The following is a 48,762-nucleotide window of genomic DNA, read 5'->3' on the forward strand; positions in this document are numbered from 1 at the left end:
CGGCCGTGGCGGCCTTGGCGGCCATTTCGACAAGGCGCGTCCGCTCAATGGCGATTGCCGCCTGATCGGCGAACGACTGCAGCGCGCTGACGGTGGCCGTCGGCACTAGATCGTTGGCTTCGTCAGCGGTGATGCCCAGTACCCCTATCGGACCCGCCGACGACATCAGAGGCCGGAAATGGAACGTGGCGGATGGCATGGTCTCAGTGTGACGGCCGGCTGGCTCGCCCTTGCGCAGCGCCCAGCGGGCGGCCGCCCAGTCAGCCGTGCCAAGTGAGTCCTCGGGTGGCCAGCCGCCTTCGATGGCAAGCTCCCCAGCCGTTTCAAGAAGAACAATTGACTTACCCTTGATGACCGCTGACGATTGAGCGGAAAGAAGCCACAACACGTCGTCGAGCTTCGAGGCTCCGGCGAGCTTGCGTGAAAACTCGTAGAGAGCCTGTGTCGCCTCAGCGCGCTCTCGCGTGGCGGCGGCCTGCTCGCGCAGGCGCCCGGCGATGCTTCCTGTCGCGATCGCCACGACGAGAAAGATGACGAGACCGAAAAGCTCATGCGGCGAGGCGACCGTCAGGGTGTAGCGCGGCGCGATAAAAAAGAAGTTGAAGGCGAAGAACGAAAGGGCGGCGGCGGCGATCGCGGAATAGAGACCAAATCTGAGAGCGCAAACGATCACGGCGAACAGGAAGATCATCGAAAGATTGGGAAGCTCGGTGACGCGCTCGAGCAGCTTGCCGGCGATGACACCGACGGCCACAGCACCGGCTGCGCCCAGTCCGCCCATCCAGAGGGCGCTTGTCTCAGGAACGGGTGGCAACCGGCGGCGCGGCACGGGCGGCTGATCCGGCGCGATGATCGTGATCGAGATGCCCATTGCGTCCGCAATGATGGCGTCGGAGAGGGACGGGCGGAACAGGCGGCCGAGAGGTCGAGGCGGACCGTGGCCGATGACGATTTGGGTGATGTTGTTGCGCTTCGCGTAGGCAAGGATCTCGGCCGCGAGGTCCCGCGCATCGACGCGAACCGTCGTGGCACCCAACCTCTCCGCGAGCCGCATCGACTTATCAATACGGCGCAACTCTGCCCGGTCCGTGGTTTCGCGCTCGCTCTGGGCGAGGTGGATTGCGATCCAGTCCGATTTCAGGGCGGCCGCCATGCGGGCGGCCGCACGCACGATCTTCTCCGAATGCTCGTCGCTTCCGACACAGACGAGAAGCCGCTCGGCGGTTGGCCAAGGGCCGTCGATGCCGCGTTGGCGCAACTGCGTGAGCATCTGCTCGTCGACGCGATCCGCCGCGCGCCTGAGTGCCAGCTCGCGCAGTGCAGTGAGCGTGCTCAACTGGAAGAACTTGTCGAGGGCGCGCCGTACGTTCTCGGGGACGTAGACCTTTCCGTCCCGAAGACGCTGCAGCAGCTCTTCGGGCGGGAGATCGACCATGACGATCTCATCGGCCCGTTCGAGTACCCTGTCGGGGACCGTCTCGCGCACCGTGACCCCGGAAATGCGCTGGACGACGTCCGTCAAACTTTCGAGATGCTGGATGTTGAGTGTGGTCCAGACATCGATACCCGCTTGCAGCACGCCATCCACGTCCTGGTAGCGCTTCGGATGGACGAGACCCGGCGCATTCGAGTGGGCGAACTCGTCGACCAGCAACAGCTTCGGCCGCCGCGCGATGGCGGCATCGATGTCGAACTCCATGAATGTGCGATTGCGGTACGCGACTGTCTGGCGCGGGAGTATCTCGAGTCCGTCGAGGAGAGCCGCCGTCTCCGAACGTCCGTGCGTTTCGACGACACCCACGACCACGTCAACACTCTGGGACTTCAGCGCGCGCGCGGCGGACAGCATGGCGTAGGTCTTGCCGACACCGGGCGCCATGCCGAGAAAAACCTTGAGCTTGCCGCGCGTATCCTTCGCGGCAAGCTCGAGCAGTGCCTTTGGTGAGGGCCGGCGCGTTTCGCCGGTGCCGGTGGTATTAGCCATAGTCGCTATTTTATCCGGGGTTGCCGCCCAAGGCCTCGTCAATCGCAAGATTGAGGAGGAGAACGTTAACGCGCGGCACGCCCAGGACGCCCAAATCCGGTTGCTCGGTGTTTGCCGCGACAATGGCCTGGATGCGGTTCTCCGGCACGCCGCGCGCCTTGGCGACGCGCGCCATCTGGACAGCGGCATAAGCCGGGCTGATATGCGGGTCGAGACCGCTGCCCGAAGCGGTGACGGCGTCCCCCGGGATGCTGGCTTCGCCGTCGCGCCGCACGATCTCGGCGTCTGTCTTGACCCGATCGATCAGCTTGGCTGAGAGCGGTCCCAGGTTCGAGCCCGACGACGCGGAGGCGTCGTATCCCGTCGAGCCCGCCGCCGATGGCCGACCGTGGAAATAGCGGTCCGACGTGAAGGCCTGACCGATCAGCGACGACCCGACGATCTTGCCGTCTCGCGCCAACGGGCTCCCTGCGGACTCATTCGGGAACGCCAGTTGCGCTATTCCGGTGATGGCAAGCGGATAGACGACTCCGGCCAGAAGGGTGAAGGCGAGGAGGACGGCAAACGCCGGGCGAACGATTGTGTGCATGGGACCTGCTCCTTATGCGAGGCCGAGGGCGGACACGGCCAGATCGACCAGCTTGATGCCGATGAACGGAACAACAAGCCCGCCCAGGCCATAGATGAGAAGATTGCGCCGCAAGAGCGCGCTTGCCCCCGAAGGCCGATAGCTCACGCCTTTCAGGGCCAGCGGGATGAGCGCAATGATGATCAGCGCGTTGAAGATGACGGCCGACAGGATCGCGCTCTCGGGCGACGCCAGGCCCATGATGTTCAGCGCATCGAGCTCCGGGTACGTGGCGACGAACAGCGCAGGGATGATCGCGAAGTACTTGGCGACGTCGTTGGCGATCGAGAACGTGGTGAGGGAGCCGCGCGTCATCAGCAACTGCTTGCCGATCTCCGTGATCTCGATGAGCTTGGTGGGGTCGCTGTCGAGATCCACCATGTTGCCGGCCTCGCGCGCCGCTTGCGTGCCGGTCTGCATGGCGACGCCGACGTCGGCCTGGGCAAGTGCCGGCGCGTCGTTGGTGCCATCGCCGCACATGGCGATCAGGCGGCCCTTCGCTTGCTCCGACTTGATGTAGGCGAGCTTGTCCTGCGGCGTCGCTTCGGCGATGTAGTCGTCGACACCCGCCTCGGAGGCGATGGCTGCCGCCGTCACGGGGTTGTCGCCGGTGACCATCACCGTCTTGATGCTCATCTGCCGCAGGGCCGCGAAGCGCGCCTTCACATCGGGTTTCACGACATCCTTGAGATGGATGACGCCGACGAGATCCTTGCCATCGGCCACGGCCAGCGGCGTACCGCCGGTTTTCGATATGGCGAGCACAGCCTCGCGAAAGACGGCTGGCGTGCGATCTGTTGCCAGGCCGACGCCGGCCAGAACGGCATCGACAGCGCCCTTGCGCAGGCTGCGGCCGTCGATGTCGATACCCGAGAGGCGGGTCTGCGCCGAGAACGGGATCACGGCCGTGGGCGCGTGTATCTCTGTGCCGACGCCATAGCTTCCGCGTGCCAAGGCGACAATGGAACGGCCTTCCGGTGTCTCGTCGGCCAGGGAAGCCAGATGCGCGGCCTCGGCGACGTCGCGCTCGCTCCGCCCCGGCACCGGGACGAACGCCGTGGCAAGGCGGTTGCCGAAGGTGATCGTACCCGTCTTGTCGAGAAGCAGCGTATCGACATCGCCCGCGGCTTCGACGGCGCGTCCCGAGGTGGCGACGACGTTGAAGCGGATCAGGCGGTCCATGCCGGCGATGCCGATGGCTGACAGAAGCCCGCCGATGGTGGTCGGAATAAGAGTTACGAGCAGTGCGACCAGCACCGTCACCGACAGGACGGTGCCCGAGTAGCCCGCGATGCCCCATAGCGTCACGACGGTGATCAAAAGGATCAGCGTCATGCCGGAAAGCAGGGTCGAGAGGGCGAGCTCGTTCGGTGTCTTTTGCCGCTCGGCGCCTTCGACGAGCGCGATCATGCGGTCCAGAAACGACGAACCGGGCGCGGCGGTGACGCGAACCTTGATCCAGTCGGACAGAACGACCGTGCCGCCGGTGACGGCCGAGCGGTCGCCGCCGGATTCGCGGATGACGGGCGCGGATTCACCCGTGATCGCACTTTCGTTGATCGATGCGATGCCCTCGATGACCTCTCCGTCGGCCGGGATCGTGTCCCCGGCTTCCACCAGCACGACGTCGCCTTCCTTCAGGTCATAGGCTTCGCGCGGCTCCCAGGGATCATCTCTGCTGTCGTCGGCATGCAGCATCAGCTTGGCCATCGTGTCGCTGCGCGTGCGGCGGAGCGCGTCCGCCTGCGCCTTGCCGCGACCCTCTGCGACGGCCTCGGCGAAATTGGCGAATAGCACCGTGAACCAGAGCCAGGCGGCGATCTGGCCGGTGAAGGCGAGCCCCTCTTGTCCCGTGATCGCATCGCGGACGTAGATCAGCGTTACGAGCGCCGCCACGACGCCGGTGACGAACATGACCGGGTTCCGCACCAATTTCTGCGGCGCGAGTTTTTTCACCGCATCGATGGCCGCGCGGCGCAGGATCGTTTGATCCAGGATGGCGATTGCCTCTGACTTACTCATGACTGTCTCCTTAGAGCGTCTTGCCGGCCAGCATCAGGACATGCTCGACGACAGGGCCGAGAGCGAGCGCCGGGAAGTACTGCAGGCCGCCGAGGATCAGGATCACGCCGACGAGCAGCCCTATGAAGAGGCTTCCGTGCGTCGGAAATGTCCCTGACGACGCGCCGGCCTTGGTCTTGGCGGCGATCGCGCCGGCCATGGCCATGACGGGCACGACATAGGCAAAGCGGCCGAACATCATGGCGAGGCCAAGCGTGGTGTTGAACCAGGGCGTGTTGGCGTTGAGCCCCGCGAAGGCGGAGCCGTTGTTGCCCGCGGCCGACGAGTAGGCGTAAAGAATTTCCGTCAAGCCGTGCGGACCTGCGTTGGCGAGGCTCGACAGCGCGGCTGGAAGCGTGGCCGCGACGGCCGTGAAACCCAGGATGAAAAGTGGCAGGATGAGAATGGCCAGCACGGCGAACTTCATCTCGCGCGCTTCGATCTTCTTGCCGAGGTACTCGGGCGTGCGGCCGACCATCAATCCGGCGACGAAGACGGCGAGGACGGCCATGACGATCATTCCGTAGAGACCCGATCCGACGCCACCGGGGAGAATCTCACCGAGCTGGATCATGAACAGCGGGACGAGACCGCCGAGGGGCGTCAGAGAGTCGTGCATCGCGTTGACGGCACCGCACGAGAGACCGGTTGTTGCTGCGACGTAGAGCGCCGTCAGCGCTTGGCCGAAACGGATCTCCTTGCCTTCCATGTTGCCCTGGGAGGGATCGACTCCGGCCGCGGCGAGCAGAGGGTTGCCTGCCATTTCCGATGCGTAGACGATGGCTGTTCCGGCGATCAGCAAGAGCCACATGACGGCCAGCAGCGCAAAGCCCTGCCTGCGGTCGCCGACCATGCGGCCGAACGTGAATGTCATCGCAGTCGAGATCAGGAGCATGCTCCAGATGGACAGCACATTGGACCAGGCGCTTGGGTTCTCGAACGGGTGCGCGGCGTTGGCGTTGAAGAAGCCACCGCCGTTGGTGCCCAGCTGTTTGATGGCTTCCTGGCTCGCGACAGGGCCGACGGCAATCGTCTGTTTGGCGCCTTCAAGAGTGGCCGCCTCGAAGTTGGGGGCGAGGGTCTGGGGCATACCGGTCGCGACGAAGGCGATAGCGAGCAGGATCGAGAGCGGCAGCAGCACATAGAGCGTGGCGCGCGTGACATCGACCCAGAAGTTGCCGATTTCCCTGGCGCCACTGCGTGCGAAGGCACGCGTCACCGCGATCGCCAGAGCGATGCCGGTGGCGGCGGAGAGGAAGTTCTGCACGGCGAGGCCCGTCATCTGCGTGAGATGGCTCATGGTCGTCTCACCGCCGTAGGACTGCCAGTTCGTATTGGATACGAAGCTGACGGCCGTGTTGTAGGCGAGGTCGGGCGTCAGGCCGGAGAACCCCTGCGGGTTCAGGGGCAGGCCCCCTTGCACGCGCATCATTGCGTAAAGGAGGAGGAAGCCTGCGGCGTTGAGCGCCAGCATGGCCAGGGTGTAGCCGACCCAGGTCTGCTCCCTGTCGCGCCTGATGCCCGCTGCTGCGTAGATCGCGCGTTCGACGGGCGCGAGCACGGGCGACAGAAGCGTCTGATCTCCCGCGAAGACGCGGGCCATGTAGTTTCCAAGCGGCCATGCCGCCGCGAGAACCGCGCTCAGCACGAGGGCGATTTCCAACCAACCTTGAAATGTCATGGAATGAGCCCTCCAAGGCTCTTAGAACGCCGCTCTCCGAACCGCCCTTCAGAATCGGTCCGGCCGGATGAGCGTGTAGACGAGGTAGATGCCGAGGCCGATAGCGACGGCAAGTCCGATGATCGGATCGCTCATGACAGCCTCACAGTCTTTTGCAGAGCGCGACGTACCCGGCCATGAGCGCAAAGCTTCCGAGGCCGAGGACGAGATAAATGGTATCGAGCATGTGCTTCGCTCCTGTTGCTCACGGGCGAGACATAGGGCGGGCTACATCAAGACTCGATTGGGAAGTGCGGACGCCGGCATAAAGACCGCATAAAGATCGCTTCGGCCGTACGCTCATGAGCTAGGGGGAATTTGCGGACTGGCGTGCGCATGCCAAGACCAACGAGTTTGATCCACTCCTTCGAGGTCCAGCTTCAGTCTTTGAGACAGTGACAAACTTGTAGAGCAAACGCCGAGATCGCCATTGTTGCCAACCACGTCCCTGTACCGCCGACCATCCGGCCGCCGATCCGCGATCTGCCCTCCACATGCTACGCTAGCAAAGCGATTCGCGGCCCGCGGAGACTGCTCATGAACGAGCGCGTCAAGGCGATCCTTCACACGGCGCTCAGGCTCTCGCCCGAGGAACGGGAGGAGCTGGCGAGGACGCTCATGGACACCCTCGGCGCGGATCCTGCCGAGACGGATCAGCTTTTGGCCGCGAGCGATGCGTCAAGCGGCGCGGCCGACGAGGCGCCGCAGCAGCCCGCGTCCGACGTCCTCGCGAAGTATCTCGACATCTGACGGTGAATTGGCGAACGCGGGCCGGCGTCCGGCTTGCATCGGCGGCGGCCCTATCCTACTGCGCGACGGCGAACAGGATGGTGTCCGTGTAGGTGGTCGACTGGTGGCGAATATACAGTTTGTAGTCTGGCACATACTCGCGCAACAGCTCGGGAATGCGCAGCATGTCCTCCACCTTGTGATAGAGGCAGACGGCAAGCTTCGGCTTGTGCGCGCGAATGGTCTGCTCCGCGCCTCGTAGCGCGTCGAACTCGGCCCCTTCTATATCCATTTTTATTATGTCCGCGCGCGCACCGTTCAACACAGCATCAATGGTGGTGACGGGAATGCGGATCGCGGCCTCCGCATTTTCCTCCGTCGAGATGGCGGAGAACACGCCGTCCGAGCAGAAGGACACCACGCCCTCCTCGCGAAAGACGCCTTTCTCGATCAACGAGATCCGCGGATTCGCGCTTGCCATGTGGCGCAAGCCAAGCCGCATGGCGTCATCGGGCTCGAAAACATAGATGTGCCCGTATCCCTTGCTTGCGGTCTCTATAAAGAGGCGAACGGTATCGCCGTTGTAAGCGCCACAGTCGAGATAGACGGCTTCCGCGGGAGGCGCCAAAAGGGAGCGGAACAGGTACCAGTCGTCTTTGCCGGTGTAGGCCCGCTGGAAATCTTTCCGGTCACCCGTGAGATGCGCCTTGATCACGTTCATCAGCGCATCACGCGAGGCATCATCGGCCAGGCTGGAAAGCAACGCTTCCAACTTCTGCTGGTGGCGGAAGACGAAATTCCGGAGCTCGTGGGTCTTGAAAAAGCGCGTGCATTCGAAGTCCAGATCGCTGACCCGGTCGGGATCCGTCTTTTGCACGAGCTCCTGATAGATTTCGTCGAAGTACACGGGCGTGGAGATGACGAAGGTCGCGTCGGGAAATCTGCCGAGCGCATCATTCAGCGCAAAAATGTCGTACGTGTCCCTGAAGCGCGTGCCGTGCTTTGCGGGATTGGAATCGCAGATGCCTGCGATGCTGAATCCCGCGTCCTCCAGCTTGTCGAGGATCGAGGGCATCGCAGATCCCGCCCCGTAAAGCAGAATGGGCTTTCCGCTGCCGGCCTGCTTTAGAAAGCGGCCCATCTTGCTTTCGAGGTGCTCAAGGGATGATAGCATTTCCACTCCCTTCCAACGACGCAGACGACGTGTCAGGCGGCGCGGCCGACGAGGCGGCGCAGGAGCCCGCTCCCGACCTCCTCGCGAAGAATCTGGACATCTGACAGCGAGTTGGCGAACGCGGGGGCGGTGTCCGGCGGCAACGCGTTCTCGGCGATCAAGGCCCGGAGCTGGTCCAGCTCATATTCCACCGAAGCAAGCGTCTCCTCCGCCTGGGCCTGTCCGGCGCGCGCCTTGCCGACGTCGGCCGAGAACTCCTCAAGCGCACGTTGGATGACCGAAAAGGCGGCGTCGCTATCCAGGCCCATGGAGTTATCCTCCCAATCCACAGGCGATGCGTATCCGATTCCTTGTGGCGCCGATGAGGCGAGCGGAGGTTTTGCGCAATTTCACAGGTTGCAGCGGCGCTCATCCTGACGAGCGCGATCACGGCTCAGCCCAACAGGGCCTCTGGGGCTTCGGCCTCGCCATAGAGCGTCATCATCGGCTCGTCATCGAGGATCGCCTCCTCGTATTTGCCATAGCCGTTGAAGTCGCCGGCGATGGCGCGTCCGTAGGCACCGACGTTGCCGATCTCGAGATAATCGCCCTCGCGAATGCAGTCCGGCAGCAGGAACGGGCCCTTCATGTGGTCGATCGAGTCGCAGGTCGGGCCCCACAGCTCGTAGGGGATGAGCGTCTCGTTGGCCGGCTCGCGGTTGACGAGGCGAACCGGATATATCCATCCAAGGTGAGCGGCATCGAACAGCACGCCGTAACCGCCGTCGTTGATGAAGAGATCGCTGCCGCGGCGAGCCTCCACGCGCACGATCAGGCTTTCGGCCTCGGCGACGAGCGCGCGGCCGGGCTCGCACATCAGGCGCACGTCCTCGCGCACGGGAAGCTTGTTCACGCCCTCCTCGATGGCAGACAGGAAGCGCGTGAGCGGCGCCGGCTGCATGCCCGGGTAGATCGACGGAAAGCCGCCGCCCACATCGAGACGATCGACGACGACCCCCGCCTTGCCGATCAGGCTCTGCACCTCGGCGAGCGCATTGATGTAGGCATCCGGCGTCATGGTCTGCGAGCCGACGTGGAAGGTAATGCCCAGCTCTGCCGCCACCTGGCGCGTCTTCATCAGAACACGCGCCGCCTTTTGGCCGCTCACGCCGAACTTGCGCTCGAGCGGGATGCGGCTGTTGATGGCCGGAACGGCAATGCGGACGAACAGGGCGAGATCACGCGCCGGGCCCGCAGGTCCGGCGGTCTCCTCGACGATCTTTCTCAGCTCGTCCTCGGTATCGAGCGAAAAGCTCCTGACGCCGTGCTCATGGTAGGCGCGGCGGATGCTCTCGCGCGACTTCACCGGATGCATGAAATGCAGCTCGGCGCCGGGAATCGTCGCCGCATCCTCGATCTCGGGAATCGAGGCCACGTCAAAATGGCGGATACCGGCCCCGTACAGCGCGCCGATCAGAAAGACCGAGCTGTTGGCCTTGTAGGCATAGGCCACGTCGCCGTTGAAATTGTCGATGAACCAGCGGGCAGCGCGGGCGGCGGCGTGGGGCCGAGCGCACACCACCGGACGCTCCGGCTTGCGGACGGCAACAAGGTCTGCCGCTGAGGCATACCGCTCCATGTCTACGGACCTCCACCAACTCGGGTTGGACCAGAAGCGCCGTGCGAAGCGAAATCGCCGCCGTGCGTGCGCTGCATTTAGGACCTCGAGGCCCCCATGTAAAGACCCTTTGATCGTTGAGAGGCTTAACTAATCCCGACGGCCGCCATAGCGGAGTTTTGTGACACTACTACCGGCACGGAGGGGAAAACCGCGCAGGGGCCTCTGCAGACTGAGACAGCTTCAAATCGGCGTGGGTGTACCGGTGGGCTCCGGTGCCGTTTGCAGGGGCGCGTCTTGCTCCAGCAGACGGCAAACGGAGGCGGCGCTCGAGGCATCGTGCTCGGAAAGCGCGTTCTCGACGTTCAAAATCTCGACCGTGCCGTCGCGTACGACCATGGCGTAGCGGTTGGAGCGGATGCCCAATCCGAACTCCGAAAGATCGACGGCCAAGCCCGAGCGCATGGCAAAATCGGCGTTGCCATCGGCGAGCATCAGCACCTTGCGCTGTGCGCCATGATCGCGCGCCCAGCGATGAAGAACGAAGACGTCGTTGACGGCGGTGCACGCGACGACGTCGACCCCGTTCTTCTCCAACGTATCGACCAGCGACACGATGCCCGGCAAATGCTCCCTGTGGCATACGGGCGTGAAGGCTCCCGGCAAGCCGAACAGCGCGACACGGCGGCCCGCGAAGATGTCCATCGTCGATTTTTTCGACGCGGCACGTTTCTCCATCACGACGAAGGATGCTTCAGGAAGCCGCTCGCCCTCTTTGATCATGTCTTGCCCTCTCGCACTCACGCCTTCGGATGGAGGCACGCCATAGCGAGCCAAGCGCGCATAAGTTTGACACTTGGCCCGTGCGGCGATCCTTCGCAGCTCCGAAATGCCGAACGCATCCGATCGCCATACGAATGCCCGGTTCGGCTCAGAGCTTGCCCCTCTGATTGGGAAATCTCTATCGGCCGGACTGACTGCGCGTCGCGGATCGCCGCGCGCTCGGCGCGGCGGCATTTGCTCATTTGCATCATGAATGACGTGTTCTGCGTAAAAGGGTAGCTCATGACATTGGGCGGCGACGACGGACAGCCAACCACAGCGGAGGTTCTGGCCTCCATCCGGCGGACGATCAAAAGCGGTCAGCTCGACGAAATTCCGCCATCCGAAATTTCGCTACCGGCAGGTGCCGGGACATCGTCCGAACCGGACGACTTCGAACTGCCGGCAATGTTCCGCAGAGATCGCGAGGCTGCACCGGTGCTCACCGCCTCGCTGGTCGACCGGATCGGTGCTGCACTCGGCTCGCTCGACGAGACGAACGACCGAGCACGGCGCGAGCACGGCCCGGCACCCCTCTCGCCGACGCTGCCGACACTCGCGGCCGCGCGCGATCTTTCCGCCCTGGATATCGGCAAACCACGCGTGCCGCCTCAGCCGACAACGGCAGAGGTGATCCCCAGCGCCGACGCGGCGGCTCGGCCCAAGCCCGTGCCGCGGGAAATGCCTCTCTGTCGCGACCGGCTGGTGGTGCGCATGGCGGGACCCGTGGAGCCGCGCCTTTCTCCCGCGCCGCCTCCCGCCGTGCCGAAGGGCGCGATGGGAAGCTTCAACTATCTCCTCGGTGCCGTCGAGACTGGCCCATCCGACGAGGACGACGAGCGAGCGATGCCGCCGCCTCTGCCCCTGTCAGAACGGGCAGCCAGCGATCTCGACGCGAACGTGCTACGTCCCATGCTCAGGCAGTGGCTCGACGACAATATCAATCGCGTGCTCACCGAGGCGCTCATTCAGACGCTGCAACGCGACCGTCAATAAGCCTTCGGGCGCCTATTTTCTTTCCTGCGCGCGGCGGAGGGCTGCAGCGAGCGCGCTTTCGCCGGCGGGCTCCGGGCCGCGCTTCGGCGGCGGGGCGAAATTGCGGTTGCCTTGAGACGGGGCTCCGGACGGACGCGGCGCACCCGCGTTCGACGCGCCGCGCTCGATCTGGCCGGAGCGCATGGTCAGCGCGATGCGCTTCCTTTCGGCGTCGACCTCCTTGACGCGAACGCTGACGACATCGCCCACCTTCACCACCTCGCGCGGATCCTTCACGAAGCGATCTGCGAGCTCGGAGATGTGCACGAGCCCATCCTGGTGCACACCGATATCGACGAAGGCGCCGAAGGCGGCGACGTTGGTGACGGTGCCTTCGAGCTGCATGCCGGGCTTCAAGTCCGAGATCTTCTCCACGCCGTCCGCGAAGGTCGCGGTCTTGAACTCGGGGCGCGGATCGCGACCGGGCTTTTCAAGCTCGGCCAGGATATCCGTCACGGTCGGGACGCCGAAGCTCTGGTCGGCGAACTCGGCGGGCTTCAACGCCTTCAGGAAGGCGCGATCGCCGATCATGGCCTTCAAGGGACGTTTCGTCTTCTCCGAGATGCGCTCGACCACCTCATAGGCTTCCGGGTGCACGGCAGAGGCGTCGAGCGGATTGGTGCCGTTCATGATGCGCAGGAACCCTGCCGCCTGCTCGAAGGCTTTCGGTCCGAGACGCGGCACCTTCTTCAAGCTGGCTCGGGTCTTGAAGGCGCCATTCTCGTTGCGGAAGGCGACAATATTGGAAGCGAGCGTCTGATTGAGGCCAGAAACGCGCGTCAACAGCGGTACCGAGGCGGTGTTCACATCCACGCCCACGGAGTTCACGCAGTCCTCGACCACGGCATCGAGAGAGCGGGCGAGGCCGTTCTGGTCCACGTCATGCTGGTACTGGCCGACGCCGATGGCCTTGGGCTCGATCTTCACCAGCTCGGCCAGCGGATCCTGCAGGCGTCGTGCGATAGAGACGGCGCCGCGAAGCGAGACGTCGAGATCAGGAAACTCCTTGGCTGCCAATTCCGACGCCGAATAGACGGAGGCGCCGGCTTCCGAGACCATTACTTTCGTCAGCTTCAGCTGAGGCATCTTGCTCATCAGCTCGGCGACGAGCTTGTCGGTCTCGCGGCTGCCGGTGCCGTTGCCGACACTGACAAGGTCGACCTTGTGCTTGGCTGCAAGCGACGCAAGCGCGGCCAGCGAGCCCGTCCAATCGCGCTTCGGCTCGTGCGGATAGATGGTCGCGGTCTCGACCAGCTTTCCGGTGGCATCGACGATAGCGACCTTGACGCCGGTGCGCAGGCCCGGATCGAGACCCATGGTCACGCGCGGGCCGGCGGGGGCCGCAAGCAAGAGGTCCTTGAGGTTCGACGAGAAGACGGTGATGGCCTCGGCATCGGCGCGCTCCTTCAAGCGCGTGAGCAGATCCGAGGTTATGGTGGTGGCGAGGCGCGCCTTCCAGGCGAGGCGAACGGTCTCGCCGAGCCAAGCGTCGGCGGGGCGGCCCCTGTCGGCGATGCCGAACGCGGCGCGGATCTTGCCTTCGGCGGGATGGGCCTTGGTCTCGTCGTGCTCGACGTCGAGGTCGACATCGAGCACTCCCTCGTTGACGCCACGCAGGAGCGCAAGCGCGCGGTGGCTCGGCATGTCCTTGATCGCTTGCCCGAAGTCGAAATAGTCGGAGAACTTGGCGCCTTCCGTCTCCTTGCCTTTTTTCACTTTGGACGCGAGCTTGCCCTCGCCCCATTCCCATTCGCGCAGACCCTGTACGACATCCGCGCGCTCGCCGATGCGCTCGATCAGGATATGGCGCGCACCATCGAGGGCGGCCTTCTGGTCGGCAATGCCCTTGTCGGCGGAAATGAACTTCGCCGCTTCGGCCGCGGGATCGAGGCCCGGGTTGCCCAGCAGCGCATCCGCCAGCGGCTCGAGCCCCGCCTCGCGCGCGATCTGCGCCTTCGTGCGCCGCTTCGGCTTGTAGGGCGCGTAAACATCCTCCAGCTCGACCTTGGTCATGGCGGCGTTGACGGCGCGCGCAAGATCGGGCGTGAGCTTTCCCTGCTCCTCGATGCTCTTCAGGATCGACGCGCGGCGGTCCTCGAGCTCACGCAGATAGACCAAGCGCTCGGCCAACGTGCGGAGCTGCGTATCGTCGAGACCGCCGGTCTTCTCCTTGCGGTAGCGTGCGATGAAGGGGACCGTCGCACCCTCGTCCAGAAGCTCCACGGCGGCGGTCACCTGACCGGCCGCAACGCGCAATTCATCGGCGATACGCTGATTGATCTTGTCCATGGATGTGCCTTCAGAGACTAGGAGGCGCGCTGCTTCAGCTGCGCGGCGGGCGTGGCACCCTGGGGCGCTGTTTCATCCTCGAGGTCGAGGGCTGTCAAGCGCTCGCCGCGACCGCTGATGCGGGCGGCCGAGGCCGAGACCTTCTCAAGTGCCTTTGTCGACTGGCCAAAATAGCGCTCCAGGTCGGCAACGCGCTCCGCGAGGCGTGCCACGTCGCCGAGCAGCAATCCGACCTCGCGCTGAATGAGGCCGGCCTGATCCCGCATCTTGGCGTCCTTGATCACGGCTTGAACGGTTTGCACGGCCAGCATCAGAATATTGGGGGCCACAATCACCACGCGCGCCCGATGGGCGCGCTGTACGAGATCGGCGAAATGCTCGTGCAGGTCGCCATAGACCGATTCCGAGGGCACGAACATCATCGCCGTGTCCTGGGTTTCACCGGGGATCAGATATTTCTCCGCAATGTCGGCAATGTGGTGGCCGACCGCGGTGCGGATGGCGTCGCGTGCGGCCTTCTGCTCGTCCGATGTCCGCGCGAGGCGCAGGGCTTCGAAACCTTCGAGGGGAAATTTGGAATCGATCACAAGCGGGGCGGGCGTGTTCGGCAGCCGGATGACGCAGTCCGGGCGCTTGCCGTTCGAGAGCGTGGCCTGGAACTCGTAGGCACCCGCAGGCAGCGCATCGCGGATGATGGTTTCCATGCGCACCTGTCCGAAGGCGCCGCGCGCCTGCTTGTTGGTGAGCACGCCCGAAAGCGAGCCCACCTCCGACGACAAGGCGGCGAGGCTCTGCTTGGCTTCGGCAATCACCGCCAGGCGCTCGTTCAAGTTGGAGAGGCTTTCGGTGGTGCGCCGGCCGGCTTCGGCGAGATTGTCGCCCATGTGGCGGGCGAGCGTGTCGACGCGCTCGGTCAAGCGCTGGACGGTGTCGCTGTTCTGGCGCTGCGCCTCGGAGAGGCTGTCGGACAAACGGCGGCTCACGCCGTCGAGGGCTGTCCCCAACCGGGCCGCTACCTGCTCGACGCGTTCGTCGAGAGCATGTGCCTCCTCGGCCTGGCGGCGGACCGTCATCTCGCTCATGGCGGTCAGGCGGCCCTTGATCTCGGCAAACTCGGTGGCGGTGGCGCCGCTTTGGGGGCCACGCCTCAGAGCGACCCCCAGCACCAGCAGCAAAAGCGCCAACACCAAGGCACCGGCGACCAGAACGGGGTCGGCAGCATCGAGCGTCTCGCGCAGGCGCGCGAGCCACTCAGTCCATCGATCAGGCGCCGTTTCGACCATGGTTCTGCGATACCCGATTCGGGCGCCCAAAATTCGTCCGGAAAGGAAGGATCTCATTGCCGGCAGTGGGCATTCGCAAGGAGCTTGATCGTGCGCGCCGTTTTTGCCGTGCTTTTCGTCTTCCTCTCCTGCTCGGCGACGCGCGCGCAAGAGCCGGGCACGGATGCCGATGCGGCCGCTATCCGCTCAGTCCTCGCGCGCTGGTACAGCGAGCTTCGGCCGGGCGGCGAGCGCCGGCAATGGCAGCTCTATGCACCGGGCGCGATCGACGGCGGGCCAGCGGAAACCGAGATCAATCCGCACAGCCGCGCGCGGAGCCCCACCATCTCCAACGAGCTCGCCGCAAAAGCGCTGGATTTCACTTACGACGTGGACGTGCTCAAGATCGATCCCCGCTTCGCCAAGGCCGTGGTGTGGGAGCGCGGGTATTTTTACGCCTGGGCCGCGCAGAGGACCTACGAAAACGCCGCCTCGGCGCTTTTCGTGTTCGAGAAGCAGCCTGACGGACACTGGCTCATCCTGGCGCATCAAGCGAATTCGATCGGCATCCCGCCGAACAAGATCACCGATCCGATGCCGGATCTGCGCGAGCGCTTCTACAAGACGCTCGGCAAGGAGCGCGATCCGGATGCGGACGCGCGCAACGCAGGAAAATTCTAGGGCAACCGCTCTTCAATCTGGCGCCGGTCCGCCGCCGGGATCGATGGTGACGGAAATGGCCGCGCGACCTTCCATCGGCAGCGGATCGTCGGCTCCGATCAATGGCTGTGCGTTTGCCGGCGTGCGCTCTCTGCGGCGGCGCGAGGTGTCAGAGGATTCGCGCGTCTTGGCCTCGCGCTCGGGCGCCGTTCTGAGGAACGTCCGCCAGTCATCGAGGAAGGCGAAGCGCTGGCGCTCGTAGTCGTAGGAAATGCCGGCCGGGCGGCGCGACTTGCGCTGGCAGATGGCGATTATCTTCTCTTCCCCGCTGCGCTCGAAGCGGAACTGATAGCCTGCGTCGCGGCCAGGCAGGGAGATGTTCACACCGGGGGCAACGAGATTGTCCGGCTCAAGCTCGTTCGGAAACAGCACCGTCGCCTTGCCGTCCTGGTCCACGTCGATCAGCGTCAGATAGCAAGCCTTGCCGACCGACGCGTGGATGGTGACGAGATCGCGCGGCCGATAGAAGGGTTGGTCGGCCCAGAGCAGAACGTCGATCTCCGCGCCGGAGGATGGCGGATCCTTGACGGCGGAGCCGGGCTTGGCGGCACCGTCAAGGGCATGAGACAAGCTTTCCCAAGCCGCGCGCGATATCGCACCGTACAGCAGGCGGCGGGCGGGGAGCAGGAAGTCCCCACCGACACCGGCCAGCGTCGCTGCCAAGGCGCGCGGGGTCACGCCACGCTCGGCGGCGGCACGCACGAGGTCGACACTGCGCTCCCACGTGCGGGCGAGGTTGCGTACGGCGCGCTGGCCGACAGCGTCGAAGGCGACGTCGAATGCGGGATCGACGGCGCCGGACGCATCTTTTGGTTTGGAGAGGATGCGCGCGGCGAGCCAATCGGCGGCTACCGCGTCGGTGCCTGCTGTCCTTGGCGCAGGCGCCGTGAGGCGCGCCCATTCGGCCGGAAGCACTGCGATCTGGCTGAGGCGTACGGCGAGGATTGCGCTTTCTTCTCCCAGCGTTTCGATTTCGAGGGGTCCGCGGTGGCGTGCGAGGCCAGCGAGCAGGGTGGCCGCTGTCTCGCGCGCCTCAGCGAGGCGCTGCGGGTTGGCGCAGCTGTTCCATAGATGGACCAGCGAAACGAAGCGCGTGTCGGCAGCTTCGACGACGCCGATCTTCTCCACCCACCGACCGATGAGGGCGTCCACCGCGGCGGGCATAACACCCGCGCGGCCGTGGCAGGCCTGTCGCCGCGCGGGCAAACTGTCGATCCAGTCGCGGACGACCTCGACGTCGGCGGGCGCCGGAGCGGAGCCGCCGTCACCCGGCGAGCCGGACTGGGCCGTCAATAGGCGCTGATAGATGCGGGAGGCGTCAGGCTCTTTCGGGACGACGAAACGCGGATCCTCGGCGAGAGCCGCCATGTCGAGGATGCCATCCCCGGCATAGGCTTCGCGGCATTCCGCGCAGCGCACGTCGAGCACGGCGCGCGCCCGCTCGGGCAACGGCCTTGCTTCATTCGCGGCCGCCTCCGCTACAGGCGTCGATGCGGGTGCAGGCTCGGCGGGCACGGCGCGAGCGGGCGCGATGCACAGCGCAGCAAGCAGCGCGAGCGTGCAGGCATTGCGCACGCGCTTCGCCGCCGCTTTTCTCTTCCACCCCGCCATGCCGGCTCCTCTCTCTCGCCAGATTAGCGGGCGCGCGCGTCCCCCGGCTAGAAGCCGTTTCGCAACAGCGCTGGTGTCAAAAAAAGTCGCTTGCAGTTGCCGCTCCCACTTCCATGGCGCTCCTTAACCATGCCGCCCGGATCGACCGCGCCGCCAGAGGCCGCAACAGTAGCCTCGGGGCATGGCGTGTCCTATGTGTGGGGTGCCCCTGCCGCGCAGCAGCGGCGTGACCCCACAATGGATTCCCCGACGGCTCATGGCGCATGGCGGAAAGCTCCTGATCGACCAGCTCGCGGCCCTTGGGGTCGCGCGCGTGTTCGAGGTTCCGGGCGAAAGCTTCCTGGCTGCGCTCGACGGCCTCTACGACACGCCCGCCGTGCGCACTGTCGTCTGCCGTCACGAAGGCGGCGCGGCCATGATGGCGGAGGCGACGGGGAAGCTCACGGGGCGGCCGGGCGTCGCGTTCGCCACGCGCGGGCCAGGCGTGGTCAACGCGGTTTCCGGCGTCTACGTCGCGCAGCAGGACGCTACGCCGATGATCCTGTTCGTCGGCCTGCCAACGACGCCGCTCGAGGAGCGGGCGCCCTTCCAAGAGATCGACATCGAGGCGCTGTTCTCGAAGATCGCCAAGTGGACGGCCGTGATCCGATCCGCGGATCGCATTCCGGAGTACGTCGCGCGCGCCTACAGCATTGCCGTCTCGGGACGTCCGGGGCCTGTCGTCATCGGCCTCCCCGAGAACGTCCTCTCGGCCGGAACGTCCGCTTCCGTTCATGCATTGCCGGCGCTGGCCGGTGCCGCACCCTCCGCCCGCGACATGAGCGACCTCGCGCAGCGACTCGGGGCTGCCGAGCGGCCGCTGCTCATTGTCGGCGGCCCGGGGTGGAGCCAGCCGGTGCAGCGGGCGATCGAGGATTTCGCGACGGCGTTCGACCTGCCGGTGGCGGCGGCGTTTCGCTGCCAGGACTACGTGGACAACCGGCATCCCTGTTACGTCGGGCATCTCGGTTTCACGACCGACCGCAAGCTCAAAGCGGGGCTCAAGGCGGCGGATCTCGTGATCGCCGTCGGGGCCGAGCTCGGCGACATCGCGACGGGCGGCTATGCACTGCTCGGCGGGCCGGAGCAGACATTCGTGCAGATCCATCCCGAACCCAGCGCCATCGTCGGCTATCGCGACGCGGCGCTCGCCATCGTGGCCACGTCAGGCGCGTTCGTGGAGGCCTTGCCCACCTTTGCGCCCAATCTGCGCGGCGCGGGGGACAGGCCATGGAAGAGATTCCGGCGTGATCTCCGGGCCGCCTACGAGGACAGCCTCGTTCCCAGGCCAACTCCCGGCGCCATTCGCCTGGAAGACGTCGTGACGGCCGTCTCGACGGCGTTGCCGGAGCGGGCGTTCGTCACCAACGGCGCCGGCAACTACTCGCAATGGGTGCATCGCTACTTTCAATTCAAGGGCTACCGCAGCGGGCTGGCTCCGACTTCCGGATCGATGGGATACGGACTGCCGGCGGCCATCGCTGCCAAGCTCGAGCATCCGGAACTGCCCGTCGTCTGCTTTGCCGGCGACGGATGCTTCGCGATGACCTTCAACGAGCTCGGGACGGCCGTGCAGTATGGGTTGCCGATGGTCATTCTGGTCGCGAGCAACGGCATGTACGGCACCATCCGCATGCACCAGGAGCGCAATTTCCCGGGCCGCCCGAACGGGACGACGCTGGTCAATCCGGACTTCGCGGCACTGGCGCGCGCGCACGGTGCGGAGGGAGCCACCGTGACGCGCAGCGAGGACTTCGAGGCCGTGTTCCGGGAGGCGCTGGTATCTGAAGTGCCGTTCGTCATCGACCTCCAGCAGGACCCCGAGGCGATCACACCGATGGAAACGCTGACGGCGGTGCGCGAAGGGGCGGCGACGTAGCGCGCAGGCGAGGCGGCTACTTGTCGACGCCTGGTCCCCCGCCCAGGGCAGACTTGATCGGACTAGGAGAGCTTCACAGGGAGCTGGGCTAGGGTTCGAATCCCAACCCGCTTTCGCCACACGAGGCTCGACGGGTCTACGGCGAGCCGTATATCGGGAAACCGCGCCAGCAGCCGTTCAAACGCTATCGCCGCTTCAGCGCGGGCGAGCTGGAACCCGAGGCAGAAATGCACACCCGTGCCGAACGAGAGATGGGGGTTCGGGTGGCGGGTGATGTCGAACCGATGTGGATCGTCGTACTGCGCCGGGTCGCGATTGGCAGCGGTCAGAAAACCCGCGACGCTATCGCCGCGCCTGAATTGGTGTCCCGCGAACACAATATCCTTCGTCGCCCAGCGGGGCTTGGTGAGCTGCACAGGCGAAACCTGGCGGAGGCATTCCTCGACGCAGAGCGGCATCATCGCCGGATCAGCCTGCAGGCGGTGCCGTTGATCGTCGTGGCGAAGTATCTCCAAAAAGCCGCCCGCGATCAGATGCGTCGTGGTTTCCTGCCCCGCCCCGAACAGCAGGAAGACCATCGAGACGATCTCGTCCTCGCTCAACTTTCGTCCGTTGATCTCCGCATCCTGGAGCGCAAAAATTAAACCGTCGGGCTTGGCGCCCCCGTCCGGCCGCGCGACCTTGCGCAGGTATCGGACGACGCTCAAAACACCCGGTATGGCGCGGACAACAGCACCGATGTTGGCCGTATCGCTCAGACCTCCAAGCCAGCGCTTGAAGCGCTCATGGTCCTTGTCCGGTAGTCCAAGCATCGCACAGATGACGGAGAGCGGCAGATCTCTGCAGAAGCCCTCCATCAGGTCCACCTCGCGGCGGTTTTCAAATCCGTCGAGCAACTGGTCGGCCACGGCCGTGATCATCGGCCGCATCGCTTGAATGCCGCGGCGCTGGAAGGCTTGGTCGACCAATCCCCTCAGATGCCGATGCTCGGGATCGTCTTTGCCGAGCATGTTGAGCGCCAAGAGGCCGAGCGAGCGCGGCAGAATCCTGATGATGCGCTCCTGCGTGAGACTGCCGGCGTTGGCCGGATCGCGGACGAACGTCTCCTTGTCCTTGAGCATTGCGCCGCAGGCCTCGTGCGAGACGCAAAGCAACATCTTTCCCAGGATCGGCAGTTTCATCCGCACCAATGGACCCCCCGTCGCCCGAATGCGTTCGAGCGTGCGCGCCGGATCGGCATGAAACGCCGGAGACACAATGTCGAAGTCTGTCTCGATCATTCTCGTCTCCGGCAGCGGGTTGCGTAGCTCATGACCACGGACCCACCTTGACGCAACACCATGTCGCTGCGTGGGCACCGTGGGACGCGAATTTCGCCACGCACACTGTCGATCCGAATTTCGCGCCCAGCCACATGGCGCGGCGGCGGCGGCTTGCAGCAAGAGCTTCTATGCGGCGCTCCGCGAGGCTTTGGACTCGGATCTGCCCTACGTCATCGCCCTCCGGCTCGACCCCGAGGCGATCACGCCAATGGAGACGCTGACAGCGGTGCGTGAAGGGGCGGCGACGTAGCGCGGAGTAAGGCGCGAATTACGGACCCGCCTTCGCGATTGCCGTCAATTCCGCCGCGCGCCCGGCGCTCGCGTACGACATGGCTTTGAGAGCCAATAGCACGCCCGTGCAGAGCGCGATGATGAGAACGCCATTCCACCCGGGAACATCGAGGGCGACAACCACCTCGTTTATGTTGTTTGCGCCTTCGTAGAATTCTCTCGGACCCTGCCACCAGCCAGTGATGAAGCGTCCCACGTACCAGACAATCGTCACGATCGCAGCGGCACGTATCCACGCGAACAGGATCGATTTCACATTGAAGCCTATGGGTACGCCCTTGAAGCCGGCCAGCCAGTCATCGTCCCCTTCGCGGACAATGTAGCTGCGGAGCGGGATGATCGGAATGAAGAAAATATAAAAGAAGCTCGTCCCTACGAAGCAGACACCAGGCACTTTGTCCACGCGCCCAAATAGAGCGTTCCAACCGCATATAAACATTCAAAACTCCCCCCCATCGCGATCAACCTTATCCCAGACGCATCATCCCATGTTACCTTGGCCCCACGCGCTGATCGCGTGCTGGTAGCGCCAAACAGCGCGCGTCTGCCGACAAGCCCCGAGGCACAGCCGGAGCATTGTCCGTGTCCTGAATTGCCGGGTCTGGGTGGACCCACTACGTCAGTAACTTGATACACGATGCCGGTGATCGGCGGTATGCTGAAAGTATTTACCCGCGCGGCTACCGCAGGCTGCCGACCTAGAGGCCTTGTCAATCCCGGTGTTTGCGGTTAGACAGCGCCTATCTCACACGCATGCCTTATGCGCTCTGCGGATTGAAAGCCCCGCAGGGTCGCTCCGGTGGAACGGCTAACCTCTTGAAGGGGTTGGCCTTTCTTCTCAAGGGCTTGCGGAGGATCAACCGGAAAAGGAACCACCCGCACATGTCCGTGCCGCAATTCAACATGCGCCAGCTCCTGGAAGCCGGCGTGCACTTCGGTCACCAGTCGCACCGCTGGAACCCCAAGATGGCGCCCTTCATCTACGGCGCCCGCAATAACATCCACATCCTCGACCTGACCCAGACCGTGCCGATGCTGCATCAGGCGCTGAACAAGGTCTCGGACACCGTCGCCGGCGGCGGGCGCGTGCTCTTCGTCGCCACCAAGCGCCAGGCCTCGGACTCCATCGCCGAAGCCGCCAAGCGCTCGGCGCAGTACTTCATCAATCACCGCTGGCTCGGCGGCACGCTGACCAACTGGAAGACGATCTCGACCTCGATCCGTCGCCTGCGTCAGCTCGACGAGATCCTGGCCGACCCGCAGGGCCGGACCAAGAAAGAAGTGCTCAACGTCCAGCGCGAGCGCGACAAGCTCAACCAGGCGCTCGGCGGCATCAAGGACATGGGCGGCGTGCCGGACCTCCTGTTCGTCATCGACACGAACAAGGAAGGCATCGCCATCAAGGAAGCCCGCAAGCTCGGTATTCCGATCGTAGCCATCGTCGACACCAACTGCGATCCCGACGGCATCGACTTCCCGGTCCCGGGCAATGACGACGCCGGTCGCGCCATCACGCTCTATTGCGATCTCATCGCGCGTGCCGCTCTCGACGGCCTCGAGCGCGGTCAGGGCGTTGCCGGCGTGGACGTCGGCGCTTCCGTGGAGCCGCCTGCCGAGACGCTGCCGGATGGCTCCGTCAAGAGCTTCAAGGGCATCGAAGCGCCGCGTGGCGAAGCGGACGATCTCAAGCGGATCAAGGGCATCACCGAAAAGCTCGAGCAGAAGCTCAACGACGCGGGCGTGTTCCATTTTTGGCAGATCGCAGATCTCGACGCCGAGAACCTCTCGCTGCTCGACCGCAAGCTCAAGGCCAAGGGCCAGATCGAGCAAGAAGGCTGGGTCGCCCAGGCGAAGAAGCTGGTCGAGGCGTCGGCCGTCTAATTTGCCGAGGCGGCGCGGCCCACGCGCCCCAGAGACGTTCGTGCGGGCCTCAAGGCCCGCACGCCGCATTTCATAAGCCACCTCACCCTGGCGCAAGCCGGGTGCGAAAGGAGCACTCATGAGCACGATTTCCGCCGCAACCGTCAAAGAGCTGCGCGACAAGACCGGCGCCGGCATGATGGATTGCAAGCAGGCGCTCCAGGAGACCAACGGCGACATGGAAGCCGCCGTCGATCTTCTTCGGAAGAAGGGACTCTCGAAGGCCGCCAAGAAGTCGGACCGCGTCGCGGCGCAGGGCCTCATCGGCGTTAGCTCAAAGGTCCGCTCCGGCGCTCTTGTCGAGGTGAACTCGGAAACGGACTTCGTGGCGCGCAATCCGCAGTTCCAGGAGCTCGTGCAGACGATCACGTCGCTCGCGGCCGACGCCAACGGCGACGTCGCGAAGCTGCTCGCGACTGCGTACCCGGGCAGCAGCGGATCGGTCGACGACAAGATCAAGGATGCCATCGCCACCATCGGCGAGAACATGGGCCTCCGGCGTACGGCCGCGCTTTCCGTCAAGGAAGGCGTCGTGGCCGACTACGTCCACAACAAGGCCGGTGACGGCGTCGGCAAGATCGGCGTGCTCGTGGCACTCGACAGCGCCGGCGATACGACTGCTCTCGAGCAGTTCGGCCGCCAGCTTGCCATGCACATCGCGGCCGCCAACCCGCTGGTCGTCAACGTCGAGGATCTCCCGAAAGAGGCCATCGAGCGCGAGCGTGCGATCTACGTGGAGCAGGCCAAGGCCGAGCCGAAGAATGCCGGAAAGTCGGACGAGATCCTGGCCAAGGCCAGCGAAGGGCGCCTGCAGAAGGAATTCGTCAGCCAGGCCGTGCTCTTGAAGCAGGTGTTCGTCATCGACGGCAAGGCGACGGTGGCCGAGATCCTCAAGTCGGCCGAAAAGGACGTCGGCGCCCCGGTCAAGGTCGCAGGCTTCGTGCGCTACGCGCTCGGCGAAGGCATCGAGAAGAAGACCGAAGACTTCGCTGCGGAAGTGGCGAAGACCGTCGGTGCCGCGGCGCCGAAGAAAAGCTAATCGAGCGGGAAAAGCCGGCGTGCGCGCCGGCTTTTTTTTGCCAGGCCGGCCTCGACGCGGCAAACTGCGGCCGCCTAGACCGGCAGCAGAGTCGAGGACAGCGCGGAGACCGTCATGACAGCGGACATATCGCTCAAGTACCCGCGCCTGTTGGTCAAGCTTTCCGGCGAAGCCCTGATGGGTAAAAACGGATACGGGCTGGACACCTCCGTCGTCGACCGGCTGGCCGCCGACCTCGCCGAAGCCCGAGCGGCCGGCTGCGCGCTCTCGGTGGTGGTGGGCGGAGGCAATATTTTCCGCGGTTTGCAAGGCGCCGCCAAGGGCATGGACCGGGCGACCGCAGACTACATGGGCATGCTGGCGACAGTGATGAACGCGCTGGCGCTGCAGAGCGCGCTCGAGGCGGCGAAAGCCCCTGCGCGCGTGTTGTCCGCCATTCCGATGCCGACGGTGTGCGAGCCCTATGTGCGTCACCGGGCGCTCTATCACCTGGAACGGGAAAGAATAGTCATCTTCGCTGCCGGAACGGGCAACCCGTTCTTCACAACCGATACCGCTGCGACGCTGCGCGCGGTCGAGATGGGGTGCAACGCGGTCGCCAAAGCCACGCAGGTGGATGGCGTCTATTCGGCCGACCCTAAGAAGGATCCCAACGCCAAGCGCTTCGATAAGCTCAGCTATTCGGAGGTGCTCGCGAGGGATCTCAAGGTCATGGATGGAGCTGCGATCGCCCTTGCCCGGGACAATCATCTTCCGGTAATTGTTTTCTCCATCGACGAGCCGGGCAACGTGATCAAGCTGCTCAAGGGAAGCGCCCGAGCCACTGTCATTCAAGGGTAATCCCAGCGCTCCCGTGATTGGCGACACTCGCCGCGGAGGCGGACAGCCCGGTCCCATACCAAAAACAAGGAGAACAGCTCCGTGTCTCTCACTTCATTCGATCTCAAGGAAATCGAGACGCGGATGCGGGCCTCGCTCGATGCTCTGAAGCGCGAGCTTGCAGGATTGCGTACAGGCCGCGCGAGCGCTCATCTGCTCGATCCGGTGCAGGTCAACGTCTACGGCTCCCGCATGCCGCTCAACCAGCTCGCCACCGTCGCCGTCCCCGAGGCACGGATGATCTCGGTCCAGGTCTGGGACCGGACCAACGTGCAGGCGGTCGACAAGGCGATCCGTGAAGCCAATCTCGGTGTCAATCCGATTGTGGACGGCACCATGATACGGCTGCCGATCCCGGCGCCGACCGCCGAACGGCGCCAGGAGCTCGCCAAACAGGCGCACAAGTATGCCGAAGCGCACCGCGTGGCCGTCCGGAACGTCCGCCGCGACGGCATGGACCTTCTCAAGAAACTGGAGAAGGACGGCAAGATGAGCGAGGACGAGCACAAGAAGAACTCCGTCAAGGTGCAGGAGCTCACCGATAAATTGGTAAAAGAGATCGATCAGACGCTGGCGACCAAGGAAGCCGAGATCCATAAAGTTTGACGTCGGGCGATCGTGGTCCAGGATCGGGCCCGGGATATCGGCACTCAAGTGAGCCATATGATCGGATTGCTGGATCGAGTACGGTGGGGTGCGACGCTCGCGCGGGGCGCGGTACATCGTCCCGCAAGACGGCGACCATAGTTTTCAGTTCAGCCAGCGACATAAAGCTCGAGCCCGTGGCAGACAGATCGAAATCCTCCGAGAGGACCTCCGACGCGGCGATCATGCCGCGGCACGTCGCCATCATCATGGACGGAAACGGACGATGGGCGGCGGAGCGCGGACTGCCGCGCGCCCTCGGACATCGGTCGGGTGTCGAGGCGGTGCGACGAACGGTGTCCGCCGCGATCGATCTCTCGATCCCCTATCTCACGCTCTACAGCTTTTCATCCGAGAACTGGTCGCGTCCGCAGGACGAGATCGACGACCTGATGGGGCTCATGAAGCGCTTCATCCGCAGGGATCTTGCAGAGCTGCACCAGAACAACGTGCGCGTCATGGTGATCGGCGAGCGCGAGAACATCGACCAGGAAATGAAGGCGCTGATCGACGAAGCTTGCGAGCTGACGTGCGACAACACACGCCTGACGCTCGTCATCGCCTTCAACTATGGCGCGCGCGGCGAGATCACACGCGCGGCGCGACGGCTAGCGGAGGAGGTCGCCGCAGGGCGTCTCGCGCCCAGCGAGATCACCAGCGAGCACATGGCGCAGGCGCTCGATACGGGTGGCGTGCCGGATCCGGATGTGCTGATCCGCACCAGCGGCGAGTGCCGTCTCTCGAACTTCCTGCTCTGGCAGTGCGCCTACACTGAGTTCGTGTTTCTCGATGCCTATTGGCCGGATTTCGGCCGCGAACTCCTGCTCGAGGCTATCTCACAGTACACGGCGCGCGAGCGCCGCTTCGGCGGCCTGCCCTGTCGATCAACGGCTTAGGAAAGGCCGGTCATGGAGGAACAGGGGACGCTCGCTTCCGCCGACGAAATCGCGCCACCGTCGCAGGCTTCGCAGGTGTGGCTGAGGGTCGTTTCGGCGATCGGGCTCGCGATCATTGCCTACGCGGCGACATGGGGCGGCGTGTTGCCCTTTGCCGGCTTCGTGCTGGCGGTGGCACTGCTCCTGAGCTGGGAATGGTCGGGCGTCGTGCGCGGGGACGGGATCGACGCCACGCTCATCGTGCACGGCCTGGCGGTGGCGGGCTCGGTCGGGCTTGCTGCATTCGGCTTCGTGGCGCTCGGCGTCGCGCTGCTGATCATCGGCACCATCATCGTGCTGGCGCTGGAGTTCGGGGCGCGTCCGCTGCTTTCGGCTGCGGGCGTTCTCTATGCCGGCTTGCCGGCGGTTGCGCTCATCTGGTTTCGCAGCAACGAGCCCCTTGGCTTCCACGCGATCCTGTTCATCGTTCTCGTCGTGGCGGCCACCGACACCGTCGCTTTCGTGACCGGACGGCTGATCGGCGGGCCCAAGCTCGCGCCTGCGATCTCGCCCAACAAGACCTGGAGCGGGTTCCTGGGCGGCATCGCCGCGGCGTCTGCGATCGCCGCGTTGTTTGCCTATTGGATCTCGGCACCTGTGCAGGCGCTTGCCGTCATCGGGCTCGTCATGGGCATCATTGCGCAGATGGGGGATCTGGCGGAGTCGGCGATCAAGCGGACGTTCAACGTGAAAGACGCCAGCCAGCTCCTGCCGGGGCATGGCGGATTCATGGACCGGATGGACGGGCTGATACCGGTCGCGGTGGCGCTTGCGCTCGCCGTGCTGTTCCTCGATCCGCAGGCGCCAGCCGACGCATTGTTTGCCGGTTTCGGGCGTTGAGCGCCGTGAGAGTTCCGAAGGAGGCCAACTGAGCATGGCGCACGCGGTCAGCGTATCCTCGAGCACGATGCGCCAGCAGGACGACGTGGCCGACGCAGGTGCTTGGGCGCAACGAACGTCGACGGAGCCGCTACGGCTTTCCGTGCTGGGTGCCACGGGCTCGATCGGCGCCAGCACCCTCGATCTCGTGGCCCGTCATCCCGATCGGTTCGAGGTGGTGGCGCTTACCGCGCAGTGCAACGTGCGGCGTCTCGCAGAACTCGCAACGGCCCATCGTGCGAAGGTCGCGGTCATCGGCGAAGCCGAGCGCTATGCCGAGCTCAAGTCTCTCCTCGAGGGCACGGGGATTCGCGCCGCGGCGGGGCCCGAGGCCATCGAAGCGGCGGCCCGGGAGCCGGCCCATTGCGTGATGGCGGCCATTGTCGGCGCAGCAGGGCTGAGGCCGACGTTCGCCGCCGCCGAGCAGGGTTCGCGGGTGGCACTCGCCAACAAGGAATGCCTCGTCTCGGCCGGCGACATCTTCCTCAAGCATGTCGGGCGCAGCGGCGCCGAGCTGATGCCGGTCGACAGCGAACATTCGGCCGCCTTCCAGGCGATCGGGCGGACGCCGGCGCGCTCGATCGAGAAGATCGTGCTGACGGCTTCGGGCGGGCCGTTCCGGACCCACGACAAGGACCGCCTCGCGCGCGTCACGCCCGAGGAAGCGCTCCGGCATCCGAATTGGTCGATGGGGGCAAAGGTCACCATCGATTCCGCGACGCTGATGAACAAGGGGCTCGAACTGATCGAGGCCTTCCATCTGTTTCCCGTGGGCGCGCACCAACTGGAAGCGGTGGTGCATCCGCAATCCGTCGTTCACTGCCTCGTCATGCTCGAGGACGGCTCCGTGATGGCGCAAATGTCGCACCCCGACATGCGCACGCCGATCGCGCTGGCGCTTTCCTGGCCGGAGCGCCTCGAGACCCCGGTTTCACGGCTCGATCTCGTGGCGCTCAAGACCCTTACCTTCGAGGCCCCGGATCACGAGCGCTTTCCCGCCCTCAAAATCGCCATCGATGCGCTGCATCGCGGCGGCGCGGCGCCTGCGGTGCTCAACGCGGCCAATGAAGTGGCGGTCGAGGCGTTCCTGGATCGGCGGATCGGGTTCCTGGATATTGCGCCTCTGGCTGCAGCCTGTCTTGAAAAGGCCGAAGGCCGGGGGCTCATTAGCGGTGTCGCTACACTCGATGACGTGCTCGCCGTGGATGGCGAAGCGCGGAACATGGCGCGGATGTTGCTTCCCGGATAAGACTTCGCCGGATTACCTCCAGCGCGTGCCACAAAACTGGAATTCAGCCTCAGCCGACGGGATTTAACCAGAATGATCGAAGGGTTCATGAGTCCGGTTTTCACGTTTCTCCTGCAGGCCCTTGGCTTCCTGTTCGTGCTCGGCGTGGTGGTGTTCTTCCACGAGCTCGGGCACTTCCTGGTCGCCCGCTGGTGCGGCGTCACGGTGACGACCTTCTCGATCGGCTTCGGACGCGAGCTCTGGGCGCGCAACGACCGCCACGGAACACGCTGGCGGATCGCGGCCATTCCGCTCGGCGGCTACGTCAAGTTTCTCGACGACGTCAACGCTGCGAGCCAGCCCTCATCGGTCACGCCGGAGAACCTTCCGCCCGGCTCATTTCACGGCAAACCCGTCTGGCAGCGGTCCCTGGTGGTGGCAGCCGGTCCGGCGGCGAATTTCCTCGTCGCGGCGCTGATCTATTCCGCCGTCAATGCGGCCTACGGCGTATCGATGATCACCGCGCGCGTGGACGAAGTGGTCGCCGGCATGCCCGCCGAAAAGGCTGGAATCAAGCCCGGCGACGTCATCACCAAGATCGATACCTGGTCGATCGAGACCTACGAGGACGTGGTCAAGATCGTCACGGCCGCCGCCGGACGCTCGCTCGACATCACCGTCGACCGTCACGGCGAAACGCGGTCTTTCCGGGTCACTCCGGACATCAAGGAGCAACCGAGCGATCTTGGGGTGACCCTGCGCCTCGGCGATATCGGCATCACGCGCGTGCTTTCGGCCCGCGTGGGTACGGTGGTGGCGGATTCACCCGCCGAGAAGGCCGGACTTGCTCCCGGGGATACCATTACGGCCATCGACGGCAAGACGATCTCCTCTTTCGACGACCTCGTCAGCGCCGTCGGGCCGGCTGCGGGACGCGCGCTGACCCTGACCGTCGACCGCAAGGGGGAGTTGCTCACGCTTTCCGTGACCCCGGCTGCCGTGGACGGCAAGAAGCCGGACGGGACGCCCATCAAGCAGGGGCGCATCGGCGTTTCGCCGGACCGGCCGGCGCCGGTCGCCGTTTCGCTTCCGGAGGCGGTTCGCCTGGGGATCCGCGAGACTTATTCTAACATCGTTCAAACGGTTACCGGGATCATCGACATCTTCGTCGGGCGCCAATCGGCCGACCAGGTCGGCGGGCCGATTCTCATGGCCGAGGTGACGGCACGGGTGGTCGAGCTCGGCTGGGAGCCGCTGCTGCGCTGGACGGCCCTCATCTCCGCCAATATCGGGTTGTTGAATTTGCTACCTATTCCGCTTCTGGACGGCGGCCATCTTGTGTTCTACGCGATGGAAGCCATCCGCCGGCGCCCGCTCAGCCAGCGGGTCCAGGAAATCGGCTTCCAGATCGGTATCGCCGTCATCCTGATGATGGTCGTTTTCGTCAACCTGAACGACATCCTGCGGGTCGGAAAAAGGTGGCTATTTGGTGGCGGTTAGAAGGCGCCTCGAATCTCCCTTGGGTGACGTAAACTTGCCACTTCCCAGTGCCTTACCCGCTTGTTAAGAATGCCAAAGTGAAAGGCACCGACGACGCGATTCGAGGCAGGGGGCTTCGAGTTAGGTTCTTTTTTGCGCGTTTGGAGGGGCTTTCGCCCAGGGGGTCAAACCTCATCACGACACGACAGCTCGGGAACCGCTTTGCCGACGGGGTTCCACGGGTTAAGGGGGGTCGGCACAAGAAGGCGAGGCAGATCCGCACATGGTGCAGTTTCGGATCATGTCGTTGGGGGGGCTACGCCTGCTGTCATGGCTGGCGATCGCCGCTCCTGCAGGTTTTGCCGCGCAGTTCGTGGCGTTCTCGACCCCGGTGCAAGCCCAGGGCGTGGTGCGTGACATCCGCGTCGAAGGCAATCGGCGCGTCGAGCCGGAAACCGTGCGCTCCTATCTCCAATTCTCGGTCGGTCAGCCCTACGATGCGGGCAAGGTCGACCAATCGCTTCAGGCCCTGTTCGGAACCGGCCTATTCGCCGACGTCTCGATCAACCAGGAAGGCGACAGCGTCGTCGTCTACGTGGTCGAGAACCCGGTCATCAACCAGGTCGCCTTCGAGGGTAACAGCGAGGTCGATACCGATACGCTGAAGGCCGAAGTCCAACTCAAGCCGCGCTCCGTCTACACCCGCGCCCGCGTGCAGGGCGACGTGCAGCGCATTCTCGACGTCTACCGGCGCCAGGGCCGCTACGCCGCGTCAGTCGAACCTAAGATCATCGAGCTCGAGCAGAGCCGCGTGAATCTCGTGTTCGAGATTAACGAAGGCGGAGCGACGAAAGTCCAGGGCATCAATTTCGTCGGCAACCACGCCTTCTCGGATGCCCAGCTACGCGACATCATCTCGACCACGCAGAGCGGCTGGTTCGACTTCCTCAAGGGCACCGCCTACTACGACCCCGACCGCATGAACCTCGACCGCGAGCTTCTGCGCCAGTTCTATCTCAAGAACGGCTATGCGGACGTGCGCGTGGTGGCCGCCAATGCCGAGCTCGATCGCGAGGGCTCGGGCTTCACGGTCAACTTCGCCATCGACGAGGGCGAGCAGTACACGTTCGGCCCGGTCACGATCGAGAACTCGCTGGCCGGCCTCGACCCGAACACGCTGACCGGCGATATCCTGACGCACCAGGGCGAAACCTATAACGGCTCGGACATCGAGAAATCGGTGGAGAAGCTGACGCTGGTCACCGCCGAGCAAGGCTTCGCCTTCGCTCGCGTGCGCCCGCGCGCCGTGCCCGATCCCGCCGCGCGCACCATTACGCTTGCCTACCTCGTCGATGAAGGTCCGCGCATCTATATCGATCGCATCAACATCAACGGCAACGTCCGCACCAAGGATTACGTGATCCGGCGCGAGTTCCGTCTGGCTGAAGGCGACGCTTACAATCCGCTGCTCGTGGATCGCGCCAAGAAGCGCCTCAACGCGCTCGGCTTCTTCAAGTCGGTGGACATCAAGCGCCGGCCCGGCTCCTCGCCTGACCGCGTCGTCCTCGACGTCGATCTCGTCGAGCAGTCCACGGGCGAGCTGTCGTTCGGTGCCGGCTACTCGACCTCGGAAGGCGTGATCGGCGACGTCAGCATCAGCGAGCGCAACCTGCTCGGCAACGGCCAGTTCCTGCGCCTGCGTCTGGCGGGCTCCTTGGAGCGCATGCAGGTCGACCTGTCGTTCACCGAGCCGCGCTTCCTCGATCAGAACCTGTCCGCGGGCTTCGATCTCTTCCACAAGGAGGTCGACCAGACCCAGGAATCGGGCTTCTCGTCGACGCGGACCGGCGGCACCGTTCGCCTCGGCTTCCCGCTCTCCGAAGAGCTCTGGATGCAGACGGGCTATACGCTCGAGTACAGCACGATCGACGTCGAGAGTAAGTACTACGACCGGGTCTCCAACGTCGTGGTCGAAGAAATCGAAACACGTGGCGACTCTTCGCTCGCTTCCTCGATCGGCACCTCGCTCACCTACGACAAGCGCAACCATCCCAAGAACCCGAATAGCGGCTACTATCTGCAGCTCGCGACCGACATGGCCGGTCTTGGCGGTGACGTGCAGTACGTACGCGTGAACGGTGAAGGGCGCTTCTACTATCCGATCAGCGAGAAGATCACCTTCGTCGGCCGTGTCACCGGCGGCCATATCGAAGGCTGGGGCGGCGACGATATTCGCCTGACCGACCTTTACTACCGCGGCGGCGAGACGATCCGCGGCTTCGATCGCGGCGGCTTCGGCCCGCGCGATCTGCGCACGAACGACGCGATCGGTGGCTCGACGTTCTGGGCAAGCACGGCGGAGGTTCGCTTCCCGCTGCCGTTCATCCCCGACGACCTCGGACTTTCGGGTGCGGTATTCGCGGACGCGGGCTCGCTGTTCAACGCCAACGATCTGGCCAAGAGCCTGGACGGCAAGTCGAACGCCGAGAACGGCATCACCCTGGCCGACGACAGCACGATCCGCTCGTCGGTCGGTGCCAGCATCATGTGGAACTCGCCGGTCGGCCCGATCCGCATGGACTTCGCGAAGGCGCTCAGCAAAGAGAAGTACGACGAAGAGCAATTCTTCCGCTTCGGCGCCTCGACCAAGTTCTAAGCTCGGCCAAGCTATCGAAGAAAGCCCGGCAGAAATCCCTGCCGGGCTTTTCTTATTCGCCGAGCCGGCTCCCCGCCGGCCGGGGTGGAATTGTCCTCAGATCGGCTGGACCGCGGGCACTTCTGGTCTTATGAGAGGGGCGCGGCGGCCTATGGCCTCGCATTCGCAGGGGCCTCCCGGATCCGGGCCGCCCATCCGCCGCGATCCCTTTGCCGCAACCCCTCAGGACCCTGAAGGCCTCGCCCATGAATCATCCCGGTTTTTTCGACATCGCCGGGCCGTTCAGTCTGCAAGAGATCGCTGCCGCCACGCAGTCCGAAGTGCGGGGCGGGACGGATGTGGCCGCGCTCAAGCTCAAGGGAATGCAACCGCTTTCCGAGGCGTCGCCCAGCGACCTGTCCTTCTTCGATAACCGAAAGTATTTGTCGCAACTTCTCGAGACCAAGGCCGGCGCCTGCCTGGTCTCGGCCAAGTTCGCGGACCGCGTTCCTGCCGGCACGGTTCCTATCGTCGCCCGCGCGCCCTATCCTGCCTTCGCCCGGGCGCTCGCGCTCTTCTATCCCGGGGCCATGCGGAGCAAGGCCGGCGCGGCTGGTGAGCAAGAGCGCATCTCGCCCTCCGCGGTGCTCGAGGAGGGCGTCGAGGTCGAGCCTGGCGCCGTCATAGGGCCCGAGGCCCGCATCGGCCGGGGGACCCGGATCGCGGCAGGTGCCGTCGTCGGATACCGGGTAACCATAGGCCGAGACTGCTACGTCGGCCCGCTCGTTTCGGTCGTCCACGCGCTCGTCGGAGACCGGGTGATCCTGCACGCCGGGGTGCGGATCGGCCAGGATGGCTTCGGATTTGCCATGGGCGCGCAGGGGCACCTGAAAGTGCCGCAGGTCGGGCGCGTCATCATCCAGGACGACGTGGAAATCGGCGCCAACTCGACCATCGATCGCGGGGCTCTTAAGGATACGATCATCGGCGAGGGCACCAAAATTGATAATCTGGTCCAGATCGGGCACAACGTCGTCATCGGGCGGCACTGCGTGATCGTCGGGCAGGTCGGTATTGCGGGCTCCGCCGAGCTTGGCGACTATGTGGTCATGGGCGGTCAGGCCGGATTGGTCGGGCACATCAAAGTCGGCCAGGGAGCGCAACTCGCAGGCGGCTCTCATGCGAAAAATGATGTTCCGGCTGGAGCAGTCATGGCGGGCACGCCGGCACGACCATTCAAGGAGTGGGCCCGCGAAGTCGCCGCTTTGAGGCGGCTGGCGCGCCGTCCGGGGAGCAATCCCGACGACGGAGCAGGCGACTCCTGACGAACTGAGAATCATGCGCCCGACACGGAGAAGATCCGGCGGGCCGAACGGAGTGAGACTTGGATGGACGACGCAACGAAGAAGCCGGCCATGAAGACGGCAGACATCAGCAAGATTCTCAAGCTGCTGCCTCACCGCTACCCTTTCCTGCTCCTCGACCGCATCTACGACATCAACGGTGACGAGACCTGCGTCGGCATCAAGAACGTGACCATCAACGAGCCGTTCTTCCAAGGCCACTTTCCGCAATTCCCGGTGATGCCGGGCGTGCTCATCATCGAGGGGCTGGCACAGACGGCGGGCGCGCTCTGCGTGCATAGCCTCGGCGAGGACTACAAGACCGAGCTCGTGTATTTCATGGGCATCGACAAAGCCAAGTTCCGCAAACCCGTGCTGCCCGGCGACCAGCTGCATTACCACGTGCGCAAGATCCGCAATCGCGGCCGCGTCTGGCGTTTCTACGGGGAGGCCAAGGTCGACGGCCACACGGTGGCGGAAGCCGAGATCAGCGCCATGCTCGCAGATACGGCAGAGGCTCGTGCATTCGCGGCGAAGAATGGCTAACAAGATCCACCCCACAGCCATCGTTGAGGATGGCGCCAGGCTCGGCGATGGCGTGATCGTGGGCCCCTACTCGGTTGTCGGGGCGAACGTCTCGCTCGGTGACGGTGTCGAACTTGCGAGCCACGTGGTGGTGGCGGGCCACACCTCGATCGGCGCGCGCACGCGCATCTTCCCATTCGCCTCCATCGGCCACCAGCCACAGGACCTCAAGTACAAGGGCGAACCGTCGACGCTCGATATCGGCACCGACTGCCTGATCCGAGAGGGCGTGACGATCAACCCGGGCACGGCGGGCGGCGGCATGAAGACCGTCGTCGGCAACGCGTGTGCATTCCTCGCAAACTCGCACGTCGGCCACGACTGCCACGTCGGCAGCAACGTGATCTTCTCGAACAATGTCATGCTGGCCGGGCATTGCGAGGTGGGAGACTTCGCCATCATCGGCGGCGGCGCGGCCGTGATCCAGTTCGCACGCGTGGGAGCCCACTCGTTCCTCGGCGGCATGAGCGGTCTCGAGCAGGACCTCATTCCGTACGGCATGGCCCTCGGCAACCGGGCGCATCTCTCGGGGCTCAATATCGTCGGACTGCAACGGCGCGACTTCTCACGCAGCCAAATCCATGACCTGCGGCGCGCCTACCGGCTCCTGTTCGCCCAGGAGGGGACCTTGCTCGAGCGCGTCGCGGACGTGGCCGAGGAGTTCAAGGACCATCCAACGGTGATGGAGATCGTCGCCTTCATCAAGGCCGGCGGTAAGCGATCCATGTGCACGCCGAAGAACGGGGCGGAAGCCTAGGCCGCTTCGATCTTGCCTGCACTCAATCGCGGCGCGCGTCGCCGTGCCAGCGCTTACTGTTGCGCGTCTCCGCCCCCGGTGCCGGTGCCCTCGGAGATCTGGGTCTTTGTCGAGGAGTGTTTCGAGATCGTGTCAAAGTAGTCCTTGTCATCGCCGATGGTCAGGGTCGGCGAGCAGTTCGGCGTGCAGCTGTAGGACTGGCGCAGTCCACCCTTCGTCAGATTGACAATGCGGACCTCGTCGCGAGTTACCACAATGCGCTGGTCCTGGATGATGTTGCGCTGGTCGTCGAGCGCGATGATGTTCGTCACGCCGAAGGTCTTGCCGGTGACGACAAGCAGATTGCCACCCTGGATCGCCACGTCGGCGATCGACGGGTTGCCGATAATGATGCTCGACACGGGGCGCGGCAGGCGCAGGAGCTGCGACTGATCGTAGGCGACGACGAGGTCAGCGGCCTTTGCGTGTGTGGAGGCGAGGCACACAGCCAGCGCCATCACGAGGCCCGAGGCGAGCATCGCAGCAAGGCTCAGGTCGGGTCGGCGCACGGAAACGGCAGCGGTCGGCACGGCTGGCCACTCCTCTAAGTTGGACTCTCACCATTTGGCGCCGATTGGGTAAACGAAGCTCTAACGGATGCTCCAAAAGCGGGCCCGGCCGCATGGAACCCGGACGGCGTGCTGGGCGTTTCACCTGAAAATCCCATCATTGCGAGAGGTTGGCATGTCACGCACCACGTTGCTCGTGATCGCTTCGTTGTTCGTCCTCCTGGGCGGCGCCGTGTTTCTGGCCCAAAGCGGCGCGTTGGAGTCTTCCGGGCCGACGGCCGGCACCAATGTCGGCGGAACGCGGATCGAGGCGCCGGGCACGCGTATTGAAAGCGATAACGACAAGACGCGCATTCAGGCGCCGGGAGTCGACATCACCGTTCCGCGCGATAAGAACGGCGATTGATAAGTTACGAATTTCCGTTCCTCCGCATGCGAACTTATCGTAACGTCGATTACGTTCATTCGGAGGCCGGTCGATTGTCGTCTCTCGAACTTTTCTTTCCTGCAGGCGCCTTCGCCTATCTCGAGGTCGCGTTTCGCTTGGTGCTTTCCACGGTCCTGGCGGGCGTGCTCGGATGGGACCGCGAGGAGAAGGATCGTCCGGCCGGACTTCGCACCTACATGATGGTGGCGCTGGCGTCGTGCGTATTCACGGTGCTGACCTTCGAAATCCATGAGACGATCAACGAGAAAAGCCCTGGCGGGAACTCCGATCCGATCCGTATCATCGAGGCGGTGACCGCAGGCGTGGCGTTTCTCGCAGCCGGTACCATCATTCAAGGACGCGGCACGGTGCACGGTCTCACGACCGGGGCCGGCATGTGGATGGCCGGCGCGCTCGGGGTCGCGGTCGGAGCGGGGCATTACCTGCTCGCTATCTTCGCCGCCCTGCTCTCGTTCGTCATTCTGAGGTTCGTCGGAATGCTCACGCCAAACGGGAGCAAGCCTGCCGAATCCATATTTATTGACGAGAGCGAAGAAAACGAAGGCAGCGGTTAGCGGCTTCGAACTCGGCGCGCCGCTGTGCAGCATAGGCCTCCGCCTCCGCGTCCCGTCCCCACTGCTCGCGCTGCCACGTCTCGTCCAAGGTGGCCATCTCCCAGGCCTCCTCGACCGAAAGACGCCCGCGCCAAAGGGCCAAGGCGATGAGCGCCGAACCGCTGATCGTCGTCAGCACATGCAGCGCCGCAAGGCTCAAGGCGTCGATTCCGTCGAGCGCGCGACGTATGGCGTCCATGGACGCCGGCGGCTGTGCGACCGGCATCAGCCCGGCGCGCAGGACGAGGTCGACACCCATCTCGTCCTTGGCCCAACTCAGGATCGGATTCCAAGCCTCCGCTTGCCGGCGCACCAGCGCGGCCGGCGTCTCGGCGCGATAGCAGAGCAGGTCGCTGCCCGCGAAGGCGACTATGTCCCCGGCGACCTCGCTCTTGCGCTCGTCCACCGCATCGATGGCGGAGTTGACGAGACGCGTCAGCGGCATGGTCGCGGGGTCGATGCGCTCGCCCTGGTGCTGCCACTCGGCGGCAATGGCCTCGGCCAGCTCGCGCGCCGGCACGGCGAGCTCGCGCTTGCCCGGCGTGCGCACGTTTCGGCCATCGAGTTGCACCGCATACGCTCCGTCGCGCGCTTCGACAGCGGCGCGTTCGTAGAAGCGCTTTGGAAGTGGTGCGCGCAATGCCTCCTTGCCGGGGATCTTCGGAGGGGTGTTCCCGCCGTCGGATTTGTCGTCGCGCGTCATGCGGTGGGCCGCCGGAAAATGATGCGGTCGAGCGCGCGCTCCAGTGCGGGACAGTCGGCCGTGACATCGTGTGCGCCCGCGTCTCGCAAGGCCGCCTCCGGATGATAGCCCCAGGTCACGCCGATGGACGGAGTTCCGGCTGCGTGCGCCATCTCGATGTCGTAGACGGTGTCGCCAATCATCACCGTGTCGGCGGGCGCCGCCGCCGTCTCGTCCATCGCGGCGAGGATCATCGACGGATGAGGCTTGGAAGGGTGGGTGTCGGCGGTCTGGATAGAGACGAAGAGCTCCGTAAGCCTTTCGCGCTCGAGCACGGCATTGACGCCGCGGCGCGATTTACCGGTGGCGATGGCCAGTTGTACGTCGTCGCGCGCCGCCAATCGCTGCAATGTGCTCCGCACACCGTCGTAGAGCGGCTCGGAATGGCCGGGTTGGCGGCGACGCTCTGCAAATGCGGCCTTGTATGACTCGGTCAGGCGATCGACGCGGTCCAGGTCGCTGCCCTCCGGCACGAGACGGGCGACCGCAATAGCGAGCGAAAGCCCGACCACATTGACGATCCGCTCGCGCGGCGGAGGCGACAATCCTTCCGACGCGAAGGCATCCGTCATCGCCGCAACGATGGCATGCTGGCTGTCGACGAGCGTGCCGTCACAATCGAATATGACGAGCTTCGTCATCCGTCGTCCTTGTCGAAGCGGCGCGGATCGAGACCCAGAAGGTCCCAGCTTCCGAGCATATGCGGCGGCAAGGGGGCGGACACGTCGATCTTTTCCGATCGCGTGGGATGGGGAATGATGAGCCGGCGCGCGTGGAGATGGAGCTTCGGCTCGATGTTTTCGGCCGGAAGGTCCATGCCGCCATCGTACTTGTTGTCGCCCACGATGGGATGGCCGATCAGCTCCATATGCGCGCGCAGCTGATGCTGCCGCCCGGTGACCGGTTTCAGCGAAACCCATGCCGCCTTGTGGGCCACGCGGTCGACCACGGAATAATGCGTGGTGGCGTGCATGGCCTCCTTCTGCTCGCCGGGACGCGCCTTGCGCACGCGGTCGCCCTCGGGGCCGGACGCCTTCACGAGCGCAGCTTCGACCTTGCCCTGGGGCGGCTTGGGCACGCCGCGGACGAGAGCCCAGTAGGTCTTGGCCGCCGAACGGGTCTGAAAGATGCGGCCAAGCTTGGCCGCCGCGGCGCGGTGTTTTGCGACGAGGAGAACGCCGGTCGTATCACGATCGAGGCGGTGCACGAGACGCGGGCGATCGCCGAAGCGATCGGACATGCCGGCGAGGATGCCGTCGATATGACGGCGGGTGCCGGTTCCGCCCTGGACGGCGATGCCGAACGGCTTGTTGAGCACGAGAACGTCGTCGTCCTCGTAGAGGATCATGCCTTCGATCAGCTCGCGATCGGCCTTCGATGCGCCGGGAGCGCCAGCTGCCTTTGCCGCGGGGCTCCCCTCGCGCGGCGCACGGGCCGCTTTCGGCACGCGAACCTGGTCTCCGGCCTCCACCCGATCCTTGGCCTCGACGCGTTTCGCATTCACCCTCACCTGCCCCGAGCGGAGCAGCTTCTGCAGGTAGCCGTGGGTGATCTCCGGAAAGCGCACGCGGAACCAGCGGTCGAGGCGCATTCCCGCCTCGCGCTCGGCCACTTCGATCGTCTCGACGCGCTCGCTTACGCGGTCATTCATCACTTGCCCATGGAGCCCGATTGTTCGCCGGCTGTAATTGAGGCGCCCCGCCTGCCGGGTCAAGGTGCAACGCGTCGCGGCGGGATGTTCTCGCAAAGGGCCGGAGGGCGGGAAGCCGGGCGCCGATCAGCAGCCGCGGCCCGGTCAGTCGGGCCGTGCGCCGCCGCGGAGAGGACCGCCGATCACCCATCCGATGGTCCAGCCGACGATCAGGCCGGCGAGATTGACGACCATGAACGCAAGCTGGTTGACGTTCTCGGCTTGATCCGAGCTCTCGTACTTGAACTGCAGCGCGGCCCAGTCGGCCACGGGGCCGCTTAGAAAGTGCATGGCGACCGCGGCGCCGACGATCGCGAAAATGATGGCAACGAAATAGCGCATTCGATCCTCCGGTGCCTCAATGCACCCCGCGCGTGCTTATTTCACTTCCCAGAACCAAATCTCGCCCGCGCCAGCATAGTTCGAGTAGTAGCCGAGCCACGAGAACCACTCCATCAGCCATTTGGCCGACGAGCGATAGCCATTCCAGACGTCGATGTGATCGCCGGTCGGTCGGTCGCCGTCGCTGGAGCGGCGCCAATAGTCCTGGATGTAGATGATGCCGGTGCGGCCGAAGATCTTCGGATAGAACTCGGCGGCGTCCGCGCCGATGAATTTCTCGATCGGGCCGATGCCGTCGATCTTGGCGCGCGCGAGGCCGTTGGCGAGCTGATTGGCATTGATGAAATGCATGTCTTCGCGCGGGTGCACCGAGCATTGGGAGATGCCGGAGAGCTGCGAGGGCTGGACGCCCGCCCGGCGCAGGGCCACCCCCATGCGGATGGCGCACTGGTTATGAAAGACCGGAAATCCCATCAGGATGTGCTGGCCTTCAAGATTGGTGAGATTGTGAGGCGCTATGCATGGCGTCGTGACGCTCTCATTGATCGGATGACCGCGCCATAGATCGTTGAATTCAATCATGAAACGCTTCCCTACGTCGACCCGTTCGTTCGCCCGACCGGAGCTCCCGTGCCCCCTCCGATCCTTGCGCCCGGACTATATGCGGCGGCCACGGCGTTGGCCAGATGCAGACTGGCAACGGGCGGCAGGAGGCATTTGGTAAATTCTGGCGATCAATCAGACGGCAGCCACAGCGGGCTCTTCCATGCCTTTAGGTCGTCTAACTTGCAGCTTGGACGAGATGAAACGACGCGTCGAATAGACCGCATGGACGAAAATCTCCGGCGATGACCACGCCGGCAGGATGCGCACCAGTTCCCGCTTGCTGATTAGCTCGCCGCACTAGGTCGAGGGCAGATAACCGATGCCGTGCCCTTTAGCGGCAGCATCGTCAGTGTAACGACTTCTCTTGTGAACCACCCGATTGCGGGATTTAATGCGTCGGTGGCAATGATTACCAATGGCGGTGTCTTTTGACGGAGCACTCGATGCACGCATTTTGATTTCCAAGCATACGGGAGAAATGGCCATGACGCGTAATTCATACTGGATGATAGCCGTTGTTCCGACACTCTTCGCTGCGTTGGGCGGCGCTGCCATCTCCGCGCAGGACAAATATACCGTGCAAGTTCCGGGCGGGCTCTCGTTCTCGGAGTTCAAGGGCTATGAAGACTGGCAGGCCGTCTCCATCAGCAAGACCGAGCACGCCTTCGCACTCATCCTCGCCAACCCGGTGATGATGGAGGCTTATCGTTCCGGCGTGCCCGGAAACGGCAAGCCGTTCCCCGAGGGCTCCAAGATCGCCAAGGTCCATTATAAGCCAGTGAAGAGCGACGACGCTCCCGATCCCACGACGGAATTGCCGGGCGAGCAGGCAAACGTCGATTTCATCGTCAAAGACAGCAAGAGGTTCACGGATCCGGACAGCGGCGGGTGGGGTTATGCCGCGTTCAACTACGACACCGCTTCCGACACCTTCACGCCTGGGACCGAGAAAGATCCGGCCCCGCAGGGGAACGACGCGAAGTGCGGGGTCGCGTGCCATTCATTGGCGCAGACGAAGGATTACATCTTTACTTCGTATTCGCGGAGGTGAGCGGCGATTGACGGGCGGCGCGCATGGCCTTTCAAGACAACATGTCACTCGTCGTGCTGGCTTTCCCTCCATCTCTTGACATGCGGAATGCGCGGAACGACCACCGCGTAGACAGACGCAATTACGGAGATAGCGTACCAGCCGATTCCGATGGCCATCCCAATGGCTGCAGCAAACCAGATTGCTGACGCCGTGGTCAGATTTCTGATGCTGTTGTTGTCACTCTTGAGGATCATACCCGCGCCCAGGAACCCAACGCCTGAAACCACTTGCGCCGCTATGCGGGCGGGGCTGTTAGGATCGGCAACGGTAGATATGAAAGTGAATAGGCAGGCACCCGCCATAACAAAGCAGTGGGTGCTGATTCCGGCCGGCTTGTTGCGAAGCTCGCGCTCAACACCAATTGCCGTACCGAGCAACAAGCACAGCGCGAGTTTAACTGCGAAATCGGCCTCCAAGCCGGAGAGAAAGCCGCTCATGCGTGTTTCCTTTTTCGATTTTTGGAACGTGTAGCGGCGCGGAGCTGACAGGCGGCTGACGGGCTGCGCTTTAGTCGCCACCCCGATTGGCTGATCGTAGCGGGCGCTACTCCCCGCGCTTTTTGCGCAGGCTGTCCCAGTAGGCGAGGCGTTTTGAGATCTCGCGCTCGAAGCCGCGCTCCGGCGGATCGTAGAACTTGGGACGCTTCTTGAAGTCGTCGGGAAAATAGTTCTGGCCGGAGAAGGCATCCGGCTGATCGTGGTCGTAGAGATAGCCGTCGCCGTAGCCTTCGTCCTCCATGAGCTTGGTCGGCGCATTGAGGATGATCTTGGGCGGGGCAAGCGAGCCGTGCTCTTTCGCGGCGCGCATGGCGGCCTTGTAGGCAACGTAGTTGGCATTGGATTTCGGCGCGGTGGCGACGTAAATGACCGCCTCCGCCAGCGCCAACTCACCCTCGGGACTGCCGAGAAAATCAAACGCTTCCTTGGCGGCATTGGCGACGACGAGTGCCTGCGGATCGGCGAGCCCGATGTCCTCCACCGCCATGCGCACGATACGGCGCGCGAGGAACAAGCGATCCTCTCCGCCGTCGAGCATGCGGCAGAAATAGTAGAGCGCCGCGTCGGGGTCGGACCCGCGCACGGCCTTGTGCAACGCCGAGATGAGGTTGTAGTGGCCTTCGCGGCTCTTGTCGTAGAGCGGCGCGCGGCGCTGCACGAGCTTGACCAGCGCGGCGCGATCGAGCGCCTCGGCGCCCGGCTTCACGGTCGCAAAAACCTCTTCCGCGAGGTTGAGGATGGCGCGGCCGTCGCCATCGGCCATGGACTTCAAAGCCTCGCGCGCGTCATCGTCGAGGGGCAGCGGGCGCTTCTCCTCCGCCTCGGCACGCTTCGCCAGGTCTTCGAGCGCGTCGTCGTCGAGACGGTTCAGCGTCAGAACGGAGGCGCGCGACAGCACGGCGGCGTTGATCTCGAACGACGGATTCTCGGTCGTCGCTCCGACGAGGGTAATGGTGCCGTCCTCCATGTAGGGGAGGAAACTGTCCTGCTGCGAGCGGTTGAAGCGATGGATCTCATCGATGAACAGCAGTGTTCCGCGGCCCTGCTCGCGCCGCGCCTTGGCCCGGTCGAAGGCTTTGCGCAACTCGGCAACGCCCGAGAAGATGGCCGACAGCTGCTCGAATTCGAGCTTGGTCTCGTGGGCGAGCAAGCGGGCTACGGTGGTCTTGCCGCAGCCGGGAGGGCCCCACAGGATCAAGCTCGGCAGGCGGCCGGCGGCGAGGAAGCGCGTCAAGGTGCCGTCGGGGCCAACAAGATGAGGCTGACCGGCGACCTCCGACAATGTCTTGGGGCGCAGGCGGTCCGCGAGCGGGCGCGGGGCGCCCTTCTCCAATCCTGCGGCTTCGAAGAGGTTGCTCATGAAGCGATGTTAGAGACTTTCCGGGGCGGATGTGCAAGCGCGCCCTCCACTGTCATTCTCGGGCTTGTCCCGAGGATGATCGCGCAGCGGGGTGGAGAGGCGCACCTGCGCCGCGCGGTGCCCAATTCCACCGTTCTCCCAGGCGGAGACTTGGATCCTGGGCACAAGGCCCAGGATGACACGTTAGTGCGTCGCGAAGTGTCGAGCCGGGCTGCGGAAAACTAGCCCGGGACCTGCAGGTTAAATACCTTGTCGCCACGGCGCACGGCGACGAGCCACATGCGCTGGCGCGCTGCCAGCAGGTTTTCCAGCTCGCGGACGCTTGCAACCGGGGATCCCGAGATCTCGACAATGATGTCACCGGGCTGGAAGCCGAGCCGCGAAGCCGTCGACGAGCGGCGTACGGATAGGACAACCACGCCCTCGCTTTCATCGATGCCGAGTTCGTCGGCGACGCCGGGCAGGATATTCGAGACGCGGGCGCCGTCCAACGGGTGCTGGCCGGCGAGATTGCGCACATCATCGCGGCCGGGCTGCGGCGCGGCCACGAGCGTCATCTCGATGCTTTGCGGCGCGCCCTTGCGTATAACGTCGAGCTTCGATTTCTGACCGATGCCGCGGGTCGTGAGCCGGTACTGGACGGCGCGGGCATCCGCCACCTCGAACCCATCCACATGCACGATCACGTCGCCCGCTTTGAGGCCGGCGTTCGCGGCCGGACCGTTGTCGGATACGCGCGAGACGACGGCGCCCGCAACGCGATCCAGGCCAAGGCCGCCGGCGACATCGCGCGTGACCGTCTCCAGGCGGGCGCCGAGCCAAGGCCGCTCGACCTTGCGGCCCTCGGCTGCGCCTTGTGCGTAGAGCCGCACCAGATTGGACGGAATAGCGAAGCCGATCCCCTGCGAGCCGCCGGACTGCGAGAAGATCATGGTGTTGATGCCGACGAGCTTGCCCGACATGTCGACCAAGGCGCCGCCCGAGTTGCCCGGATTGATGGCTGCGTCGGTCTGAATGAAGATCTGCGAATCCGAATTGCCAATCTCGCTGCGGGCAAGGGCGGAGACGATGCCGCTCGTCACCGTCTGTCCGACGCCGAACGGGTTGCCGATGGCCAGCACCATGTCGCCGACCTCGAGCGTGTCCGAGTCCTCGAAATCGAGCGTCGGGAAACGTTGGTCGCCGTTCTCGATCTTGAGGATGGCGATGTCGGTCTTGTCATCCTGCGTCAGAACCTTAGCGTCGAACTCGCGCTTGTCGGCCAGCGCGACGCGGATCTCCGTCTCGCCGCGCCCGCGGATGACGTGCGTGTTGGTCACGACGATGCCGTCGGGGCTGACGATGACGCCGGAGCCGAGCGAACTCTGGATGCGCTCGGACGGCTGGCCAAAGGCGTCGCCGAAAAACTGACGGAAAAAGGGATCGTTGGCGAACGGCGAGGAGAACGTCTGCACGCGCCGCTGGACGTAGACGTTGACAACGGCGGGCGCGGCTTTGCGGACGATCGGTGCAAAGGAGTATTGCGCCATCTCGCGCGACGGAGGGACCTCGCGGGGCGCCGGCGCCTCCTTGGACTCCTTTGGAAACAGATTGTCGAGAAGCTGCGCCTCGGCTTGATGCCTATCAAGAGCGGAAACCGCCAGCGCGCCGAGCAGGCCTACCCCAACCAGCGCGGCGAATTCCTTGAGTCTGCGCGACATTATCCGGTCCTTGTGCAGAGTGTCCCATTCCCTCGCCGGGAGGATATAGGACAGGGACCGGGCGGGCGGAAGGCGTCACGAGCGTCCGTCCGCAGGCGGGCGCAAAACCTTTCGGGGATGTAATGTTCAGCGGGCGGCGATGGTCGACCGGTAGCGTTCGGGCGACCACAATTCGCCGCCGCCGCCGCTCGGGCGCGCATCGGCGTAGCTCTGGCCGTAGGGCAGGTCGGGATCGCGGCCGAAGCTCTGGCCCCGGGGGGGTGCCATGGCGGTCATGCGCTCCTCACCCGGGGGCGACCGCCAAGCGGTGGGACGGCTGCGAACCGAGTTCTGGTAGTTCGCATACTCATGTGCCGAGACTGCGCTTTCCACGGCGGCAATCTCGCCGCCGGCGGTCCAGGGCCGCGTGGCGGCGAACTGGCGCTCGCGCGCGTCGTTGCCGTCGAGCGGTGCCGGTCCCGCGTAGCGCACGCGCACGCGCCCCGTGCCGCGGCCGCGCAGGCCCAGCGCGTCGGCCGATGCCTTGGACAAATCGATCATGCGCTCGCCGACATAGGGGCCGCGATCGTTGACGCGCACAAGAATGGTGCGGTTGTTGGTGAGATTGGTCACGTACGCATAGCTCGGCATCGGCAGCGTCGGATGAGCCGCCGTCAGCGCGTGCATGTCGAACACCTCGCCGTTGGCCGTGTGGCGACCGTGAAAGTCGCTGCCATACCAGGACGCGACGCCGACGCGATCATACTCGGGCTGCTCGCGCGGCTTGTACCAGCGTCCGCCCACCTGATAAGGCTCGCCGACCTTGTAGACGCCGCCACCCTTGGGAACGCGCTCGCCTTCGCCGGCCACGCGGCGGCTGGCGGAGACGCCCCATTTCGATTCCGGGAACATCGGCGAGCCCGCCGAGGGGCCCGTGAAGCTGCTCGAGACCACGCTCTGGCTGCCCGCACAGCCGCCCAGCGCCGCGGTCAGCGATACCGCCAACGCCAGCAGAGGCGTGCTTGCGCTCTGAAGATGAGAGCCCGATCGGAGAACGGCACAGGCGTGCCGGGGCACACGTGTGCCCTCGCCGTGAATACGCGACATAAACGCCATCCCATTGACCCCTTGGCGGGGCCTATCCTGCCTAGTCGCTCGCGGACGCCGCTTGTTGGCGCGGTCTTCCCCAGGAGCCGTGGCAGAATGGCAGATAGCCCTTGCGATCCCGTTAAGTGTCCGCCCGCGCATGGAATTTACGAAGCGCTAACCGGTTCTTGAGAGGGCTCGCCGGACTGTGTAGGTTCCTGCGCTTCCGTGCTAGGCAAGCCGGATCCTGGAGGGATGGTCGAGTGGTTTAAGGCACCGGTCTTGAAAACCGGCGTGGGTGCAAGCCCACCGTGGGTTCGAATCCCACTCCCTCCGCCAGATTTCCGTTTAATAATCTGATATTATTGTATTTTACTACTGATTGTGCGGGCGACCCGCAATCCTACCAACAATGCAAATCGCCCGAACGTCGCTGCGGTTATTCAGCGAACGTCGCCATCATCGTTCTCTTGCCGACAATCCGCTCCAGCGCGACCTGCAAGCGAATATGACCTGCGTTGCAAAGATCATCCGCCCAGTCTTCGCAAACAGCAGTTTTCTGCTCCTGCGGGCTCATCGTGTAGAAGCGGGCAAGCTTAGCTGCCACCTCCTGCCACTCAACGAACTCGGGCCAAATGTCTGCTTTGTCGATTTGGAAAGAACGCTCCTACATCAGCGACAGTGGCCGTTTCGCGCTTTTGCGCGAGCACGCGGTTCGCTAGGCTCCCACAGCTTTGCCTGCGCAGCTATCCCCAATGTAGTCAGCGGGTTCGGTCTCGTCCGGTGCCGCGACTGGAGCCAGCAACGTCACCATGACCGCGACGACGATGTTGAGACCTACCGCGATGATGCCGTTGTAGGCGAGGAACCAATCGAAGACTGCGTGTGTCGGCGTCCACGATACGGGCCCCCACGCGAGGTACGTGCCGACCGCCATGCCGACCGCCCAGCCCGCCAATAAGCTCCATCCGGTGAACCATCGCGTATAGAGGCCAAAGATGATCGCCGGAAAGCACTGGATCATCCACATACCGCCGAGCAACTGGAAGTCGATTGCGAACTTGGTGGGAACGAAGAAGATGACGAGAAGCGCTCCGAGCTTGACCACAAGAGATGTTAACTTCGCGAGGATCGTCTCCTCCCGAGCCGACATCTCCTGATGGACGAACGGCTTCCATATATTGCGCGTGAAGGTGTTGGCGGCACCGATCGACATGACCGCCGCGGGGACGAGCGCGCCAATAGCTATGGCCGCGAAACAAAAACCCACGAACCAGTCCGGAAACATTTTGAGGACGAGCTGGGGCACGACATCCTGAGGGTTACTCACGTTAACACCGGCTGCATGCGCCATGACGCCCAGGAGCCCTACCAGTCCGAGGACAACAGAGAAGGCCGGCAACGCAATGGCATTCCGCTTGATCGCGTCTCCGCTTGAGGCGGACAAGATGCCCGTGAGCGAATGCGGGTAGATGAACAAAGCCATAGCGGATCCGAGCGCGACGGTAATATAGGGGATGATCTGCGCATTTGTGAGCGTGAGTCCGGCAGTGCCGCCTTTCGCAGCATATGCAGCAGCGGCCGTATCGAAGATCTTCTCGTATCCGCCGAGCTCGGCAGGAATGATGATGATGGCCGCCAGAACGAATACATAGATCATGATGTCCTTGACAAACGCGATCATGGCGGGAGCTCTGAGGCCGCTCGTGTACGTGTAGAGCGCCAGAATCACGAATGCGATCGTCAGAGGAACATGACCCATCAGGCCGTCGTCCTGGAACCCGAGCGCATGAATGACCTTCTCGATGCCGACGAGCTGCAGCGCAATGTAGGGCATCGTAGCGAGAATGCCGGTTGCCGCGATCGCGAGTTCGAGCCACCGGTTGCCGTAGCGCCCGAAGACGAAATCGCCCGCAGTGATGTAGCCGCGTTTGTGCGTCACGTTCCACATGCGCGGAAACACTAGAAAGAGAAATGGGTAGATGATGATGGTGTAGGGAATGGCAAAGAACCCGTATGCCCCGACGGCATAGACGAGCGCGGGCACGGCGATGACGGTGTAGGCGGTGTAAAGGTCACCGCCAATAAGGAACCAGCTCACCCATGGGCCAAAGCGACGGCCCCCGAGTCCCCATTCGTGCAGCAGATCTAGATCGGCGCGTCTCCATCGCGAGGCAATAAACCCGAGGATGGTGACCAACGCGAAGAAAGCAAGAAAGACGTACGTTGCCGTCCAGTTCAGTTGCTCAATCACCGGCGCACTCCGATGTACACGACGAGAACGCAGACCACGGTCAGCGGTATGAGAGCAAGTTGAGACCAGAAGAAGAACGGAAAGCCGAAGAGCTTCGGCTCAATGGAATTGTACAGAGGGGCTGCCAGCGCGATGGCGCAGGGCAGACCGAGCAACGCATACTTCATTCTTCCCTCCCTAGTAGCTTTTAACCCACCGTATCCCGGCGGAGATCGGGACACATGACGCGCGCGAGGGCTCCTCCTGCGCAAGGGTGCGAAAACCAGATATCACCGATTCCTGCCCTCGCGATTTTCAAAGCACGAGCTGGCGGACGTCTTCGAGGATGACGGCGAGG

Annotated in this window: 46 protein-coding genes, 1 tRNA gene and 1 pseudogene; 21 read left to right on the forward strand and 27 right to left on the reverse strand. The window is 64.3% G+C overall.

Features of this window, described 5'->3' with window-relative positions; all coding sequences use genetic code 11:
• The 5 genes from QZV93_RS07470 to kdpF form a co-directional block, all read right to left on the reverse strand.
• A partial coding sequence (locus QZV93_RS07470) for a DUF4118 domain-containing protein (protein WP_295557266.1) occupies positions 1–1,984 on the reverse strand: 1,984 nt, incomplete at its 3' end.
• 10 nt (positions 1,985–1,994) lie between these two features.
• Complete coding sequence (kdpC, locus tag QZV93_RS07475; protein ID WP_295557268.1) at positions 1,995–2,573, reverse strand: potassium-transporting ATPase subunit KdpC; 579 nt, start codon at positions 2,571–2,573, stop codon at positions 1,995–1,997.
• Between the two features lie 12 nt (positions 2,574–2,585).
• Positions 2,586–4,634 carry a potassium-transporting ATPase subunit KdpB gene (gene kdpB, locus QZV93_RS07480; protein WP_295557269.1) on the reverse strand — a complete coding sequence of 683 codons (2,049 nt, stop codon included), beginning with the start codon at positions 4,632–4,634 and terminating at the stop codon, positions 2,586–2,588.
• A gap of 10 nt (positions 4,635–4,644) precedes the next feature.
• Entirely contained in the window at positions 4,645–6,354 is a 1,710-nt protein-coding gene (kdpA, locus tag QZV93_RS07485) for a potassium-transporting ATPase subunit KdpA (RefSeq protein WP_295557271.1), read from the reverse strand.
• Positions 6,355–6,402: 48 nt separating this feature from the next.
• The gene (gene kdpF / locus QZV93_RS17595) at positions 6,403–6,489 is read right to left on the reverse strand and encodes a K(+)-transporting ATPase subunit F (protein WP_363156753.1); all 87 of its coding nucleotides are present in this window, start codon (positions 6,487–6,489) and stop codon (positions 6,403–6,405) included.
• Positions 6,490–6,930: 441 nt separating this feature from the next.
• On the opposite strand from kdpF, the gene QZV93_RS07490 reads away from it, so the two are divergent.
• Positions 6,931–7,143 carry a hypothetical protein gene (locus tag QZV93_RS07490; protein ID WP_295557272.1) on the forward strand — a complete coding sequence of 71 codons (213 nt, stop codon included), beginning with the start codon at positions 6,931–6,933 and terminating at the stop codon, positions 7,141–7,143.
• A gap of 55 nt (positions 7,144–7,198) precedes the next feature.
• On the opposite strand, the gene QZV93_RS07495 is transcribed toward QZV93_RS07490, so the two are convergent.
• The 4 genes from QZV93_RS07495 to QZV93_RS07510 all read right to left on the reverse strand — a co-directional run bounded on the left by QZV93_RS07495 (position 7,199) and on the right by QZV93_RS07510 (position 10,676).
• The gene (locus QZV93_RS07495) at positions 7,199–8,296 is read right to left on the reverse strand and encodes an FkbM family methyltransferase (protein WP_295557273.1); all 1,098 of its coding nucleotides are present in this window, start codon (positions 8,294–8,296) and stop codon (positions 7,199–7,201) included.
• Between the two features lie 32 nt (positions 8,297–8,328).
• Positions 8,329–8,604, reverse strand: a complete 276-nt coding sequence (locus tag QZV93_RS07500; protein ID WP_295557275.1) for a hypothetical protein — start codon at positions 8,602–8,604, stop codon at positions 8,329–8,331.
• Positions 8,605–8,729: 125 nt separating this feature from the next.
• Positions 8,730–9,914: a type III PLP-dependent enzyme gene (locus QZV93_RS07505; RefSeq protein ID WP_295557277.1), complete on the reverse strand. Its 1,185-nt coding sequence runs from the start codon at positions 9,912–9,914 to the stop codon at positions 8,730–8,732.
• Between the two features lie 222 nt (positions 9,915–10,136).
• Positions 10,137–10,676, reverse strand: coding sequence for a peroxiredoxin (locus QZV93_RS07510; RefSeq protein ID WP_295557279.1), 540 nt, complete (start codon positions 10,674–10,676; stop codon positions 10,137–10,139).
• 282 nt (positions 10,677–10,958) lie between these two features.
• Here QZV93_RS07510 and QZV93_RS07515 point away from each other — a divergent pair, with 282 nt between their 5' ends.
• Positions 10,959–11,711, forward strand: coding sequence for a DUF2497 domain-containing protein (locus QZV93_RS07515; protein WP_295557281.1), 753 nt, complete (start codon positions 10,959–10,961; stop codon positions 11,709–11,711).
• A gap of 12 nt (positions 11,712–11,723) precedes the next feature.
• Here the strand turns inward: QZV93_RS07515 and QZV93_RS07520 are convergent, their stop codons facing one another.
• Complete coding sequence (locus tag QZV93_RS07520; RefSeq protein WP_295557282.1) at positions 11,724–14,039, reverse strand: Tex family protein; 2,316 nt, start codon at positions 14,037–14,039, stop codon at positions 11,724–11,726.
• Between the two features lie 17 nt (positions 14,040–14,056).
• Positions 14,057–15,322, reverse strand: a complete 1,266-nt coding sequence (gene rmuC / locus QZV93_RS07525; protein ID WP_295557284.1) for a DNA recombination protein RmuC — start codon at positions 15,320–15,322, stop codon at positions 14,057–14,059.
• Between the two features lie 90 nt (positions 15,323–15,412).
• On the opposite strand from rmuC, the gene QZV93_RS07530 reads away from it, so the two are divergent.
• On the forward strand, positions 15,413–15,982 hold the full coding sequence (locus QZV93_RS07530; protein WP_295557285.1) for a hypothetical protein: 570 nt from the start codon (positions 15,413–15,415) through the stop codon (positions 15,980–15,982).
• 12 nt (positions 15,983–15,994) lie between these two features.
• Here QZV93_RS07530 and QZV93_RS07535 read toward each other — a convergent pair whose 3' ends face one another.
• Positions 15,995–17,632: a DUF4384 domain-containing protein gene (locus QZV93_RS07535; RefSeq protein ID WP_295557286.1), complete on the reverse strand. Its 1,638-nt coding sequence runs from the start codon at positions 17,630–17,632 to the stop codon at positions 15,995–15,997.
• Positions 17,633–17,888: 256 nt separating this feature from the next.
• Here QZV93_RS07535 and QZV93_RS07540 point away from each other — a divergent pair, with 256 nt between their 5' ends.
• Positions 17,889–19,550, forward strand: a complete 1,662-nt coding sequence (locus QZV93_RS07540) for a thiamine pyrophosphate-dependent enzyme (RefSeq protein WP_295557288.1) — start codon at positions 17,889–17,891, stop codon at positions 19,548–19,550.
• Positions 19,551–19,612: 62 nt separating this feature from the next.
• On the opposite strand, the gene QZV93_RS07545 is transcribed toward QZV93_RS07540, so the two are convergent.
• Together QZV93_RS07545 and QZV93_RS07550 are read right to left on the reverse strand one after the other, a co-directional pair.
• Positions 19,613–20,992, reverse strand: coding sequence for a cytochrome P450 (locus tag QZV93_RS07545; RefSeq protein WP_295557289.1), 1,380 nt, complete (start codon positions 20,990–20,992; stop codon positions 19,613–19,615).
• Positions 20,993–21,140: 148 nt separating this feature from the next.
• The gene (locus tag QZV93_RS07550; protein ID WP_295557291.1) at positions 21,141–21,602 is read right to left on the reverse strand and encodes a hypothetical protein; all 462 of its coding nucleotides are present in this window, start codon (positions 21,600–21,602) and stop codon (positions 21,141–21,143) included.
• Between the two features lie 443 nt (positions 21,603–22,045).
• Between QZV93_RS07550 and QZV93_RS07555 the strand changes: the two genes are divergently transcribed.
• The 12 genes from QZV93_RS07555 to lpxA all read left to right on the forward strand — a co-directional run bounded on the left by QZV93_RS07555 (position 22,046) and on the right by lpxA (position 35,487).
• Positions 22,046–23,044, forward strand: a complete 999-nt coding sequence (locus QZV93_RS07555; protein WP_295557292.1) for a 30S ribosomal protein S2 — start codon at positions 22,046–22,048, stop codon at positions 23,042–23,044.
• A 118-nt stretch (positions 23,045–23,162) separates the two neighbouring features.
• Positions 23,163–24,122, forward strand: a complete 960-nt coding sequence (gene tsf, locus QZV93_RS07560) for a translation elongation factor Ts (RefSeq protein ID WP_295557294.1) — start codon at positions 23,163–23,165, stop codon at positions 24,120–24,122.
• A gap of 114 nt (positions 24,123–24,236) precedes the next feature.
• A complete protein-coding gene (pyrH, locus tag QZV93_RS07565) occupies positions 24,237–24,962 on the forward strand; it encodes a UMP kinase (protein ID WP_295557296.1) in 726 nt (241 codons plus the stop codon).
• A gap of 81 nt (positions 24,963–25,043) precedes the next feature.
• Positions 25,044–25,607: a ribosome recycling factor gene (frr, locus tag QZV93_RS07570; RefSeq protein ID WP_295557298.1), complete on the forward strand. Its 564-nt coding sequence runs from the start codon at positions 25,044–25,046 to the stop codon at positions 25,605–25,607.
• A 176-nt stretch (positions 25,608–25,783) separates the two neighbouring features.
• Complete coding sequence (locus QZV93_RS07575; RefSeq protein WP_295557300.1) at positions 25,784–26,542, forward strand: isoprenyl transferase; 759 nt, start codon at positions 25,784–25,786, stop codon at positions 26,540–26,542.
• A gap of 12 nt (positions 26,543–26,554) precedes the next feature.
• The gene (locus tag QZV93_RS07580) at positions 26,555–27,421 is read left to right on the forward strand and encodes a phosphatidate cytidylyltransferase (RefSeq protein WP_295557302.1); all 867 of its coding nucleotides are present in this window, start codon (positions 26,555–26,557) and stop codon (positions 27,419–27,421) included.
• 34 nt (positions 27,422–27,455) lie between these two features.
• On the forward strand, positions 27,456–28,709 hold the full coding sequence (gene dxr, locus QZV93_RS07585; RefSeq protein ID WP_295557303.1) for a 1-deoxy-D-xylulose-5-phosphate reductoisomerase: 1,254 nt from the start codon (positions 27,456–27,458) through the stop codon (positions 28,707–28,709).
• Positions 28,710–28,781: 72 nt separating this feature from the next.
• Positions 28,782–30,188 carry an RIP metalloprotease RseP gene (rseP, locus tag QZV93_RS07590; RefSeq protein WP_295557305.1) on the forward strand — a complete coding sequence of 469 codons (1,407 nt, stop codon included), beginning with the start codon at positions 28,782–28,784 and terminating at the stop codon, positions 30,186–30,188.
• A 262-nt stretch (positions 30,189–30,450) separates the two neighbouring features.
• Entirely contained in the window at positions 30,451–32,823 is a 2,373-nt protein-coding gene (bamA, locus tag QZV93_RS07595) for an outer membrane protein assembly factor BamA (protein WP_295557307.1), read from the forward strand.
• A 245-nt stretch (positions 32,824–33,068) separates the two neighbouring features.
• Positions 33,069–34,127 (forward strand): UDP-3-O-(3-hydroxymyristoyl)glucosamine N-acyltransferase, encoded by a 1,059-nt coding sequence (lpxD, locus tag QZV93_RS07600; protein ID WP_295557309.1) that lies wholly within the window; start codon positions 33,069–33,071, stop codon positions 34,125–34,127.
• A 63-nt stretch (positions 34,128–34,190) separates the two neighbouring features.
• A complete protein-coding gene (gene fabZ / locus QZV93_RS07605; protein WP_295557310.1) occupies positions 34,191–34,691 on the forward strand; it encodes a 3-hydroxyacyl-ACP dehydratase FabZ in 501 nt (166 codons plus the stop codon).
• Positions 34,684–35,487 (forward strand): acyl-ACP--UDP-N-acetylglucosamine O-acyltransferase, encoded by an 804-nt coding sequence (lpxA, locus tag QZV93_RS07610; RefSeq protein ID WP_295557311.1) that lies wholly within the window; start codon positions 34,684–34,686, stop codon positions 35,485–35,487. The genes fabZ and lpxA overlap by 8 nt, the downstream gene beginning before the upstream one ends.
• 53 nt (positions 35,488–35,540) lie before the next feature.
• On the opposite strand, the gene QZV93_RS07615 is transcribed toward lpxA, so the two are convergent.
• Positions 35,541–36,056 carry a pilus assembly protein N-terminal domain-containing protein gene (locus QZV93_RS07615; RefSeq protein WP_295557313.1) on the reverse strand — a complete coding sequence of 172 codons (516 nt, stop codon included), beginning with the start codon at positions 36,054–36,056 and terminating at the stop codon, positions 35,541–35,543.
• Positions 36,057–36,210: 154 nt separating this feature from the next.
• Between QZV93_RS07615 and QZV93_RS07620 the strand changes: the two genes are divergently transcribed.
• Both QZV93_RS07620 and QZV93_RS07625 read left to right on the forward strand, forming a co-directional pair.
• Entirely contained in the window at positions 36,211–36,441 is a 231-nt protein-coding gene (locus QZV93_RS07620; RefSeq protein ID WP_295557315.1) for a hypothetical protein, read from the forward strand.
• A 74-nt stretch (positions 36,442–36,515) separates the two neighbouring features.
• The gene (locus tag QZV93_RS07625; protein ID WP_295557317.1) at positions 36,516–37,037 is read left to right on the forward strand and encodes an MgtC/SapB family protein; all 522 of its coding nucleotides are present in this window, start codon (positions 36,516–36,518) and stop codon (positions 37,035–37,037) included.
• Here the strand turns inward: QZV93_RS07625 and QZV93_RS07630 are convergent.
• From QZV93_RS07630 to QZV93_RS07650, 5 genes are all read right to left on the reverse strand, one after another.
• A complete protein-coding gene (locus QZV93_RS07630) occupies positions 37,000–37,779 on the reverse strand; it encodes an ATP12 family protein (RefSeq protein WP_295557318.1) in 780 nt (259 codons plus the stop codon). The genes QZV93_RS07625 and QZV93_RS07630 overlap by 38 nt on opposite strands.
• Entirely contained in the window at positions 37,776–38,459 is a 684-nt protein-coding gene (locus QZV93_RS07635) for an HAD-IA family hydrolase (protein ID WP_295557320.1), read from the reverse strand. Before QZV93_RS07635 ends, QZV93_RS07630 begins: the two co-directional genes overlap by 4 nt.
• Entirely contained in the window at positions 38,456–39,469 is a 1,014-nt protein-coding gene (locus tag QZV93_RS07640) for an RluA family pseudouridine synthase (protein WP_295557322.1), read from the reverse strand. Before QZV93_RS07640 ends, QZV93_RS07635 begins: the two co-directional genes overlap by 4 nt.
• Before the next feature lie 144 nt (positions 39,470–39,613).
• Entirely contained in the window at positions 39,614–39,850 is a 237-nt protein-coding gene (locus tag QZV93_RS07645) for a hypothetical protein (RefSeq protein ID WP_295557324.1), read from the reverse strand.
• A 36-nt stretch (positions 39,851–39,886) separates the two neighbouring features.
• A complete protein-coding gene (locus QZV93_RS07650) occupies positions 39,887–40,432 on the reverse strand; it encodes a type VI secretion system amidase effector protein Tae4 (protein WP_295557326.1) in 546 nt (181 codons plus the stop codon).
• Positions 40,433–40,792: 360 nt separating this feature from the next.
• Here QZV93_RS07650 and QZV93_RS07655 point away from each other — a divergent pair.
• A pseudogene (locus tag QZV93_RS07655) lies at positions 40,793–40,882 on the forward strand (3-oxoacyl-ACP reductase); the annotation flags it as partial.
• A 58-nt stretch (positions 40,883–40,940) separates the two neighbouring features.
• Positions 40,941–41,507: a cytochrome P460 family protein gene (locus tag QZV93_RS07660; RefSeq protein ID WP_295557328.1), complete on the forward strand. Its 567-nt coding sequence runs from the start codon at positions 40,941–40,943 to the stop codon at positions 41,505–41,507.
• Between the two features lie 44 nt (positions 41,508–41,551).
• Here the strand turns inward: QZV93_RS07660 and QZV93_RS07665 are convergent, their stop codons facing one another.
• From QZV93_RS07665 to QZV93_RS07680, 4 genes are all read right to left on the reverse strand, one after another.
• The gene (locus QZV93_RS07665; protein WP_295557330.1) at positions 41,552–41,986 is read right to left on the reverse strand and encodes an MgtC/SapB family protein; all 435 of its coding nucleotides are present in this window, start codon (positions 41,984–41,986) and stop codon (positions 41,552–41,554) included.
• A 106-nt stretch (positions 41,987–42,092) separates the two neighbouring features.
• A complete protein-coding gene (locus QZV93_RS07670; protein WP_295557332.1) occupies positions 42,093–43,406 on the reverse strand; it encodes a replication-associated recombination protein A in 1,314 nt (437 codons plus the stop codon).
• Between the two features lie 221 nt (positions 43,407–43,627).
• Positions 43,628–45,106, reverse strand: a complete 1,479-nt coding sequence (locus QZV93_RS07675) for a Do family serine endopeptidase (protein WP_295557333.1) — start codon at positions 45,104–45,106, stop codon at positions 43,628–43,630.
• A 126-nt stretch (positions 45,107–45,232) separates the two neighbouring features.
• On the reverse strand, positions 45,233–46,192 hold the full coding sequence (locus QZV93_RS07680; protein ID WP_295557334.1) for a septal ring lytic transglycosylase RlpA family protein: 960 nt from the start codon (positions 46,190–46,192) through the stop codon (positions 45,233–45,235).
• A gap of 228 nt (positions 46,193–46,420) precedes the next feature.
• Here QZV93_RS07680 and QZV93_RS07685 point away from each other — a divergent pair.
• A tRNA-Ser gene (locus QZV93_RS07685) sits at positions 46,421–46,510 on the forward strand.
• Between the two features lie 100 nt (positions 46,511–46,610).
• Here the strand turns inward: QZV93_RS07685 and QZV93_RS07690 are convergent.
• The 3 genes from QZV93_RS07690 to QZV93_RS07700 all read right to left on the reverse strand — a co-directional run bounded on the left by QZV93_RS07690 (position 46,611) and on the right by QZV93_RS07700 (position 48,592).
• Entirely contained in the window at positions 46,611–46,778 is a 168-nt protein-coding gene (locus tag QZV93_RS07690) for a hypothetical protein (RefSeq protein ID WP_295557336.1), read from the reverse strand.
• A 111-nt stretch (positions 46,779–46,889) separates the two neighbouring features.
• A complete protein-coding gene (gene mctP, locus QZV93_RS07695) occupies positions 46,890–48,425 on the reverse strand; it encodes a monocarboxylate uptake permease MctP (RefSeq protein ID WP_295557338.1) in 1,536 nt (511 codons plus the stop codon).
• Complete coding sequence (locus tag QZV93_RS07700; protein WP_295557340.1) at positions 48,422–48,592, reverse strand: DUF3311 domain-containing protein; 171 nt, start codon at positions 48,590–48,592, stop codon at positions 48,422–48,424. Before QZV93_RS07700 ends, mctP begins: the two co-directional genes overlap by 4 nt.
• Positions 48,593–48,762 lie beyond the last annotated feature (170 nt).

Source organism: uncultured Hyphomicrobium sp. (genome assembly GCF_902826555.1).
Classification (GTDB): Bacteria; Pseudomonadota; Alphaproteobacteria; order Rhizobiales; family Hyphomicrobiaceae; genus Hyphomicrobium_C.

Coding starts and splice junctions, on each gene's coding strand:
- QZV93_RS07635 (WP_295557320.1), bottom strand. CDS start 38,459: ATGACGAAGCTCGTCATATTCGATTGTGACGGCACGCTCGTCGACAGC.
- kdpC (WP_295557268.1), bottom strand. CDS start 2,573: ATGCACACAATCGTTCGCCCGGCGTTTGCCGTCCTCCTCGCCTTCACC.
- QZV93_RS07700 (WP_295557340.1), bottom strand. CDS start 48,592: ATGAAGTATGCGTTGCTCGGTCTGCCCTGCGCCATCGCGCTGGCAGCC.
- fabZ (WP_295557310.1), top strand. CDS start 34,191: ATGGACGACGCAACGAAGAAGCCGGCCATGAAGACGGCAGACATCAGC.
- QZV93_RS07510 (WP_295557279.1), bottom strand. CDS start 10,676: ATGATCAAAGAGGGCGAGCGGCTTCCTGAAGCATCCTTCGTCGTGATG.
- kdpB (WP_295557269.1), bottom strand. CDS start 4,634: ATGAGTAAGTCAGAGGCAATCGCCATCCTGGATCAAACGATCCTGCGC.
- QZV93_RS07665 (WP_295557330.1), bottom strand. CDS start 41,986: ATGAGCGGCTTTCTCTCCGGCTTGGAGGCCGATTTCGCAGTTAAACTC.
- QZV93_RS07630 (WP_295557318.1), bottom strand. CDS start 37,779: ATGACGCGCGACGACAAATCCGACGGCGGGAACACCCCTCCGAAGATC.
- lpxA (WP_295557311.1), top strand. CDS start 34,684: ATGGCTAACAAGATCCACCCCACAGCCATCGTTGAGGATGGCGCCAGG.
- QZV93_RS07495 (WP_295557273.1), bottom strand. CDS start 8,296: ATGCTATCATCCCTTGAGCACCTCGAAAGCAAGATGGGCCGCTTTCTA.
- QZV93_RS07580 (WP_295557302.1), top strand. CDS start 26,555: ATGGAGGAACAGGGGACGCTCGCTTCCGCCGACGAAATCGCGCCACCG.
- lpxD (WP_295557309.1), top strand. CDS start 33,069: ATGAATCATCCCGGTTTTTTCGACATCGCCGGGCCGTTCAGTCTGCAA.
- QZV93_RS07620 (WP_295557315.1), top strand. CDS start 36,211: ATGTCACGCACCACGTTGCTCGTGATCGCTTCGTTGTTCGTCCTCCTG.
- QZV93_RS07680 (WP_295557334.1), bottom strand. CDS start 46,192: ATGTCGCGTATTCACGGCGAGGGCACACGTGTGCCCCGGCACGCCTGT.
- QZV93_RS07640 (WP_295557322.1), bottom strand. CDS start 39,469: ATGAATGACCGCGTAAGCGAGCGCGTCGAGACGATCGAAGTGGCCGAG.
- kdpA (WP_295557271.1), bottom strand. CDS start 6,354: ATGACATTTCAAGGTTGGTTGGAAATCGCCCTCGTGCTGAGCGCGGTT.
- bamA (WP_295557307.1), top strand. CDS start 30,451: ATGGTGCAGTTTCGGATCATGTCGTTGGGGGGGCTACGCCTGCTGTCA.
- QZV93_RS07660 (WP_295557328.1), top strand. CDS start 40,941: ATGACGCGTAATTCATACTGGATGATAGCCGTTGTTCCGACACTCTTC.
- QZV93_RS07535 (WP_295557286.1), bottom strand. CDS start 17,632: ATGGCGGGGTGGAAGAGAAAAGCGGCGGCGAAGCGCGTGCGCAATGCC.
- QZV93_RS07520 (WP_295557282.1), bottom strand. CDS start 14,039: ATGGACAAGATCAATCAGCGTATCGCCGATGAATTGCGCGTTGCGGCC.
- QZV93_RS07670 (WP_295557332.1), bottom strand. CDS start 43,406: ATGAGCAACCTCTTCGAAGCCGCAGGATTGGAGAAGGGCGCCCCGCGC.
- QZV93_RS07645 (WP_295557324.1), bottom strand. CDS start 39,850: ATGCGCTATTTCGTTGCCATCATTTTCGCGATCGTCGGCGCCGCGGTC.
- QZV93_RS07555 (WP_295557292.1), top strand. CDS start 22,046: ATGTCCGTGCCGCAATTCAACATGCGCCAGCTCCTGGAAGCCGGCGTG.
- tsf (WP_295557294.1), top strand. CDS start 23,163: ATGAGCACGATTTCCGCCGCAACCGTCAAAGAGCTGCGCGACAAGACC.
- kdpF (WP_363156753.1), bottom strand. CDS start 6,489: ATGAGCGATCCGATCATCGGACTTGCCGTCGCTATCGGCCTCGGCATC.
- QZV93_RS07490 (WP_295557272.1), top strand. CDS start 6,931: ATGAACGAGCGCGTCAAGGCGATCCTTCACACGGCGCTCAGGCTCTCG.
- QZV93_RS07675 (WP_295557333.1), bottom strand. CDS start 45,106: ATGTCGCGCAGACTCAAGGAATTCGCCGCGCTGGTTGGGGTAGGCCTG.
- rmuC (WP_295557284.1), bottom strand. CDS start 15,322: ATGGTCGAAACGGCGCCTGATCGATGGACTGAGTGGCTCGCGCGCCTG.
- QZV93_RS07540 (WP_295557288.1), top strand. CDS start 17,889: ATGGCGCATGGCGGAAAGCTCCTGATCGACCAGCTCGCGGCCCTTGGG.
- QZV93_RS07500 (WP_295557275.1), bottom strand. CDS start 8,604: ATGGGCCTGGATAGCGACGCCGCCTTTTCGGTCATCCAACGTGCGCTT.
- rseP (WP_295557305.1), top strand. CDS start 28,782: ATGATCGAAGGGTTCATGAGTCCGGTTTTCACGTTTCTCCTGCAGGCC.
- dxr (WP_295557303.1), top strand. CDS start 27,456: ATGGCGCACGCGGTCAGCGTATCCTCGAGCACGATGCGCCAGCAGGAC.
- pyrH (WP_295557296.1), top strand. CDS start 24,237: ATGACAGCGGACATATCGCTCAAGTACCCGCGCCTGTTGGTCAAGCTT.
- QZV93_RS07650 (WP_295557326.1), bottom strand. CDS start 40,432: ATGATTGAATTCAACGATCTATGGCGCGGTCATCCGATCAATGAGAGC.
- QZV93_RS07505 (WP_295557277.1), bottom strand. CDS start 9,914: ATGGAGCGGTATGCCTCAGCGGCAGACCTTGTTGCCGTCCGCAAGCCG.
- QZV93_RS07550 (WP_295557291.1), bottom strand. CDS start 21,602: ATGTTTATATGCGGTTGGAACGCTCTATTTGGGCGCGTGGACAAAGTG.
- QZV93_RS07515 (WP_295557281.1), top strand. CDS start 10,959: ATGACATTGGGCGGCGACGACGGACAGCCAACCACAGCGGAGGTTCTG.